General features: G+C 52.4%; 58 protein-coding genes, 1 tRNA gene, 1 pseudogene and 1 riboswitch (1 of these 61 cut by a window edge). Of the genes and pseudogenes, 50 read left to right on the top strand and 10 right to left on the bottom strand.

Going from position 1 to position 56,500, the window contains the following annotated elements; translation table 11 throughout:
* From ABGT54_RS12575 to ABGT54_RS12525, 11 genes are all read left to right on the top strand, one after another.
* Nucleotides 1–965: the 3' portion of a PD-(D/E)XK nuclease family transposase gene (locus ABGT54_RS12575; RefSeq protein WP_346664393.1), read on the top strand. 61 nt of this gene lie to the left of the window's left edge; only the last 965 of its 1,026 coding nucleotides appear in the window; its start codon lies off the left edge, out of view; it ends in the stop codon at nt 963–965.
* Between the two features lie 190 nt (nt 966–1,155).
* Entirely contained in the window at nt 1,156–1,512 is a 357-nt protein-coding gene (locus ABGT54_RS12570; protein ID WP_346664392.1) for a hypothetical protein, read from the top strand.
* Nucleotides 1,513–1,596: 84 nt separating this feature from the next.
* A complete protein-coding gene (locus tag ABGT54_RS12565) occupies nt 1,597–2,124 on the top strand; it encodes a shikimate kinase (RefSeq protein ID WP_346664391.1) in 528 nt (175 codons plus the stop codon).
* A 116-nt stretch (nt 2,125–2,240) separates the two neighbouring features.
* Nucleotides 2,241–3,533, top strand: a complete 1,293-nt coding sequence (locus ABGT54_RS12560) for a UDP-N-acetylglucosamine 1-carboxyvinyltransferase (protein ID WP_346664390.1) — start codon at nt 2,241–2,243, stop codon at nt 3,531–3,533.
* A 77-nt stretch (nt 3,534–3,610) separates the two neighbouring features.
* Nucleotides 3,611–4,855 (top strand): MFS transporter, encoded by a 1,245-nt coding sequence (locus ABGT54_RS12555; protein WP_346664389.1) that lies wholly within the window; start codon nt 3,611–3,613, stop codon nt 4,853–4,855.
* A gap of 146 nt (nt 4,856–5,001) precedes the next feature.
* Nucleotides 5,002–5,102: riboswitch (SAM riboswitch) on the top strand.
* Nucleotides 5,103–5,277: 175 nt separating this feature from the next.
* Nucleotides 5,278–6,465, top strand: coding sequence for a methionine adenosyltransferase (gene metK, locus ABGT54_RS12550; RefSeq protein ID WP_346664388.1), 1,188 nt, complete (start codon nt 5,278–5,280; stop codon nt 6,463–6,465).
* Between the two features lie 79 nt (nt 6,466–6,544).
* On the top strand, nt 6,545–8,041 hold the full coding sequence (locus ABGT54_RS12545) for a HAMP domain-containing sensor histidine kinase (RefSeq protein WP_346664387.1): 1,497 nt from the start codon (nt 6,545–6,547) through the stop codon (nt 8,039–8,041).
* Nucleotides 8,034–8,723 carry a response regulator transcription factor gene (locus tag ABGT54_RS12540; protein ID WP_346664386.1) on the top strand — a complete coding sequence of 230 codons (690 nt, stop codon included), beginning with the start codon at nt 8,034–8,036 and terminating at the stop codon, nt 8,721–8,723. The genes ABGT54_RS12545 and ABGT54_RS12540 overlap by 8 nt, the downstream gene beginning before the upstream one ends.
* A 127-nt stretch (nt 8,724–8,850) precedes the next feature.
* Entirely contained in the window at nt 8,851–9,927 is a 1,077-nt protein-coding gene (locus tag ABGT54_RS12535; protein ID WP_346664385.1) for a GntR family transcriptional regulator, read from the top strand.
* A gap of 12 nt (nt 9,928–9,939) precedes the next feature.
* A complete protein-coding gene (gene xylB / locus ABGT54_RS12530; RefSeq protein ID WP_346664384.1) occupies nt 9,940–11,418 on the top strand; it encodes a xylulokinase in 1,479 nt (492 codons plus the stop codon).
* 74 nt (nt 11,419–11,492) lie between these two features.
* Nucleotides 11,493–12,545 (top strand): NAD(P)-dependent alcohol dehydrogenase, encoded by a 1,053-nt coding sequence (locus ABGT54_RS12525; RefSeq protein WP_346664383.1) that lies wholly within the window; start codon nt 11,493–11,495, stop codon nt 12,543–12,545.
* Between the two features lie 64 nt (nt 12,546–12,609).
* Here the strand turns inward: ABGT54_RS12525 and murF are convergent, their stop codons facing one another.
* The 4 genes from murF to ABGT54_RS12505 all read right to left on the bottom strand — a co-directional run bounded on the left by murF (nt 12,610) and on the right by ABGT54_RS12505 (nt 17,397).
* A complete protein-coding gene (gene murF, locus ABGT54_RS12520) occupies nt 12,610–13,980 on the bottom strand; it encodes a UDP-N-acetylmuramoyl-tripeptide--D-alanyl-D-alanine ligase (protein WP_346664382.1) in 1,371 nt (456 codons plus the stop codon).
* Nucleotides 13,981–14,009: 29 nt separating this feature from the next.
* Nucleotides 14,010–15,074 (bottom strand): D-alanine--D-alanine ligase, encoded by a 1,065-nt coding sequence (locus ABGT54_RS12515; protein WP_346664381.1) that lies wholly within the window; start codon nt 15,072–15,074, stop codon nt 14,010–14,012.
* A gap of 36 nt (nt 15,075–15,110) precedes the next feature.
* Nucleotides 15,111–16,562 carry a nicotinate phosphoribosyltransferase gene (locus ABGT54_RS12510; RefSeq protein ID WP_346664380.1) on the bottom strand — a complete coding sequence of 484 codons (1,452 nt, stop codon included), beginning with the start codon at nt 16,560–16,562 and terminating at the stop codon, nt 15,111–15,113.
* Between the two features lie 100 nt (nt 16,563–16,662).
* A complete protein-coding gene (locus ABGT54_RS12505; protein ID WP_346664379.1) occupies nt 16,663–17,397 on the bottom strand; it encodes a lysophospholipid acyltransferase family protein in 735 nt (244 codons plus the stop codon).
* Between the two features lie 130 nt (nt 17,398–17,527).
* Here ABGT54_RS12505 and ABGT54_RS12500 point away from each other — a divergent pair, with 130 nt between their 5' ends.
* The 13 genes from ABGT54_RS12500 (at nt 17,528) to ABGT54_RS12440 (ending at nt 31,060) form a co-directional block, all read left to right on the top strand.
* Nucleotides 17,528–17,941, top strand: coding sequence for a protease complex subunit PrcB family protein (locus ABGT54_RS12500; RefSeq protein WP_346664378.1), 414 nt, complete (start codon nt 17,528–17,530; stop codon nt 17,939–17,941).
* Nucleotides 17,942–17,954: 13 nt separating this feature from the next.
* Nucleotides 17,955–19,517 carry an SPOCS domain-containing protein gene (locus ABGT54_RS12495; RefSeq protein ID WP_346664377.1) on the top strand — a complete coding sequence of 521 codons (1,563 nt, stop codon included), beginning with the start codon at nt 17,955–17,957 and terminating at the stop codon, nt 19,515–19,517.
* A 52-nt stretch (nt 19,518–19,569) separates the two neighbouring features.
* Nucleotides 19,570–20,445, top strand: a complete 876-nt coding sequence (gene ispE, locus ABGT54_RS12490) for a 4-(cytidine 5'-diphospho)-2-C-methyl-D-erythritol kinase (RefSeq protein ID WP_346664376.1) — start codon at nt 19,570–19,572, stop codon at nt 20,443–20,445.
* 1 nt (nt 20,446) lies between these two features.
* Nucleotides 20,447–21,130 (top strand): GntR family transcriptional regulator, encoded by a 684-nt coding sequence (locus tag ABGT54_RS12485; protein ID WP_346664375.1) that lies wholly within the window; start codon nt 20,447–20,449, stop codon nt 21,128–21,130.
* 65 nt (nt 21,131–21,195) lie between these two features.
* Nucleotides 21,196–21,825, top strand: coding sequence for a stage II sporulation protein R (spoIIR, locus tag ABGT54_RS12480; protein WP_346664374.1), 630 nt, complete (start codon nt 21,196–21,198; stop codon nt 21,823–21,825).
* Entirely contained in the window at nt 21,818–22,993 is a 1,176-nt protein-coding gene (locus tag ABGT54_RS12475; protein WP_346664373.1) for a cation diffusion facilitator family transporter, read from the top strand. Before spoIIR ends, ABGT54_RS12475 begins: the two co-directional genes overlap by 8 nt.
* Nucleotides 22,990–23,712 carry an acyl-ACP thioesterase domain-containing protein gene (locus ABGT54_RS12470; protein WP_346664372.1) on the top strand — a complete coding sequence of 241 codons (723 nt, stop codon included), beginning with the start codon at nt 22,990–22,992 and terminating at the stop codon, nt 23,710–23,712. The genes ABGT54_RS12475 and ABGT54_RS12470 overlap by 4 nt, the downstream gene beginning before the upstream one ends.
* 2 nt (nt 23,713–23,714) lie before the next feature.
* Nucleotides 23,715–24,554, top strand: coding sequence for a S1-like domain-containing RNA-binding protein (locus ABGT54_RS12465; RefSeq protein ID WP_346664371.1), 840 nt, complete (start codon nt 23,715–23,717; stop codon nt 24,552–24,554).
* 46 nt (nt 24,555–24,600) lie between these two features.
* Nucleotides 24,601–24,834 (top strand): polya polymerase, encoded by a 234-nt coding sequence (locus tag ABGT54_RS12460; protein WP_346664370.1) that lies wholly within the window; start codon nt 24,601–24,603, stop codon nt 24,832–24,834.
* Between the two features lie 186 nt (nt 24,835–25,020).
* Nucleotides 25,021–28,497, top strand: a complete 3,477-nt coding sequence (locus ABGT54_RS12455; protein WP_346664369.1) for a DNA polymerase III subunit alpha — start codon at nt 25,021–25,023, stop codon at nt 28,495–28,497.
* 64 nt (nt 28,498–28,561) lie between these two features.
* Complete coding sequence (gene pfkA, locus ABGT54_RS12450) at nt 28,562–29,539, top strand: 6-phosphofructokinase (RefSeq protein ID WP_346664368.1); 978 nt, start codon at nt 28,562–28,564, stop codon at nt 29,537–29,539.
* A gap of 178 nt (nt 29,540–29,717) precedes the next feature.
* Nucleotides 29,718–30,539, top strand: a complete 822-nt coding sequence (gene murI / locus ABGT54_RS12445) for a glutamate racemase (RefSeq protein ID WP_346664367.1) — start codon at nt 29,718–29,720, stop codon at nt 30,537–30,539.
* 8 nt (nt 30,540–30,547) lie between these two features.
* Nucleotides 30,548–31,060: a DUF1934 domain-containing protein gene (locus ABGT54_RS12440; protein WP_346664366.1), complete on the top strand. Its 513-nt coding sequence runs from the start codon at nt 30,548–30,550 to the stop codon at nt 31,058–31,060.
* 72 nt (nt 31,061–31,132) lie between these two features.
* Here the strand turns inward: ABGT54_RS12440 and ABGT54_RS12435 are convergent, their stop codons facing one another.
* Nucleotides 31,133–32,131 carry an AraC family transcriptional regulator gene (locus ABGT54_RS12435; RefSeq protein ID WP_346664365.1) on the bottom strand — a complete coding sequence of 333 codons (999 nt, stop codon included), beginning with the start codon at nt 32,129–32,131 and terminating at the stop codon, nt 31,133–31,135.
* Nucleotides 32,132–32,476: 345 nt separating this feature from the next.
* On the opposite strand from ABGT54_RS12435, the gene ABGT54_RS12430 reads away from it, so the two are divergent.
* The 10 genes from ABGT54_RS12430 to ABGT54_RS12385 all read left to right on the top strand — a co-directional run bounded on the left by ABGT54_RS12430 (nt 32,477) and on the right by ABGT54_RS12385 (nt 43,443).
* Nucleotides 32,477–32,710, top strand: coding sequence for an HPr family phosphocarrier protein (locus ABGT54_RS12430; RefSeq protein ID WP_346664364.1), 234 nt, complete (start codon nt 32,477–32,479; stop codon nt 32,708–32,710).
* A 341-nt stretch (nt 32,711–33,051) separates the two neighbouring features.
* Nucleotides 33,052–34,188, top strand: coding sequence for a PucR family transcriptional regulator ligand-binding domain-containing protein (locus ABGT54_RS12425; protein WP_346664363.1), 1,137 nt, complete (start codon nt 33,052–33,054; stop codon nt 34,186–34,188).
* A 162-nt stretch (nt 34,189–34,350) separates the two neighbouring features.
* Nucleotides 34,351–34,833: a SprT family zinc-dependent metalloprotease gene (locus ABGT54_RS12420; protein ID WP_346664362.1), complete on the top strand. Its 483-nt coding sequence runs from the start codon at nt 34,351–34,353 to the stop codon at nt 34,831–34,833.
* The gene (locus ABGT54_RS12415; RefSeq protein WP_346664361.1) at nt 34,830–35,468 is read left to right on the top strand and encodes a lactate utilization protein; all 639 of its coding nucleotides are present in this window, start codon (nt 34,830–34,832) and stop codon (nt 35,466–35,468) included. Before ABGT54_RS12420 ends, ABGT54_RS12415 begins: the two co-directional genes overlap by 4 nt.
* Nucleotides 35,469–35,658: 190 nt before the next feature.
* Nucleotides 35,659–35,730, top strand: a tRNA-Cys gene (locus ABGT54_RS12410).
* Between the two features lie 227 nt (nt 35,731–35,957).
* The gene (locus ABGT54_RS12405) at nt 35,958–36,908 is read left to right on the top strand and encodes an EAL domain-containing protein (RefSeq protein WP_346664360.1); all 951 of its coding nucleotides are present in this window, start codon (nt 35,958–35,960) and stop codon (nt 36,906–36,908) included.
* A complete protein-coding gene (locus ABGT54_RS12400) occupies nt 36,905–38,695 on the top strand; it encodes a GGDEF domain-containing protein (protein ID WP_346664359.1) in 1,791 nt (596 codons plus the stop codon). Before ABGT54_RS12405 ends, ABGT54_RS12400 begins: the two co-directional genes overlap by 4 nt.
* 6 nt (nt 38,696–38,701) lie before the next feature.
* Entirely contained in the window at nt 38,702–39,517 is an 816-nt protein-coding gene (locus ABGT54_RS12395) for a glycosyltransferase family 2 protein (RefSeq protein WP_346664358.1), read from the top strand.
* Nucleotides 39,472–41,496 carry a glycosyltransferase gene (locus tag ABGT54_RS12390; protein ID WP_346664357.1) on the top strand — a complete coding sequence of 675 codons (2,025 nt, stop codon included), beginning with the start codon at nt 39,472–39,474 and terminating at the stop codon, nt 41,494–41,496. Before ABGT54_RS12395 ends, ABGT54_RS12390 begins: the two co-directional genes overlap by 46 nt.
* A 93-nt stretch (nt 41,497–41,589) precedes the next feature.
* Nucleotides 41,590–43,443: a hypothetical protein gene (locus tag ABGT54_RS12385; protein WP_346664356.1), complete on the top strand. Its 1,854-nt coding sequence runs from the start codon at nt 41,590–41,592 to the stop codon at nt 43,441–43,443.
* Here the strand turns inward: ABGT54_RS12385 and ABGT54_RS12380 are convergent.
* A complete protein-coding gene (locus ABGT54_RS12380; RefSeq protein WP_346664355.1) occupies nt 43,397–44,677 on the bottom strand; it encodes an MFS transporter in 1,281 nt (426 codons plus the stop codon). The two genes, ABGT54_RS12385 and ABGT54_RS12380, sit on opposite strands and share 47 nt — an antisense overlap.
* Nucleotides 44,678–45,042: 365 nt before the next feature.
* Here ABGT54_RS12380 and ABGT54_RS12375 point away from each other — a divergent pair, with 365 nt between their 5' ends.
* Genes ABGT54_RS12375 through ABGT54_RS12365 form a run of 3 tightly spaced genes read left to right on the top strand, consistent with a single transcriptional unit; the run spans nt 45,043 to nt 46,040 of the window.
* Complete coding sequence (locus ABGT54_RS12375; RefSeq protein ID WP_346664354.1) at nt 45,043–45,384, top strand: hypothetical protein; 342 nt, start codon at nt 45,043–45,045, stop codon at nt 45,382–45,384.
* A 5-nt stretch (nt 45,385–45,389) separates the two neighbouring features.
* On the top strand, nt 45,390–45,680 hold the full coding sequence (locus tag ABGT54_RS12370; protein WP_346664353.1) for a hypothetical protein: 291 nt from the start codon (nt 45,390–45,392) through the stop codon (nt 45,678–45,680).
* Nucleotides 45,681–45,701: 21 nt separating this feature from the next.
* Nucleotides 45,702–46,040, top strand: a complete 339-nt coding sequence (locus tag ABGT54_RS12365; protein WP_346664352.1) for a hypothetical protein — start codon at nt 45,702–45,704, stop codon at nt 46,038–46,040.
* 167 nt (nt 46,041–46,207) lie between these two features.
* Here ABGT54_RS12365 and bilS read toward each other — a convergent pair whose 3' ends face one another.
* Nucleotides 46,208–46,720, bottom strand: a complete 513-nt coding sequence (gene bilS, locus ABGT54_RS12360) for a flavodoxin family protein BilS (protein WP_346664351.1) — start codon at nt 46,718–46,720, stop codon at nt 46,208–46,210.
* A gap of 33 nt (nt 46,721–46,753) precedes the next feature.
* On the bottom strand, nt 46,754–47,149 hold the full coding sequence (locus tag ABGT54_RS12355; RefSeq protein WP_346664350.1) for a hypothetical protein: 396 nt from the start codon (nt 47,147–47,149) through the stop codon (nt 46,754–46,756).
* 211 nt (nt 47,150–47,360) lie between these two features.
* Here ABGT54_RS12355 and ABGT54_RS12350 point away from each other — a divergent pair, with 211 nt between their 5' ends.
* The 11 genes from ABGT54_RS12350 to ABGT54_RS12300 all read left to right on the top strand — a co-directional run bounded on the left by ABGT54_RS12350 (nt 47,361) and on the right by ABGT54_RS12300 (nt 52,405).
* A complete protein-coding gene (locus ABGT54_RS12350) occupies nt 47,361–47,600 on the top strand; it encodes a hypothetical protein (RefSeq protein ID WP_346664349.1) in 240 nt (79 codons plus the stop codon).
* The gene (locus tag ABGT54_RS12345) at nt 47,587–48,543 is read left to right on the top strand and encodes an L-serine ammonia-lyase, iron-sulfur-dependent, subunit alpha (protein ID WP_346664348.1); all 957 of its coding nucleotides are present in this window, start codon (nt 47,587–47,589) and stop codon (nt 48,541–48,543) included. The genes ABGT54_RS12350 and ABGT54_RS12345 overlap by 14 nt, the downstream gene beginning before the upstream one ends.
* The gene (locus tag ABGT54_RS12340; protein WP_346664347.1) at nt 48,491–48,670 is read left to right on the top strand and encodes a hypothetical protein; all 180 of its coding nucleotides are present in this window, start codon (nt 48,491–48,493) and stop codon (nt 48,668–48,670) included. The genes ABGT54_RS12345 and ABGT54_RS12340 overlap by 53 nt, the downstream gene beginning before the upstream one ends.
* Nucleotides 48,671–48,703: 33 nt before the next feature.
* A complete protein-coding gene (srtB, locus tag ABGT54_RS12335; protein WP_346664346.1) occupies nt 48,704–49,525 on the top strand; it encodes a class B sortase in 822 nt (273 codons plus the stop codon).
* Nucleotides 49,525–49,740: a DUF951 domain-containing protein gene (locus ABGT54_RS12330; RefSeq protein WP_346664430.1), complete on the top strand. Its 216-nt coding sequence runs from the start codon at nt 49,525–49,527 to the stop codon at nt 49,738–49,740. The genes srtB and ABGT54_RS12330 overlap by 1 nt, the downstream gene beginning before the upstream one ends.
* A 129-nt stretch (nt 49,741–49,869) precedes the next feature.
* Nucleotides 49,870–50,157: a 30S ribosomal protein S6 gene (gene rpsF, locus ABGT54_RS12325; RefSeq protein ID WP_346664345.1), complete on the top strand. Its 288-nt coding sequence runs from the start codon at nt 49,870–49,872 to the stop codon at nt 50,155–50,157.
* 20 nt (nt 50,158–50,177) lie between these two features.
* A complete protein-coding gene (locus ABGT54_RS12320) occupies nt 50,178–50,633 on the top strand; it encodes a single-stranded DNA-binding protein (protein WP_346664344.1) in 456 nt (151 codons plus the stop codon).
* 15 nt (nt 50,634–50,648) lie between these two features.
* Complete coding sequence (gene rpsR, locus ABGT54_RS12315; RefSeq protein ID WP_204908875.1) at nt 50,649–50,915, top strand: 30S ribosomal protein S18; 267 nt, start codon at nt 50,649–50,651, stop codon at nt 50,913–50,915.
* A 326-nt stretch (nt 50,916–51,241) separates the two neighbouring features.
* Nucleotides 51,242–51,517 (top strand): AbrB/MazE/SpoVT family DNA-binding domain-containing protein, encoded by a 276-nt coding sequence (locus ABGT54_RS12310; protein ID WP_346664343.1) that lies wholly within the window; start codon nt 51,242–51,244, stop codon nt 51,515–51,517.
* Complete coding sequence (locus ABGT54_RS12305) at nt 51,514–51,915, top strand: putative toxin-antitoxin system toxin component, PIN family (RefSeq protein WP_346664342.1); 402 nt, start codon at nt 51,514–51,516, stop codon at nt 51,913–51,915. The genes ABGT54_RS12310 and ABGT54_RS12305 overlap by 4 nt, the downstream gene beginning before the upstream one ends.
* 364 nt (nt 51,916–52,279) lie before the next feature.
* Nucleotides 52,280–52,405, top strand: coding sequence for a PDDEXK nuclease domain-containing protein (locus ABGT54_RS12300; protein ID WP_346664341.1), 126 nt, complete (start codon nt 52,280–52,282; stop codon nt 52,403–52,405).
* Nucleotides 52,406–52,488: 83 nt separating this feature from the next.
* Here ABGT54_RS12300 and ABGT54_RS12295 read toward each other — a convergent pair whose 3' ends face one another.
* On the bottom strand, nt 52,489–53,838 hold the full coding sequence (locus ABGT54_RS12295) for an MATE family efflux transporter (protein ID WP_346664340.1): 1,350 nt from the start codon (nt 53,836–53,838) through the stop codon (nt 52,489–52,491).
* Between the two features lie 226 nt (nt 53,839–54,064).
* Here ABGT54_RS12295 and ABGT54_RS12290 point away from each other — a divergent pair, with 226 nt between their 5' ends.
* On the top strand, nt 54,065–54,691 hold the full coding sequence (locus ABGT54_RS12290) for a carbohydrate-binding family 9-like protein (protein ID WP_346664339.1): 627 nt from the start codon (nt 54,065–54,067) through the stop codon (nt 54,689–54,691).
* 15 nt (nt 54,692–54,706) lie between these two features.
* Nucleotides 54,707–55,443: pseudogene (gene nagB / locus ABGT54_RS12285) on the top strand (glucosamine-6-phosphate deaminase).
* Between the two features lie 3 nt (nt 55,444–55,446).
* On the opposite strand, the gene ABGT54_RS12280 reads toward nagB, so the two are convergent.
* Entirely contained in the window at nt 55,447–56,376 is a 930-nt protein-coding gene (locus ABGT54_RS12280) for an AraC family transcriptional regulator (protein ID WP_346664338.1), read from the bottom strand.
* Nucleotides 56,377–56,500: the final 124 nt, after the last annotated feature.

Below are 56,500 nucleotides of genomic sequence, written 5' to 3'. Positions count from 1 at the left end.
TCATCAGGGAAAATCTGCGGTTGGAAGAACTGTTTCAAAGTTGGGACATGGAGCAGCAGAAAGAATTTCTGGAGTTTTGTTCTGGAAACAAAGGGGTTAGAATCTTATATGATTCATTTTTCAAAGAAATATTAAGTCCGGAAAATGCCCCGGAGCGGCTGAATGAATTATTGTCATTGATCCTGGGGCAGCAGGTGAAAATTTTACAGGTACTTCCCAATGACTCTACGCGGATTGCGGATGAAAGTTCTCTGGTTATTATGGATATTGTGGTAGAACTGGAGGATCATAGTATTGCGAACGTGGAAGTGCAAAAGATTGGTTATAAATTTTCGGGTCAAAGAAGCGCCTGCTATTCAGCAGATCTTCTCCTGCGTCAGTATAAACGCGTACGGGGAGAAAGAGGAAGAGCATTTAGCTATCGGGATATTCAGAGAGTATATACAATTGTGTTTTTTGAAAAGAGTCCGAAAGAATTGCGGGAAGACAAAAAGAATTGTATCCATCGTTTTACGCAGGTATCTGATACGGGCGTAAAGCTGGAACTTTTACAGGAATTTTGTTTTGTCAGTCTTGACATCTTTCGGGAACTTTTGCACAATAATAGTATCAGAAATAAGCTGGATGCATGGCTCACATTCCTAAGTGTAGATGATCCGGAAACTATAGAAACATTACTTGACCAGTATCCGGGATTTGAGAAGTATTACCGGGAAATCTATGAGCTTTGCCGAAATGTGGAAAGGGTGATGGGGATGTTTTCGGAGGAGTTACGTGAACTGGACCGGAATACCGTACAGCTGATGATCGATGAAATGCAGGAGGAGATCGACGCATTAAAGAAAGAGCGGGAGGAAGAATCTGTCCGGAAGGATAAAAAGATTTCCGAGCAGGAACGAGAAATTGCAGAGCTTAAAAAGAAACTGGCAGCATATGAAGAAGTTCCCGAAAATGGGAAGAGATAAATAGATATGAAAAGAAATCCTGCACGGGCAGAAGGCCTGTGTAGGATTTTTGTGTGCGGGGCAGGAATCGCTGCGGGTCTGTATTTGACGAAACAGTTCGGATGTCAGAGAGGATAAGCACAGAGAAAAGCAGCAAAAAAAGATCCGCTGCATATAATAATACAGATACTGATTTTAAGGAGTGTGCGCCATGGAACAGAAACTTCCCTACTACATGGTTTATCCGATGCCGGTGTTTTTCGAGGAGGAAAGACAGATGAGGAGGGATCTGGAGTATATGAAAACATTATATCCGGACGCGGCAAAACGGCTGACGCCATATGTGGAAGAAGAATGCGACCGGCTTATGTACGCCGGGAGCGTGATCTATGACGAATATCCGGATCCGCTGCAGTTTCGGCTTCTGTGCAGGAGAATTTTTGATAAGGCGGCAGAAGAGGAGGAGAGGCCGGGAGCCTGGATGGCGGACCTTATAAAGGTCATGACCTGCCAGGAGATCTTAAAGAGGAGAGCGGAATACCGAAGCGGGCACAGAAGATTTTTCTAAGATGAGATTTGCAGGAAATCAGATTTTTCGCTGACAGCTGCTTTCGGATGTGTTAAAATACGGAAAGCGAAAGGAGAAAATTCCGTGAAGAATCTTATATTTATCGGCATGCCCGCTGCGGGAAAAAGCACGGTGGGAGTAGTGACGGCAAAGCGGCTGGGCTATCATTTTATAGACGTGGATATTCTGATCCAGGAAAAAGAAGGAAAGCTTCTGAAAGAAATCATCCGGGAACGGGGCAGATCCGGATTTCTGGAGGTGGAAGACCGGATCAACGCAGAACTGGAGGCGGACCATGCGGTTATCGCCCCCGGCGGGAGCGTAGTATACTGCGAAAACGCGATGCGCCATTATAAGGAAATCGGGACAGTGGTATATTTGCAGGCTTCTTACGAGACAATAAGTAACAGGCTCCATCATGCAAAAAACCGCGGTGTTGTACTGCGGGAAGGACAGTCTCTTCTGGAACTTTATGAGGAGCGGGTAAAGCTTTTTGAAAAGTATGCGGATCTTACGATCTGTGAGGATGGAAAAGGTCTGGATGAGACGATAGAGGCGGTACTGGACGCAGTACAAAAAATGGATGAACTTCCTTGCAAATATTACAAATAAGTTACAAATTATAAAAAATATTTTACATTTCCCGATTCTATGCTATAATATTGAAGAATATGTAAAAAAGAATTTTGATATGAGAGAAAGACAGAATAGATATTTTGAGGTGTGTTATGGAGCAGTATATCATTAAAGGCGGACATCCGCTGGTGGGAGAAGTGGAGATCGGCGGAGCAAAAAATGCCGCGCTTGCGATCCTTTCAGCAGCGATCATGACAGACGATACTGTGCTGATCGATAATCTCCCGGATGTAAATGACATCAATGTTTTGCTGGACGCGATCGAGGGGATCGGCGCAATGGTTCACAGGGTCGACAGACATACGGTAAAGATTAACGGGAAGCATATCCATGATGTTTCCATTGAATATGATTATATCAAGAAAATTCGCGCTTCTTATTATCTGCTGGGCGCGCTTCTTGGCAAATACAAACGTGCGGATGTGGCGCTTCCGGGAGGATGTAATATCGGAAGCCGCCCGATCGATCAGCACATCAAAGGATTTCGCGCTCTGGGCGCGGACGTGGAGATCGAGCACGGCAAGATCATGACAGAGGCAGACCGTCTGATTGGAAGACACATTTATTTTGACGTGGTAAGTGTAGGCGCTACCATTAATGTAATGATGACGGCAGCCATGGCAGAAGGGCTGACTATCCTGGAAAATGTGGCGAAAGAGCCGCATGTGGTGGATGTGGCGAACTTCCTTAACAGCATGGGCGCCAATATCCGGGGCGCCGGAACTGACGTGATCAAGATCCGCGGCGTACAGAAGCTTCACGGAACCGAATATTCCGTCATTCCGGATCAGATCGAGGCTGGAACCTTCATGTTTGCAGCGGCGGCAACCAGAGGAGATGTAACCGTACTCAACGTCATCCCGAAACATCTGGAGGCAACGATCGCCAAACTGGTAGAGATCGGATGCGAAGTAGAGGAATTTGACGACGCAGTGCGCGTAGTATCCAAAGGCAACTTAAGAAGCACCCATGTAAAGACCCTTCCTTATCCCGGATTCCCGACGGATATGCAGCCGCAGATCGGCGTAACGCTGGCGCTGTGCAAAGGGACAAGTATCATCACAGAAAGTATCTTTGAAAACAGATTCAAGTATCTGGACGAACTGGCAAGGATGGGAGCAGTCAGCAAGATCGAAGGAAATTCCGCCACCATAGAAGGCGTAACAGGATTCACAGGCGCAAGAGTCAGCGCGCCGGATCTGCGCGCCGGAGCGGCGCTTTGCATCGCAGGGCTGGCGGCAGAAGGATACACCATCGTAGACGACATCGTCTATATCCAGAGAGGATATGAAAGATTTGAAGAAAAACTCCGCTCACTGGGCGGCATGATCGAAAAAGTATCCTCAGAAAAAGAAATGCAGAAATTTAAATTAAAAGTGGGATAATTACCAAATTGGGGACGGGGGATTTTCAGAAATCCCCCGTCCCCAATTTGGAGAAATGTTGAAAATGTGGATAACCTATGTGGAAAGAGTGGAAAAGTAATCGATATTTTATTTTAGTTATGGCTTCGGCTGTAAATTTTGTTCACGGGAATCCCTATATCTGGACGGTATTCCAGCCATATATGCAGAGGGAGTTCGGTGTGTCGGCGGCTGCATCCAGTCTGCCGTTTACGGTAATCATCGGTATTTTTGCGTTTGGCAATATGATCGGCGGCTGGCTGCAGCATAAGATCGGAGCGAAAAAAACGGTCTGGGCGGGCAGCTGTCTGATGTGTCTGGGTTTTTTGCTGGCTGCGCTGGCGCCGACGGACGCGCCCTGGCTGGTGACGCTTGGCTATGGCGCCCTGGGCGGGCTTGGCTCCGGCTGCGCCTTTAGCATGCTGGTGGCGATCCCGCAGGGATGGTTTCCGGATAAGCGGGGAATGGTGACAGGCATTACCATCGGCGTGATCGGTGTTTCGGGAGTGATCATGAATCCGCTGTGCGACAGGATCCTTGCGGCAAAAGGATTTCATTTTGCGATGCTGGTGGTGACGGTCATCTATGCAGTCCTCTGCCTGGGGACGTGGTTTCTTAAGGAAGCGCCGGAAGAACTGCAGGAACGGGCAGCCAGCGCGCAGCCTGGGAAGGAGGCGCCGGAAGAACTGCAGGAACAGGCGGCCACAGCGCAGCAGCCTGGAAAAGGGACCCTGGCAGGGCAGGGGACATATCAGCGCCAGTATACGGCGGCGGAAATGATGAGGACCGGCCGCTACTACTGGCTAAGCCTTGCCATGGCGCTGGCCGTGCCGTCCTACGCGCTGGTCAATCCGCTGATGATGTCTCTGGGACTTGAAAGAGGCCTCACTGCCATGCAGGCACTTGCAGGCGTAACAGCCGCCTCTGTGGCCAATATCATTGGCCGGGTGGCTGCTCCCTGGCTGTCGGACAGAATCGGCAGAAAACCGGTGGTATACGGGCTGTTTGTAATCGCTACAGGAGCTTCTTTTGGGCTGATGGCAGCGGCCGGACCGGCCTTCGCAGCGCTGTGCTCGGCAATCTGCTTGGTCTATGGCGGCGTCGTCAGTGTATTTCCGGTGATGGTGTCGGATTATTTCGGCATGAAGCATCAGGGAAGCAATTTTGGAGCCGTCATGATTGGCTATGGGATTGCTTCCGTACTCTGCCCGGTGCTGCTGGAGGCATTTGGTCAGGAGAGGGCGCTGTTGGTTGCAGGCGTTTGCTGCGTAGCCGGTATAGCGGCCACAAAAAAACTGGACTAAAAACCGGCGAAGAGGCGGAGCAAAAGCAGGCGGGAAAGTCAGAGCGAAAAGGCGGAAGAAAGAGGCAGTCTGGAAAATCCTCTTGACAAGAGAGCAGAAACGGTGTAGAGTCTTATGCGTACCTAAAATCACATATTGCAGACTTTCTCTTATTCAGAGCAGTGGAGATACAAAGGATCTGTGAAGCTGCGGCAACCCCCGCATGGCGGGAAGGTGCCAACCTGAGCGAGCAATCGAACAATAAGAGGATTGATTTATGAACATATAAAACAGTCCGCTTATGCGGGCTGTTTTTTTGTGGTAGCGCCGGGCCTAAGACCGGGAGGGCCCTTAAGTCCCCCGGGCTTTCATTCCCCCGGCGGCTGCAAAGACCCTCCTCACCTGGAGAAAGGATGCTGGAAGAGAAGAAAAGGAGAAAAAACATGGAGAGACGCTTATTTACTTCAGAATCAGTAACCGAAGGACATCCGGATAAAATGTGCGACCAGATTTCGGACGCGATCCTGGACGCGCTGATGGAGCAGGACCCCATGAGCCGCGTGGCCTGCGAGACCTGCACCACCACCGGCCTGGTAATGGTCATGGGAGAGATTACCACCAACGCCTATGTAGATATCCAGAAAATCGTGCGCGACACTGTCCGGGAGATCGGATATACCAGAGGAAAATTCGGATTTGACGCAGATACCTGCGGCGTGATCACAGCCATTGACGAGCAGTCCGCAGATATCGCCCTTGGCGTGGATAAGGCGCTGGAAGCAAAAGAAGAAAAAATGTCCGATGCAGATCTTGACGCCATTGGAGCGGGAGACCAGGGAATGATGTTTGGCTACGCTTCCGACGAAACACCGGAATATATGCCCTATCCCATCGCTCTGGCTCACAAGCTGGCCCGCAGACTGACAGAAGTCCGCAAAGACGGCACACTGCCCTATTTAAGACCCGACGGCAAGACACAGGTTACGGTAGAATATGATGAAAACGGCGTTCCCTTCCGCCTGGACGCGGTGGTCCTGTCCACCCAGCACAATCCGGAAGTAAGCCAGGAGACGATCCGAGAGGACATTAAGAAATATGTCTTTGACGCGGTGATCCCGGAAGGCATGACAGACGCGGACACCAAATACTTTATCAACCCCACCGGACGCTTTGTCATCGGCGGCCCCCACGGCGACAGCGGCCTCACCGGCCGGAAGCTGATCGTAGACACCTACGGCGGCATGGCCCGTCACGGCGGCGGCGCATTTTCCGGAAAAGACTGCACCAAGGTAGACCGTTCCGCAGCCTATGCGGCCAGATATGTGGCCAAAAATATCGTAGCGGCAGGGCTTGCAAAGAAATGCGAGATCCAGCTCTCCTACGCGATCGGAGTGGCGCACCCCACCTCGATCATGGTAGATACCTTCGGCACCGGCAAAGTCAGCGACCAGAAACTGGTAGAGATCATCCGGGAGAACTTCGACCTTCGCCCGGCAGGGATCATCAAAATGCTGGATCTGCGAAGACCGATCTACAAGCAGACAGCCGCCTACGGCCACTTCGGGCGTACAGACACAGATCTCCCCTGGGAAAGACTGGATAAAGTGGATATACTGAAAAAATATTTATAAAAACTTTATAAAAATTTATGGGCGCTTTGTTTAAGGAGCGCCCTTTTTCGTGCTATACTTTTGTCGGAGGAATGATTTTATGAAGCTGAAGACAAAATTGATCATCGCTTTTTTAACGGTACTTTTGCTTCCCATATTTCTGGGGACTACCTTTATCTTTCTTCTGGGAAGCTATCAGATCAGTACCATAGAGAAGACCTATCAGATCAGCGGGACGACAGTGGAGAGCCTCTCCAACTCCATGCAGACCATTTCTACCATGACGGAAGAATCTTATCATCAGCTGCAGGATATGGCCCGGAGTACGCCGGGAGCCATGGAGGACGCCACAGCCCTCGGAGAGTTCAACCAGATGCTCAAAGGGAAAAATGCCTATCTTCTGGTCCGCAAAGGCTATACCATGATCTATGTGGGCGCGGACATGGACAGCTCCGACAGCGTGATCCGGGAACTGCCCGGATACGGCGGGGCCGAGACCACTTCGGAAAACGGGATCTATCTGGGCGGCGATGCCCAGGCCCTGGTAAAACAGGTGGATTTCAGATATCCGGACGGAGAAGAGGGCAGCGCATTCATCGTATCAGACGTCCGGGAAATGATTCCGGAGCTAAAAGAACTGGTGGTGGATATCGGCGTATGTATCGTATTCATCCTGATCCTGACGGCCTGCGCCTTAACCTACTGGGTCTACAGGTCGGTGATGCAGCCGCTGCAGAAAATGCAGCTGGCGGCAAAAAACATCAAGGAAGGCAACCTGGATTTTGAGATCCGTCCCGTGGCGGACGACGAGATGGGAAGACTGGCACAGGACCTGGAGGAAATGCGGGTGCGCCTGCGGGATAATGTGGAAGAAAAGCTTCGCTACGACAAAGAAAGCAAAGAACTGATCAGCAACATTTCCCATGACTTAAAGACGCCGGTGACAGCGATCAAAGGCTATGCGGAAGGGATCATGGACGGGGTGGCGGACACGCCGGAAAAGATGCAGAAATATGTCCGGACGATCTACAATAAAGCCGACGAAATGAATACCCTGATCAACGAGCTGACCTTTTACTCCAAGATCGATACCAACCGTATTCCCTATAACTTCAATACCCTGTCAGTCAACGACTATTTTGAAGACTGCGCGGAAGATCTGTCTCTGGAGCTGGAAGCCAAAAATGTAGAGTTTGATTATTTTAACTATGTAGAAAAAGATGTAAAAGTAATCGCCGATGCGGAGCAGATCAAGCGGGTGATCCATAACATTGTCAACAATTCACTGAAATATATGGACAAGCCAAGAGCCAAGATCAATCTGCGGGTCAAAGACGTAGGAGACTTTGTCCAGGTGGAGCTGGAGGATAACGGGAAAGGAATCGCGGCAAAAGATCTGCCCAATATCTTTGACCGCTTTTACCGGAGCGACGCGTCCAGAAACTCCTCTAAAGGGGGCAGCGGGATCGGGCTGTCCATTGTAAAAAAGATCATTGAAGAGCATGGAGGAAAGATCTGGGCCACCAGCCGGGAAGAGACCGGAACTACCATGTATTTTGTCCTTAGAAAATATCAGGAGGTGCCGATTTATGAGTAAAATACTGATTGTAGAAGATGAAGAAACGATCGCTGATCTGGAAAAAGATTATCTGGAGCTGAGCGGATTTCAGGTAGAAGTAGCCACAGACGGAGAGACTGGTCTTAAAAGAGCCATGGAGGAGGACTTTGATCTATACATTCTGGATCTGATGCTGCCGGGTGTGGACGGATTTGACATCTGCCGCCAGATCCGAAGCGAAAAAGATACACCGATCATCATGGTGTCTGCGAAAAAAGACGATATTGATAAGATCCGGGGGCTGGGCCTTGGGGCGGACGACTACATGACAAAACCCTTCAGCCCCAGCGAGCTGGTAGCCAGAGTAAAAGCCCATCTGGCCCGGTATGACCGGCTGACGGGAAGCGCAAGAGAAGTCAATAAAGTCATCGAGATCCGTGGGCTGAAGATCGACACCACGGCCAGAAGAGTCTGGGTCAACGGGGAAGAGAAGACCTTTACCACCAAGGAATTTGATCTTCTGACCTTCCTGGCGGGGCATCCTAACCATGTGTACACCAAAGAAGAGCTGTTCCGGGAGATCTGGGATATGGAATCCATCGGCGATATCGCTACGGTAACGGTACACATTAAAAAGATCCGGGAGAAAATAGAGATGGATACGTCCAACCCCCAGTATATTGAGACAATCTGGGGAGTGGGATACCGATTTAAGGTGTAAAGACTGCAGAGCCTGTTTTTTGCAGCCGGCGGCTGAAAACCACCGGCTGCAAAAAATGCTGCAAGTTTATTTTGACTTCCAATTGGTATTATGATACAATACCAATAGAAAAACAGGAGGAAGACAAATGGAGACTGCAGAGCTTCGCTATATGGAACTGAAAAATCAGATCTGCCGGCAGATCTATAAAGGAATCTTCCGGAACGGGGAAAAGATCCCTTCCGAGCGTCAGCTGTCGGAGGATTATAAGGTCAGCAGGATCACAGTGCGTAAGGCGCTGGAACTTCTGGAGGCGGAGGGCCTGATCCTCCGGGAAGTGGGAAATGGAACCATCGTAACGCTGAACAATTACGGCAATGAGACACTGCCGGATGTGATCGCCCTGGCGGCGCCGTCCAGAAATCCTTTTTTTGCGCGCTTTATCGCAGAATTTCAGCAGTGCGTCTGGGAGCACGACGCACTGCTTTTGTATGTGGAAGCGCCGGAGAACACCTCTTTGGAGGACTGCCTCTACCGGCTGTATACCAAAAATATCCGCAGCGCTGTGGTCTGGCCGGACGACCGCGGCGTGGATCAGGAAAAGCTGCTGCGCCTTCGCAGTATTGGCATGAACCTGGTATTCTTTGACACCGACGCGGCAGGCCCTTATGCAGACAGTGTTTTTGTGGACAATGAGGACGCGGTGGAAACCCTGCTAAAGAAAGAAGAAAGAGGGTATGGCCAGTATCTGTATGTAGGCTGGGACAATCTTGCCATTGCCAACATCCGAAAGCGGGAGGAAGCATTTCTAAGGCTCTGCCCGCAGGGGCAGGTCATTCATGTGCCCTGGAAGAGGAACCGGCAGATGGACGACGCTTCGAGAGAAGAGATCCGGCGACTGGCAAAGGACCTGACAGACGCCCTGATCCTGTGCGGGACCGGAGAACTGGCCGGACAGACGGCGGAAGTGATCTGGGGCAGAGAACAGAAGAAAACCGGCGGAGAACAGAAAATCCGCCTGGCGTCCATCGATGAATTTGAAGGGGCACAGCGATGTCCGGCAGCCGTTTACAGCCAGGATCTGGAAACAGCCGCCTGTGAGATCTACCGGTGTCTGGAACGTCAGAGCACAGAGAAAAGCGGATGGAAGGCCGGGGTCGTTCCTGTAAAAGGAAGGTATCACAGGAACGGGGAACGCAAAGGACAGGGAAAGGAACAATCATAGAGGGTGAAAAAAATGGAATATTTTGCAGGAATTGATCTTGGCACATCCAGTGTGCGCGCAGTGGCAGTGGACCCGGAGGGAAACGCGGTGTCTGCCGGACAGTGTGAATATGACATCAGGAAACCGGCGCTTAACCGGGCAGAGCAGGACATGGAGCAGCTCTGGGAGGCCACGGTCCTTGCGATCCGGAAGATGCTTGCCGGAAAGCCGGAGCTAAAGGAACAGATCCGGGGGATCGGATTTTCCGGTCAGATGCACGGCCTGGTGATGACAGACAAAGACATAAGGCCTCTGGGCAACGCCATCATCTGGGCAGATCAAAGAAGCGAAGAACAGATCCGGCATATCTATGAGACCGTGCCGGAAGAGACATTCGCAAAAGTGTTTGAAAACAGGTTAAGCACCGGATTTCTCCTGCCGTCTCTTGTCTGGGTGCGGGAAAAAGAGCCTGCACGTTATGAAAAGATTTACAAGGTGATGCTTCCCAAAGACTACATCCGTTACCGGATCTGCGGGGAACTGGGCACGGATGCTTCGGACGCCTGCAGTACCGGTATGTGGGATATGAAGAAGCGGACCTGGGCCTTTGATATATTAAAGAAGCTGGATATCCCGGCAGAGTATCTGGTGGAGAGCCACGAGTCTTACGAGAAGGCCGGAACCGTGACAAAGGAATGTGCGGAACAGACCGGGCTGAAAGAGGGAACCTTTGTGGCCTTTGGCGGCGGGGATTCCCTGATGATGGAGCTGGGAAATGGCATGATCCGGGAAGGCCTTATGGCGTCCACCATCGGTACGGCCTGCCATCTGACCTGCGCCCTGAACGCGCCTACCTACGACCCGCTGCTTCGGACCAATACCTGGTGCCATGGAAGAGAAGATCTCTGGAGCATTATGGGCGCCCATTTAAGCGGCGGTGTAGCCTTGAAGTGGCTGAAAAACAATATCCTCGGCATGGAGAGTTTTGATGCCATGACTGCCCTTGCTTCGGAAGTCCCCGCCGGCAGCGAAGGGCTTCTCTTCCTGCCTTATCTGAACGGAGAGCGGACGCCCCACAACGACCCGAATGCCAGGGCGGTGTATCTGGGCATGACCCTGCGCCATGACAAGCGGCACATGATCCGCAGCACCATGGAGGGGATCGTATACAGCATGAAAGAATCCTATGCGATCTTTCGTTCCCTGGGGATCAGAGGCGACCGGATCATTGCGGCGGGAGGCGGGGCAAAGAGCCCGCTTTTCCGGCAGATCCAGGCAGATATGTATGACTGCCCCATTTATATCAATCAGGGAAAAGAGCAGGCCAGCATCGGCGCGGCTATGACGGCGGCAGTGGGAAGCGGTTATTACAAAGATTACGAAGAAGCCTGCGCCCGGATGGTGCATCTAAGTCCGGAGGTGACAGAACCCATCCCGGAAAATGTAAAAAAATACGAAGAAGAATTTCAGCGCTTCAAAGAAATATATTTTGCAAATAAGGCATTGTTTTAACAGAGATTTTGCATTATAATAGCCATAGAAAGTTTTTTAAACACCTTAATAAAGTGGCAGGAGGTTTGGATTCTATGGAAGGAAAAATGAAAGTAGCAGTCATGACCGGCATTGGCAAGATGGGATTTGAAGAGCGGGACATCCCGAAGCCGGCAGCGGACGAAGTGCTGGTAAAGCTGGAGTATGTGGGAATCTGCGGATCCGACATGCACTATTATGAGACCGGAGCCATCGGAGATTATGTGGTAGAACCGCCGTTCGTACTGGGACATGAGCCGGGCGGTACGGTTGTGGAAGTGGGAGAGAATGTTACCCACTTAAAAGTAGGCGACCGCGTAGCTCTGGAGCCGGGCAAGACCTGCGGAAAATGTGAATTCTGTAAAGAAGGCAAGTATAATCTCTGCCCGGATGTGATCTTCTTTGCGACCCCGCCGGTGGACGGTGTATTTCAGGAGTATGTGGCTCACGAAGCGGCCCTTTGTTTCAAGCTTCCGGATAATGTAAGCACCCTGGAGGGCGCCCTGATCGAGCCTCTGGCTGTCGGATTCCACGCGGCTATCCAGGGAGACGCGCATCTGGGACAGAAAGCAGTGGTAATGGGCGCAGGCTGTATCGGCCTGGTGTCCATGATGGCGCTGAAAGCAAGAGGCGTATCCGAGGTATATGTGGTAGACCTGATGGACAAGCGTCTGGAAAAGGCCATGGAACTTGGCGCTACCGGCGTGATCAATGGCGGAAAAGAAGACGTGGTAGCGAAGATCAAAGAGCTGACCGGAGGACTGGGAGCGGATCTGATCGTAGAGACCGCAGGATCTCAGCCCACCACAGTACAGGCGATCCACGCGGCAAAGAAGGGCTCCACGATCGTACTGGTAGGCTACAGCAAGAGCGGTGAGATGACGCTTCCCATGAGCCTGGCTCTGGACAAAGAGCTGACCTTCAAGACCGTATTCCGGTATCGTCATATCTACCCGCTGGCGATTGACGCCGTGGCAAAGGGCAAGGTAAACTTAAAAGGCATTGTTACCGATATCTTTACACTGGATCAGGCGCAGGAAGCCATGGATCACAGCATCCATGACAAAGCAGATATTGTAAAAGCCGTGATCAAGATTGCAGAAGATTAAAAAATAACGCAAACGGGGACGGGGGATTTTTAAAAATCCCCCGTCCCCGTTTGCGTTATAAAAATCAGAACTGCTGAAGCGCTTCCACCAGTTCCGGGAAGTTCATTCCGTGGGAGGCTTTTACCAGGACATTGTCTCCCTCTGCCAGGATGTCTTTCATGGAATCCAGGAAATCATCCCTGGTCTCAAACCAGTGCACCTCGGTCTGTGGATTAGCGGCTGCGCCCTCTGCCAGATGTCTGGCGAGGGAACCGATGGCGCAGACAACATCTACCCCTTTTTCCGCACAGTACGCGCCCACTTCCCGGTGAAGCGTGTCTGTGTCCGTTCCCAGTTCGCCCATATCGCCAAGGACGGCGACCTTGCGTCCGATGGCCATGTCCAGCACGTCAATGGCTGCCCGGGTGGAGATAGGGTTGGCGTTGTAGCAGTCGTCCAGGATCATCAGATGGCTGGTGCGGATGATATTGCCCCGGCCGGGAATGGAAGGAAGCCCCTCTATGCCCGCCTTGATCTCCTCCGGGGTAAGTCCCAGCGTGTAGCCGGCAGCCGCGCCGGCCAGCGCGTTGGAGATCATGTGCGCGCCGGGAAGCGGTACCACGCAGGCAAAGAAAGAACCGTCCGGCAGATGGATGGTGCAGGCGGTTCCACGCAGCCCGAGAGCCTGAATGTTATCGGCCCGGAACTGACAATTGTCGCCGGTGCCGAAAAAGACAGGCGTTACACCTTTTACCGGTCCCATCCGGGAGAGCAGGTCATCGTCACCGTTTAACAGAATGGAGCCTCCGGCCTTCATGTCCTGGATCATCTGGGATTTTTCCTGCAGGATGCCTTCTCTGGTCTTAAAAAACTCCAGGTGAGCCACGCCGATATTGGTGATTACACAGACGTCCGGGCTGGCAACAGAAGAGAGACGGCGCATCTCGCCAAAATGATTGACGCCCATTTCCAGGACTGCGGCCTCGTGCTCCTCGTTAAGCTGGAAGATCGTAAGGGGGAGTCCCCATTCATTATTAAAATTACCCAGGGTTTTGTGGGTCTTGTATTTCTGGGAAAGCACCGATGCGATCATTTCTTTGGTGCTGGTCTTGCCGACGCTTCCGGTAATGCCTACGACCTTAAGGTCAAAGGAGTCCCGGTAGAGCTTGGCGATATCCAGAAGAGCCTGCCCGGTGGATTCCACCAGGATGTAGGGGAAGTCTGTCTCTCCCAGGTCTTCGTGGGAGACCACGCACAACGCTCCTTTTTCAATCGTATCGGGAATAAAACGGTGAGCATTGAAACGCTCGCCGTCAATGGCTACGAATAAATTTCCTTTTTCCACTTTCCGGCTGTCAATGACAACCCCGGTAACTTCCTCAGACAGAAAAGCAGCGTCGCCGCGGTAAACACCGCGGCATGCCTGAGTGATATTTTCCAATGTAAGATTCTTCATGTCTGGTAATTCCTTTCAAACACCGGGCGTTAATAGCGGGCCCGGATGGATTCTTCTATGATCTGTTCGCAGAGACTGCCGTAATCCAGGCCAGCGGCCGCAGCAGCCTTGGGAAGGAGGCTTGCGGGGGTCATGCCAGGCAGGCCGTTTACCTCCAGGCAGTAGAACCGCCCGTCCGTCTCGTCCACGATAAAGTCTGCACGGGCGTAAACGTCCATCCGGAGCGCTTCAAAAGCCTGTTCTCCCGCTTGCTGCATTGCTTTCTGCGTGTCTGCGTCCAGGGATACCGGCGGACAGATCTCTCTGGCGCCTCCGTCCTGGTATTTATTCTCATAGTCAAAAAACCCGTCTTTTGGAATGATCTCCACCAGAGGAAGGGCCTTGCCTCTTAAGACGCCGCAGGCATACTCCCGGCCCTTGATATAAGGCTCGATTACAACCTCGTCCTGCCCGTCCTCATCAAAAGAGCGGCGGATCGCCTCCTTGTACTCTTCTTCTGTGTGGACGATGTAGACGCCGATGCTGGATCCGCTGGAACAGGGCTTGATCACCAGAGGCAGATAATAGCCAAGGGCGTCAAGCGGCGTATCTTTGGTAAGCTTCGTCAGAGAAGTTCCGCGGGGGGTAGGTACGCCGGACATCTTGAAGATCTGTTTGGCCACCAGCTTGTTCATGGACAAAGAGCAGCCCAGGGAATTGGGTCCGGTGTAACGGATCCCCAGCACGTCAAAAGTGGCCTGGATCTTGCCGTTTTCACCGATGGAACCATGAAGAGCCATAAAGGTGATGTCGGCCATGCGGCACAGTTCGATCACATTGGGGCCAAAAGAACAGTCCGACTGGTCGGGCCTCGAGAGTTTCAGAGCTTCCAGGTCCGGCATGGTGGTCTTGATGCCCTCGGCAATCTCAAGACCGGCGCCCGGAAGGTCAAAAACCTCCTCAAGCTTTTCCGGATCGTAGGGAAGTCCAAAATAAATGTCAAGCAGGAAAGCCTTGTGGCCATTTTCCCGCAGTGTTTTACAGATACCGGCTCCGGAAGATAAAGATACGTCTCTTTCCGGGCTTAAGCCGCCTGCAAGTACAATGATTCTCATAAATAAGTCTCCTCCAAATCTCGTTATCTTATATCATTATGCTTTGTTCACCTGATCCAGAAGATTCTTCTTCACGTCATAGAGACGGGGAGAAAGATCCACATAAATCTGGTGCGGGTAGAAGAGGCGCTTGGTCTCTTCCCACAGGGTTTCCTTTTCCTGCCGGCAGTAGTCGGCGATCTCCTTTACACTGGGAGACTGGTAGATGCACTCGCCGTTTCGGAAAACGGGAACCATCATTTCCCGCAGGGTATAGGAACCGCCGGGCATCTTCGTCTTTTTCCAGGTCTCGATCGGATCGAAAAGGAGCATGTCCTTAGAAGGATCAAAGGTCTCGTCTGCGAAGCAGATCAGGTCTGCCTTTACCTTGCCGGAATCCTTCTCATAGACACGGTAAATGGTTTTATTTCCCGGGTTGGTGATCTTCTCTGTATTTTCAGAGATCTTGATCTTGGGGATAAATTCCCCGTCGCTGTTCTGGATCGCCGCCAGCTTATAGACGCCGCCAAAAGACGGGCAGTCCTTGGAGGTGATCAGGTGTGTGCCCACGCCCCAGGAATTGATGGCCGCGCCCTGCATCTTCAGATCATGGAGGAGATACTCGTCCAGATCATTGGAAGCAGTGATCGTGGCGTCCGTAAAACCGGCTTCATCCAGCATCTTTCTCGCCTGTTTGGACAGATAAGCCAGGTCGCCGCTGTCCAGGCGGATGCCGTATTTGCCGAATTTCCGGCCGGATTCTTTAAATTCACGGAAGACACGGATGGCGTTTGGAACGCCGGACTTTAATGTGTCGTAAGTGTCCACCAGAAGCGTACAGTTATCCGGATAGAGGTCTGCATAGGCTTTGAAAGCCGTATATTCATCCGGGAAACTCATGATCCAGCTGTGGGCATGGGTTCCCATGACCGGCACGTCAAAGAGCTGCCCGGCCAGTACGTTGGAAGTGCCTACGCAGCCGCCGATGATAGCCGCCCTTGCGCCATAAAGACCGGCGTCCGGCCCCTGGGCCCTGCGGAGCCCAAATTCCATGATCCCGTCTCCGTCCGCCGCGTAGACCACGCGGGAAGCTTTGGTGGCGATCAGGCACTGGTGGTTTAAGATGGTCAGGATGGCAGTCTCCACAAGCTGGGCCTCCATAATGGGGGCGATCACCTTTAAGATCGGCTCTTTGGGGAAGATCACGCTTCCCTCCGGGATGGCGTAGATGTCGCCGCTGAAATGAAAGCCGCTTAAATAATGAAGAAAGTCTTCGCTGAAGATGCCAAGACCTCTCAGATAGTCCACATCCTCGTAAGTAAAGTTCAGGTTTTTAATATAGTCGATCACCTGTTCCAGCCCGGCACAGATCGAATATCCGTTGTTGCATGGATTGGCGCGGAAAAATACGTCAAAGATCACTTTTTCATTCTGGCCTTTGACGTAATATCCCTGCATCATGGTCAATTCATACAAGTCTGTCAACAGAGTCAGATCCTGTTTATTCATGATTGAACCCTCCTTTTCTACAGCAGGGAAGCTGTTTCGTATACATTTCGTTTATTATAGCATCAGTCGGGACAAAAGTAAAAGAAAAACCAGACTCTTTTTAGAGGAGAGCCTGGTTTTTGCGGATCGTTTCCTGGATCAGATCCTGACAGTAGCTGCCGATCCGTTTCCGCTGTTCTTTGTCCATCTCGCTTAGGCGGATCGGGGTACCGTATTCAAGAATGACTCTGGTCTTTTTTACCCTGGGGAGATGGTTTTCAAACATCTCCGCCGTATTGTTCAGACTGATGGGGACGATGGGGCATCCGCTCTTCTCCGCGATTTTAAAGGAACCGCTGTGGAAGGGAAGGAGACTTAACTCCTCGCCGGTATTGCGGGTCCCTTCCGGGAAAATGCAGATGGAGATCCCGTTTTTTACATAGTCGATGGCGGTCAGGATCGTCTTTAAGCCCTCCCTGGGGGCAGACCGGTCCAGGAAGAGGCAGTACAGCCGTTTCATCCAGTCCTTAAGAAGCGGATAGCGCAGCATCTCTTTTTTGGCGATATATCCGGTCCTGCGCCGGCATCTTGAATAAGTCAGAAGGATGTCGAAGTAGCTGCGGTGGTTGCCGATAAACAGCACCGGTTCATCCGGCACGTTTTCTTCCCCGATGACCGTCACCTCCACACCGGACACCCTGAGCATGACCCGGAACATCCACTGGACCAGCCTAAGGCACCGGTAGTCGCTGGCCTCCTGATCCTTCTTTGCAAGAAAATGCTCCACGATGAGCACGGGGATGCCAAGGATCAGGTACAGAAATAATAAAATAGCGATGATCAGAAATCTTATCATTTGGTAAACCTCTCACATATATTCTTTTGTTTCTCAACAGATATTTCCTGCTTATGATAACACATTTCTGGTATTTTTCCTAGTAGCAGTGTGTATGATAATAAGGAGAAAAGCAGTTCCGGGAGGCCGGATGAGAAGAAAAATAACGGTTGCGGCTCTGTGGGTTTCTCTGCTGGTCCCGGTCCTGGCCGGGTGTTCCCTGCAAAGGATGGATGCAGAAAGGATCCGGGACATAGAGTATACCCTGGCGGACAAAGAAAAGCTGCCGGAAGAATTGCGGGAAATGATCCGGGAGGAAGAAGGAAAGCCGGCAGAATTCTCATACGGGGATCAGGGGATCCTCTATGCCGTAAAAGCTTATGAGGAGCAGGACACAGGCGGGTACAGCGTGCAGGTGACAGATTGCTACGAGTCTGAAACGGCAGTGGTGGTGGAGACGACTCTTCTGGGACCGGAGAAGGACGAAACGGCCGCGGATGCGTCCACCTGGCCCTGGATCGCATTAAAAATGGAGTATACCGACAAACCGGTTCTATTTCAGTGAGGAGGGAAACAACATGGAATATCAGACAGAAAACATACAGGCGTATCAGCAGGAAGAAGCCGGACAGGATCCGTTCTATCTGGACTTTGACCTCAACGTGCCGGATGCTGAGCCGGACGTAAAAAAAGTGATCCTGGCAGAAGGAAAGATCCGCGTGGAAGATCTGCAGATGGAAGAACAGGATCTGCGTGTGACCGGGAAGCTGGAGGTAAAGATCCTGTATCTGGCGGAAGGCGGCAGCTATCCGGCGGCACAGGTAAAAGGAGCATTTCCCTTTGAGGAAAGAATCCGGATGAAGAGAAAGGATCTGGAAAACATCCGCGTTGCCGTAGCTGGCCTGGAAGTGACCGCGTCCGTGATCCACTCCCGCAAACTGGAGATCAGAAGCGCGGCCACCCTTCAGGCGTACAGTGAAGGCTGCAGAGAGCTTCGGATCACCACAGACGTCGAAGAGGCACAGACAGACCTCTGTAAAAAATACGAGGAAACACAGGTGCTGGATGTACATACCATCAAAAAAGACCTGCTCCGCATCCGGGAAGAGGTGAGGGCGGACGATTCCGGGGAACCCATCGAGGCGCTTCTGTGGAGCGATGTTTCCCTTCAGAAATTTGACGCCAGGATGGAGCAGGACGCGCTGCGGGTCAGAGGAGAACTTCTGGTGTTCTGCCTCTATGCAGGGCCGGAAGGAGAGCTTCACGCTGTAAGGAGAGCCGTTCCCTTTGAAGGAAGCCTTGCCTGCGCCGGAGGGGAAGCGTCCATGTACCGGCAGGTCTGGCCGGAGCTTACAGAGGGGAACATAGAATTAAAAATGGACGAAGACGGGGAAATGCGGATCTTTGCCCTGGATGCAGCCCTGGAAGTGCGGTTTGTGGTCAGCAGGGAGAGAACGGTACGCTATCTGGCGGACGTCTACGCCACAGGCGCAGTCTGCACGCCGAAGAAAAGAGAAGAGAGCGCAGAGCAGCTGCTGCTCCAGAACGATTCCAGGTGCAAGGTGTCCGAAACCCTCTCCCTTCCCGAAATCAAAGACCAGATCCTGAAAGTGTGCCACAGCAGCGGACGGATAGAGACAGAGACCATCCGGGAGACCCAAGAAGGACTTCTGGTGGAAGGGGTCCTTCACGTCTGCGTGCTCTACCTTAAGGACGACGTCCTCTGCCCCGTTGACAGCTGGCAGGGCATGATCCCCTTCTCCCATGTGCTGGAGTGCGCCCATCTGGAAAACGAAGGAAGGTATCATCTGACAAAGACGGTGGAGCAGCTCTCCGTCAGCCTCCTGGGCGGCGAAGAGATGGAGATCCGCGCATTGCTCGGCTTTCACTGTATGTTCAGGCGTCCCGTATCCATCTGCCAGGTAGAAGAGATCGGGATCAGTCCTGCAGATCCGCAGGAGGTGGAAAACCGTCCGGGGCTGGTGGGGTATCTGGTGCAGCCCGGGGACTGCCTCTGGGATCTGGCGAAAAAATATCAGACCACAGAAGAAAATATCCGCAAGGTCAACGACCTTCAGACAGAGGAAATAAAATCCGGAGACAAATTATTGATTTTTAAAGAGAATATGAGTATACTATGAGTACACTGTATACAAGATACAGCATAAGATAAAGAACAGGAGAGAATAACGGATGGATAATATCGAGTTGAATGCACTTGGGAAGATCAATCTGGGACTGGACGTTCTGGGAAAACGCCCGGACGGTTACCATGAGGTGCGGATGATCATGCAGACCGTATATATTTATGACCAGATCCGCCTGGAAAAAAAGGAAACTCCAGGTACAGAACTTTCTTCAAATCTGTTTTATCTTCCTACTGATAAAAATAACCTGGCCTGCCGGGCAGCCGATCTTCTGCTGGAAGAGTTCGGGATCCGGGAGGGCGTAAAGATCACGCTTGCCAAACATATCCCCGTGGCCGCGGGAATGGCGGGCGGAAGTTCAGACGCAGCGGCTGTACTCTACGGGCTCAACCGGATGTTCGGCCTGGGTCTTTCCACGGAAGAACTGATGAAGCGGGGCGTTTCGCTGGGCGCGGACGTTCCCTACTGTATTCTCCGGGGGACGGCGCTGGCAGAGGGGATCGGCGAAAAGCTGACGCCCCTGCCGGCCATGCCCAGATGCCAGATCGTGGTGGCAAAGCCTCCGGTCAGCGTTTCAACCAGACGGGTATACGATAAACTGGATGAAACACCGGTGGCAGTTCACCCCGATATCGACGGAATCGTAAGCGGTCTGGAAGCGGGGGATCTAAGGAAGATCGCCTCCTGCATGGGAAATGTACTGGAACAGGTGACAGTGCCGGAGTATCCGGTGATCGAAAAGATCAAGGCCAGCATGAAAGAAGCAGGAGCCTTAAATGCCATGATGAGCGGCAGCGGGCCTACGGTCTTTGGGATCTTTACGGAAAAAAGCCGGGCAAAGAAGGCGGCGCAGAAGATAAGAGAAGCAGGACTTGCAAAGCAGGTGTATGTGACCAATGTACATAATGCGAGGAGGAAGTAGCATGGAGACTAATTTCACTGTAAATATGAACGAATATCTGCCCCTGCGGGACGTGGTGTTTAACACACTGCGCCAGGCGATCTTAAGGGGAGAGTTAAAGCCGGGCGAGCGTCTGATGGAGGTCCAGCTGGCCAACAAGCTGGGCGTGAGCCGGACGCCGATCCGGGAGGCCATCAGAAAGCTGGAGCTGGAAGGCCTGGTGCTGATGATCCCGCGAAAAGGCGCAGAGGTGGCGGATATTACCGAAAAAAGTCTGAACGACGTGCTGGAGGTTCGTAAAGCCCTGGAAGAACTGGCCGTAAGACTGTGCTGTGAAAAGATCTCCGGGGAAGGGATCCGCAGGCTTCATGAGGCGGCGGATGAATTTCAGCGTATCTTAAAGACAAGCAATGACGTGACTGAAGTGGCAGAGGCAGACGTGCGGTTTCATGATATCATTTACATGTCCACAGGCAATCAGAAGCTCATCCAGCTGTTGAACAACCTAAGAGAGCAGATGTACCGTTACCGGGTAGAGTGTCTGAAGCGAAAGGAAGCGCACGACCGTCTGATCGCCGAGCATGAAGAGATCATCCGCCAGATCGAAAAAAAGGATAAGGAGACGGCGGCAAAGATCGTGGGACGCCATATCGAGAATCAGGCGGTGGTGGTCACCGATGTGATCCGGACCAAACACGGAGAATAAGTGTATAAAGAGCAAAGCTTCGGTCAAAACTCTGGATAGATCATCCAGAGAGGGGACAGAAGCTGATGAAGAAACAAGTATGTATCACCGCCGCGGTGCTGATCGCGTTCCTGGCGGTCATGGCGTTAAGAGCCGGCGAGGTGGAGGCCGGGATGGAAAAGACCCGGGAAGCGCTGGCAGAAGAGGTTTTCCGCTTTCATGTAGTGGCGGACAGCGACCGCAGAGAGGACCAGGAGGTCAAGCTGAAGGTGCGGGACGCCATCCTGCAGGAGATGAAAAAGGACATGCGGGGAATGGACCACAGAAGCGCCAAAGCCACGGAACAATGGGCCGCTTCCCACCTAAGAGAGATTGAGAAGACGGCAGAAAAGGTGATCCGAGAAGAAGGCTACGCCTACGGCGCCTGCGCCCGGGTGGGCGCATGTTATTTCCCGGACAAGCGTTACGGCGATCTTTTGTTTCCGGCGGGGACATACCGGGCCCTTACGGTCCGCCTGGGAGAAGGCAGAGGACAGAACTGGTGGTGCGTACTGTATCCGGGCTTATGTTTTACAGATTCCGTGTGTGCGGTGGTGGATAAAGAGGGGAAAAAAGAGTTAAGAGAGGCTCTGACCCCGGAAGAATACGAGATGATCACTGCATCCACGAAGTTTAAGATCAAATGGTTCTTTTTTGGAGGCAGTTGGAATGACTGATTTTTTAGTAAAAAAATTCGTAAAAGACTACGAAGAAGTAGAGAAGGTGTCCGTCCGTACCGCTTACGGAGTACTGGCCAGCGTCACAGGCATCTTCTGTAATGTGCTGCTCTTTCTGGTAAAGGGCAGCATCGGCATGTTTCTCCACAGCCTTTCTGTCACGGCGGACGCCTTTAACAATCTGTCGGACGCAGGCTCCTCCGTGGTAGGGCTCGTGGGTGTAAAAATGGCTGAAAAACCGGCGGACAGGGAGCATCCCTTCGGCCACGGAAGGCTCGAATACATCGCGGCTCTGGTGGTGGCCTTTCTGGTGCTGGAGATCGGATTTACTTTTTTCAAAGAGGCTGTCGGCAAGATCCTGGATCCGCAGGAAATGAAGTTTCAGATGCTCTCGGTGGCGATCCTGATCCTGTCTATCGGGGTCAAGTTGTGGATGGCGTATTTTAACCGGAAGCTGGGAAAACGGATCGATTCCAAAGTCATGCTGGCGACAGCCACAGACGCCATGGGCGATGTGATCACCACGTCGGCCACCATCGCTTCCCTTCTGGTCTTTCATTTTACCGGCCAGAATGTGGACGGCGTGGTGGGACTTCTGGTATCACTGGTGGTGATGTGGGCTGGAGTCGGCATCGCTAGAGATACCCTGGAGCCTCTGCTTGGAGAGGCGGTCACGCCGGAAGAGTACGACCGGATCAGCCGGTTTGTAGAAAGCTATGACGGGGTTGTGGGAAGCCACGACCTGATCGTACATAATTATGGGCCAGGAAGGAGCATGGCGTCCATCCATGCCGAGGTGCCAAATGACGTGGATGTGGAGATCTCCCATGAGATCATTGACCGGATCGAGCGGGAAGCGGCGAAAAAGCTGGGGATCTTTCTGGTGATCCACATGGATCCGGTAGAGACGAGAGACGCAAAAGTACTGGAAGTCCGGCAGAAAGTGGTACAGATCCTGGAGGCCCTGGATCCGGCGGTGTCCATCCATGATTTCCGCATGGTCAGCGGCAAAGAACAGAACAACCTGATCTTTGACATGGTGGTGCCTTTTGAGTATGATGAAAAGAAACAGGAAGACCTGAAGCGATCCGTGTCCAGCCTTCTTAAGCTGACCGGAGAAAACTATCAGTGTGTGATCACGGTGGAAAGGAGTTACATAGGAAAATGAGACGAGAGAATGAATACCAGTTTGCGAGCAGGATCCGGTTCAGTGAGGCGGATCATCACCAGAGGATCACACTGCCGGCGATCATCAATTATTTCCAGGACTGCAGCACTTTTCAGTCCGATGCCTTAGGGTGCGGGATCGACGCCTGCCGGGAGCGGGCAAGGGGCTGGGTATTATCCTCCTGGCAGGTAGAAGTGGAGCGTTACCCGAAGCTTGGAGAAGAGATCCGGGTCAGAACCTGGGCCTGCGGCTTTGAAGGCCTCTACGGCTACCGGAACTTCTGCATGGAGACCCCGGACGGACAGATCGCTGCCTGGGCATACAGCGTGTGGGTCTACATGGATATGGAAAAAGGCCGCCCGGCCAGGGTGGACCCGGAAGAGGCGGAGCGCTACGGGTATGGAGAACCTCTGGAAAAAGAATATGCGCCCCGCAAGATCCGGCTTCCAAAAGAAGCCATAGAGCAGCCGGATTTCCCGGTGCGCCGCTATCACATTGACACCAACGAACACGTCAACAACTGCCAGTATGTACAGATGGCGCTGGAATTTATCCCCGCGCCGCAGGAAGTGGTCAAAATGCGGGCGGAGTACAAAAAATCAGCCGTTTTCGGGGACCGGATCTACCCCAGATACGCGAAAGAAGAGAACCGGGAGGTAGTGGAGCTGTGCGACGCAAAAGGAAGTCCCTACGCCCTGGTAGAGTTTAAGAGGAGATAAGTATGGCATTAGCAGACGGATTAGGAAAAAAGCAAAGATTAATGGCAGTAAAAAAAGTAGAGTTCGGCATGTACCTGGGGAATCGGGAAGAAAGAGTCCTGCTTCCTGCAAAGCAGGTGCCGGCAGGTCTTGAGATCGGCGATCCGGTGGAGGTCTTTCTCTACAAAGACTCCAGCGACCGCCTGATCGCCACCACCCGGGAGCCAAAGATCACCCTGGGAGAGGTGAAGGCCCTGAAGGTGGCGGATACCGGAAAGATCGGCGCCTTCCTTGACTGGGGACTGGAAAAAGATCTGCTCCTGCCTTTTAAAGAACAGACCGCAAGGGTCAGAAAAGGCGATGAGGTGCTGGTGGGCCTCTATATTGACAAGTCGGGCCGGCTGTGCGGGACCATGAAGGTCTACGACCTGCTCCGCACAGATTCGCCCTATAAGAAAGACGACCATGTGGAGGGCATCATCTATGAGATCAGCGACCGCTTCGGCGTCTTTGTGGCAGTGGATGACTGTTACAGCGCTCTGATCCCCAGAAGAGAGGCCTTTGGAGACCTGAAAGTAGGAGACAGGATTGCCTGCCGGGTGGTACAGGTAAAACCAGACGGAAAGATGGATCTAAGCGTCCGGGAAAAAGCCTATCTGCAGATGGACGCAGACGCAGACAAGATCATTGCCAGGATGGAAGAATACGGGGGAAGCCTGCCATTTACCGACAAGGCGGACCCGGAGCTGATCACAAAAGAGTTCGGCATGAGTAAGAACGCGTTCAAGCGGGCTGTGGGGCGTCTTTTGAAAGCCGGCAGGGTCAGGATCACAGAAAAAAGGATTGAAATTCTGCATAAATAAGATATAATAAAGGCGAAAGGTAAGAATTGGAAAGGAGACCAATTACATGAAAGTACAGAATATTACAGACATTGATAAGTTTTTTCAAGTAGTAGATTCCTGCAAAGGCAAAGTAGAACTGGTAACCGGAGAGGGCGACAGACTGAACCTGAAGTCCAAGCTGTCCCAGTATGTGTCCATGGCAAACATCTTCTCCGGCGGAGAGATCCCGGAGCTGGAGATCGTTGCCTATGAGAGCGAGGATATCGACAAACTGGTGAAATTCATGGTGAACGGCTAGGCAGAGCCGCCGGGAAACGACCGGAAACATCCAAGAGCATAAGACCTTAGATCCGCTGGAAAAAGATCCTGTTTTCCGGCGGATTTTTTTGACCGCAGACCGTATTTTTGTTATGATGATACCAGAAAAGAAAGCAAAGGCCTGGCCGGAAGGCCGCCGACAAATGACAGGGAAAGCAGGAAAGATATGAGTTTTGTACATCTTCACGTCCACACGGAGTACAGTCTTCTGGACGGATCCAATAAAATCAAAGAATGTATCGCAAGAGTCAAAGAACTTGGCATGGACAGTGTGGCCATCACAGATCACGGCGTTATGTACGGAGTCATCGACTTTTACAAGGCGGCCAGGGCGGCCGGCATCCGTCCCATCCTCGGCTGCGAAGTCTATGTGGCGCCAGGGAGCCGGTTTGACAAAGAACCGGGAAGCGCCAGGGAAGACCGGTATTATCACCTGGTGCTCCTGGCAGAAAATAACCAGGGCTATCACAACCTGATGAAGATCGTGTCCCGGGGATTTACAGAGGGCTATTACTATAAGCCCAGGGTGGATCTGGAACTGCTGAAGGAGTACCACGAAGGGATCATCGCCCTTAGCGCCTGTCTGGCCGGAGAAGTGCAAAAGAACATCCTCCGGGGAATGTACGAGGAAGGCAGGGCGGCGGCCCTTCGGTATCAGGAGATCTTCGGCGAGGGCAATTTCTTCCTGGAACTGCAGGATCACGGCATGCCCGAGCAGCGGCTGGTCAATCAGTCCCTGCTAAGGATGTCGCAGGAGACCGGGATCGAGCTGGTTGCCACCAACGACGTCCACTACACTTATGCGGAAGATGAAAAGCCGCACGACATCCTTCTGTGCCTCCAGACCGGAAAAAAACTGGCAGATGAAGACCGGATGCGCTACGAGGGCGGCCAGTATTATATCAAATCCGAAGAAGAGATGCGGGAGCTGTTCCCTTATGCCCTGCAGGCTCTTCAGAACACCCAGCGGATCGCCGACCGGTGCCAGGTAGAGATTGAATTTGGCGTGACCAAGCTGCCAAAATATGACGTGCCGGAAGGCTACACTTCCTGGGAATATCTTAAGAAACTCTGTTATGACGGGCTGAAAAACCGGTATCCGGACGGAGGAAGCGAACTGGAAGAGAGACTTTCCTACGAACTGTCCACCATCCGCTCCATGGGATATGTGGATTATTTCCTGATCGTCTGGGACTTTATCAATTATGCCAGGATCCGGGGCATCATGGTAGGGCCGGGCAGAGGATCCGCCGCCGGCAGCATCGTATCCTACTGCCTGGGGATCACCAGTATTGATCCCATCAAATATCAGCTGCTCTTTGAGCGGTTCCTGAACCCGGAACGGGTGTCCATGCCGGATATTGACGTGGATTTCTGCTTTGAGCGCAGGCAGGAAGTCATCGACTATGTAGTGCAAAAATACGGATCCGACCGGGTGGTGCAGATCGTTACCTTCGGTACCCTGGCGGCAAAGGGTGTGATCCGGGATGTGGGACGGGTCATGGATCTGCCTTACGGATATGTGGACAGCATCGCAAAGATGGTTCCCGGAGAACTGAATATCACTCTGGACCGGGCGCTGACCATGAACCCGGAGTTGAAAAAGCTCTATCAGGAGGACGAGCAGGTCCGGGAGCTGATCGATATGTCCCGGCGGCTGGAAGGACTGCCAAGACACACCTCCATGCACGCGGCGGGCGTGGTCATCGGCCAGAAGGCCATTGATGAATTCGTCCCCCTTTCCCTGGGATCCGACGGCTCTGTCACCACCCAGTTTACCATGACCACACTGGAGGAACTGGGGCTTCTCAAGATGGATTTCCTGGGGCTTCGGACGCTGACGGTGATCCAGGACGCCCAGAAGCTGGCCTCCCTTAGCAGCGGTCGTGAGATTGACGTCAACAAGATAGACTATGACGATAAAGAAGTTCTTGCCTCCATAGGTTCCGGAAAGACAGACGGCGTATTTCAGCTGGAGAGCGCGGGCATGAAAAGCTTCATGAAGGAATTAAAGCCGCAGAGCCTGGAGGACATTATTGCGGGGATCTCCCTGTACCGGCCGGGCCCCATGGACTTCATTCCCAAATATATCAAAGGAAAGAACCATCCGGAGCTGATCACCTACGACTGCCTCCAGCTGGAGCCGATCCTTGCGCCTACCTACGGCTGTATCGTCTACCAGGAGCAGGTCATGCAGATCGTCCGGGATCTGGCCGGGTATACCCTGGGCCGAAGCGACCTTCTGCGAAGGGCCATGTCCAAGAAAAAAGGCGATGTCATGCAGAAAGAACGGCAGAACTTTGTCTATGGCAATCCTGAGGAGAACGTGCCCGGCTGTATCGCCAACGGGATCGATGAAAAGACCGCCAACCAGATCTATGACGAGATGATCGACTTTGCCAAATATGCTTTTAACAAATCCCACGCTGCGGCCTATGCGGTGGTAGCCTACCAGACCGCCTGGCTGAAGTATTATTACCCGGTGGAATTTATGGCGGCCCTGATGACTTCTGTCATCGACAACTCCGGCAAAGTGTCAGAATACATTTACACCTGCCGCCAGATGGGCATCGAGATCCTGCCTCCGGACATCAATAAAGGGGTGGGCAACTTCTCTGTAGATGAGGGAAGGATCCGCTACGGCCTGGCGGCCATCAAGAGCATCGGCCGGCCGGTGATCAGAGCCATCATCGAGGAGAGAGGGGCAAGGGGAGAATACAAGAATCTCAAAGACTTCATAGAGAGACTCTCCGGAAAAGAGGTCAACAAACGGACCATTGAAAGCTTCATCAAGTCCGGGGCCTTCGACAGCCTGGGAGGCACCAGAAAACAGTTTATGGTCATCTATCTCCAGATCATGGATCAGGTAAACCGGGAGCGGAAATACTCCATGACCGGGCAGATGTCCCTCTTTGACATGGTCTCTGACGACCAGAAGGCAGAGTTTGACATTCCCCTTCCCGATGTGGGGGAATACGAAAAAGAGACCAGATTTGCCTTTGAAAAGGAAGTGCTGGGCGTCTACTTAAGCGGTCATCCGCTGGAAGAATACGAGGAAAAATGGAAGAAAAACATCAGCCGTACCACCCTGGAGTTTCAGCTGGATGAGGAGACAGGCAGGGCCAGAGTCAGCGACGGCGCAAGAGAAACGGTGGGCGGCATGATCACGGGCAAGACTATCAAATACACCAAGAACAACAAGGTCATGGCCTTCCTCACCCTGGAGGATCTGGCAGGCAGTGTGGAAGTCATCGTATTTCCCAAAGATTACGAAGCTTACCAGCAATATCTGGAAGAAGACGGAAAAGTCTTTATCCGGGGAAGGGTCTCGGAAGAAGAAGACGCCCCGGCCAAACTGATCTGCGAGCGGGTGATCCCCTTTGACCAGACCAGGAAGGAACTGTGGCTCCAGTACCCGGACAAGGCGGAGTATCTGGCAAAAGAACAGGACCTGTTTGACATCCTGGCAGATTCCGAAGGAAATGATCCGGTGATCATCTACTGCAAAAAAGAAAAGGCGGTCAAACGGCTTCCGGCAGGGAGAAATGTAACGGCAGACAAGATATTGTTGAGCAGGTTGACGAATTATCTGGGCGAAGCTTGTGTAAAACTGATAGAAAAACCCATTGAAAACCACAGGTAATTACGATAAAATATTTTCGATATCGGTAGTAATTATCAGAATGAATACAATGGAGGAATTCACCATGGCACAGAAAATAATTCGGACAATCGGAGTTCTGACAAGCGGCGGCGACGCGCCCGGAATGAACGCAGCCATCCGCGCGGTAGTCAGGAGCGGATTAGGAAAAGGTTTAAAGGTCAGAGGTATTCGGAAAGGCTACCAGGGATTATTGAATGAAGAGATCATTGATCTGTCCGCCAGAGATGTATCTGACACCATCCAGCGCGGAGGCACCATCCTTCAGACCGCAAGATGCGATGAGATGCGGACCGAGGAAGGGCAGCAGATGGCGGCGGCGATCTGTAAGAAATATGGGATAGACGGGCTTGTGGTGATCGGAGGAGACGGATCCTTTGCCGGAGCGCAGAAGCTGGCGCATCTGGGCGTAAATACCGTAGGGATCCCGGGAACCATCGATCTGGACATTGCCTGTACCGAATATACCATCGGATTTGACACGGCGGTAAATACAGCGATGGAAGCCATCGACAAAGTCCGCGATACTTCCACTTCCCATGAGAGATGTTCCATCATCGAAGTAATGGGAAGAGACGCCGGATACCTCGCCCTGTGGTGCGGAATCGCCAACGGCGCAGAGAGGATCCTGATGCCGGAGGAGCACGACTATGACGAGGCCGCGATCGTAGCGGACATCCAGGAGTGCAGAAAGCGCGGCAAGAAAAACTATATCATCATTAATGCAGAAGGCATCGGCGACTCCATCAACATGGCAAAGCGGATTGAGGAAGCCACCGGCATGGAGACCAGAGCCACCATCATCGGCCACATGCAGCGCGGCGGAAGCCCCACCTGCAAGGATCGTGTGTACGCGTCCATCATGGGAGCGATGGCGGTAGACCTTCTGGTGGAAGGAAAGTCCAACCGGGTGGTAGGATACCGTCACGGAGAATATGTAGACTTTGATATTAATGAAGCGCTCAGCATGAAAAAGAGCATTCCACAGTACCAGTACGACGTGGCAAAGGCCCTGGCTCTTTAGAACAGCGCGGGCGGCGCGCCCGTAAGAGCGTCAGTCATGCAGAGTATGGAAAGGCAGAGACAGGAAACTGTACTGCCTTTCTTTGGTGAATGGCTTGAATTTCTGCGCCCGAACATTTACAATGGATAGAAAAGATTCAGGACACACCAGGACAAAGGATCAGAAGGAGACAGATAACGTGGGGAATATCGATAGAAAATACGCGCCGGTGGGAGTCTTTGACTCCGGCGTAGGGGGATTAACTGTGGCCAGGGAGATCATGCGCCAGCTCCCGGAGGAAAACGTGGTGTATTTCGGAGATACGGCAAGGGTGCCATACGGAAGCAAATCCAAAAATAATATCATCCGATTTTCCAGACAGATCATCCGGTTTTTAGAGACCAAAGGAGTGAAGGCCATCGTGATCGCCTGCAATACGGCCAGCGCCCTGGCGCTGGATACGGTCCGGCAGGAAGTGGAGATCCCGGTGATCGGCGTGATCGAGCCCGGCGCCAGAGCGGCGGTGCGGGAGACGGCGAACGGCTGCATCGGCGTGGCGGGGACAGAGGCCACCATCCGAAGCGAGACCTATACCAAAGTCATCAAACGGCTGCGCCCGGATGCGGAAGTGATCGGCAAAGCCTGCCCGTTGTTCGTTCCGCTGGTAGAAGAAGGCTTTGCCAGACATCATATCACCGAGGAAGTGATCGATATCTATCTGCGGGAAATGAAAGATACGGACATTGACACCATGATCCTTGGCTGCACCCATTATCCACTGCTCCGTTCCCGGATCATGGCATATTTTGGCGAGAACGTCCACATTGTCAATCCGGCTTATGAAACGGCCATGGATCTAAAGGAGATCCTGGGAAAAGAGGGACTTTTAAACGACTCCGGCCGTCCGGGGGAATATCAGTTTTATGTCAGCGACGCGGCGGAAAAGTTCACCGCATTTGCAGGCTCCATCCTGCCTTACGACGTGGCGGCGACCAGACAGATCAACATCGAGGAATATTAGGTGAGATTATGACAAAAGACGTACTGTTAAGCATATCAGGCCTTCATTATGATATGACGGGGATCCCGGACGAGGAAGGCGAGGAAGCCGGGGACGGCCCCATCGAGGTGATCACTCCGGCGTCCTATTATTTTAAAAATGGAAAGCATTACATTTTGTATGATGAAGTGGTAGAGGGCGTGCCCGGAACGATCAAAAACAAGATCAAGATCACAGACAGTCATATGCTGGAGATCATGAAATCCGGCCTGGCCAATACCCATATGACATTTGAAAAAGACAAGATCAATATGACCCAGTATGAAACGCCCTACGGAGAACTCCTTGTAGGGATCCACACCAGAGAGCTGAAACTGCAGGAAACGGAAGAAAGGATCGATGTGAACATTCTCTATGAGCTGGACGTCAACGGAGACAAGGTGGCCGACTGCAGCATTACCATGCAGGTGCGAAGCCATGAGGCGGTGGAGAAAAGGGACGGGGCAGAGCAGAAATTCCCCCGGCCTGACTACTTCTCCTAGGCGCGGCCGGGCAATCTCTCCCGGGCGCGGTCAGAACCGGTCGAACTCATACGGGCCCGACCGGCGGCCATATCAGGCGCGGCCCTCGAACATGGGCCACTCCTTCATAGTGAATTTTTTGCGGTATTCGCCGGGAGTCATGCCATAGGTAGACTTAAAGAGCCGGTGAAAATGGCTGGAATTTTCATAGCCGATATCCACAATGATGGCTTCAATAGGGTCCTTTGTCTCGGTCAGGAGATAGGCAGCCTGCAAAAGCCTGCGTTTCTGCAGATACTGCGTAAATGTATAAGGAAAGTACCGCTTCATCAGGCGGCTGATATAATAATCCGGCTTGCCCTGTCGATCGCAGAAATCGGCGAGGCTGGCCGTTTTATATTCTGTTTCAATATAATTCAGGGCGTCCATAACGATGGACTGCTCGTAGGATGAAGGCGAGCCCACCGTCATTTTATACGCCCGGCCCGACAGATCCAGGAGCAGCACGCCCATGGTGGCCTGAAGGATCTGGCGGCTGTTGCGCCGGCGGTTCAAAAGGATCCGGGTCATATTTTCCAGGAGATTCTTGGCTTCCGGCATATCCTGAAGATGGAAATGCAGAAAATTACATTCCGCCGTTTCGTGCCGGGACACCTGCAGGATAAAACGACGCAGCAAGGTGTCCTCCCGAAGCATGCTTAAGGGGTACTGCAAAAAAGCAGGCAGGATTAGGAAGTTCAGAGAAATGTCGTGAAAACCGGCCGCGCTGACTGCATGGGAGACGCCGGGAGGAAGAAATAAAAGCTCATTTTCTGCCAGGGTAAGCTCCGGGCCGTCGTCAATGGTGTGGGTCGAAGTACCGCTACACACATAGACCAGCTCCAGATAGTTGTGGGTGTGAGCCGGGACCGGCACAAACCGGGGCTGTTTCAGAAGGTCGATCATAATCATGGGCGTCATGACAGATTCCGCATCAAAGATCCGGCTGTCCGCGTCCTTTGTAAAATAAGAAAGCACAGGCTTCTCCCCTTTGAGAAGTTTCTCCTCCTGTGCATTTACTTTTTCCAGATACTCCAATAAATCCTTATTCAAATGTCTCACATCCCTCTTGCAAGCAGAAAACATCGGGTTATGCAATCATTATACCACACGCGCAGGGAAGGAAGCGACGCCGCAGGCGGCATTTACTTCCCAAGCAGTGGATTTCCGGTAGAATCCCCGCGCAGCGGGGCGGCCCAATACAATTGGGCCGGATTGCACTCATGTGCAATCATTATACCATATTTTTGCAGAAATCCTTGCTTTTTTTGCAGGATAGAGCGCTATTTTAGCGGTGGGAGAGAGAAAGGTGCAAAAATTAACAGGATCTTAGCAAACACCGTTCTAAATTTCCGGCTGAAGATTTTGTAGAATAATGTCAGAAAGGAGAGTGAACCGATGATCAAAGTTCCCGTTAATTTTCAGAATGCGGATGATGCGGTAGAGTTCGTAAAAATTGCCAATGAATATCCGTTCCAGATGGATCTCGCCAGCGGAAACCGCATAGTAGACGCAAAATCACTGCTGGGCACCATAGCCATCAGCCAGGCGGAAGGGCTTTCCCTTCGGATTTATTCTAACCCTTCGCCAACCACGGAGCAGCTGCTCCACGCAATGCAAAGTTATCTGTAACCCCTTTTTTATCTATAGACAGGATCCGCCGCGGGAATAATCACTTTCCCTGCGGCGGATCCTTTTTCGGGTTACGCAAAAGCAGCGTGCTTTCACACGCTGCTTTTTATAATCTAGAGATTGTGATGGAAATACAAAAATATCGGGGTAAAAAGAAACATTTTGTATTTCGATTCCAATATAACACAGAGTTTGCGCTTTGAAAATATTATTTGCATACAGATATTGGCAAAAATATTGTGCTCGGAGCACAATTTTGTTATGATTTGATAAAAAGAATGACAGGAAGCTGCAGACAGAGCAGGTTTGGCGGGAGAGGACAGGCAGGAAAGGAGAAGAAGATGGCAGTTGAATTAAAAGAGTTATACCAGGCGATCCGGCCGGAATATGAGGTGAAGATCCATACGACTTCGTGTTTTGGCAGGATGATCAGCTGGATCCATACCGTGGAAGGGAGCGAGTTGTCCACCTTTCTCTACGGTGATGAGCTGGTATTTAATTCCGGACTGAACTATACGTCGCAGGCCTGGCTATGGGAATTTTTGGAGGCGATGAACGAGGCGGGGGCCGGCGGCGTGATCATTGCCCTGCGGGAAGGAAAAACATTTCCCAAAGAGGTGATCGACTGGTGCAACGAAAAAAAGCTGCCCCTGTTTTCGGCTTCCTGGAAAACCCCGTACATTGACATCATGCGTAAATTTTCCGAGATCATCCTGAAAAATGAGCAAAGAGAGACGAACCTGATCGCAGCTTTGAAAAACGCCATATATTTTCCCGAAAATGAAGAATTGTACCTGAATTATCTGGAACGCAGCGGATTCTCCAGAGATCTTGCCTATACCGTGGTGATCCTAAGCTGCCACGCCTACGACGCCGAAGGGGGCAACCAGCTTCTGACAGGGATCCAGAAAACGCTCCGGCACAAATTGAAAAAAGCGCTGATGTACGAAGAAGAAGGAAGACTGACCATCCTGGCCGCCGGGTATCGGGGAGAGTGGATCCGAAGGGAATTCTGCGAACTGTGCCGGGAGGACCCCAATCTCTACATCGGCGCTGGATCCACCGTAAAACGGATGAAAGATATCCACCGCTCTTACGAAAGCGCATATACAGCTTATCAGCTGACCAAGACCACCATTCCCAAAAACTTCCTGTCATACGATGAACTTGGCATATACAAAATCCTCACCGACGTCAAAGAAACCGCCATCTACCCCCTGTTTGTCCGAGAAGTACTCGGCGATCTGCTGGACTACGACAAGGCCCACGGCACAGACTACACCACACTCCTGAAAGCCTATTTTGAAAACGACTGCAGCACCATATGCACCGCAAAAGCCGTGTACTGCCACAAAAACACACTGACCTACAAACTTGGCAAAATCAAAGAAATACTGGGGTACGACATACTGACAAACGAAAACCGGGTACGGATCATGGTAGCATTTTATATCATGCAGCTGCAATTGGGGACGTAGACCTTTTGCAAAGGTCTACGTCCCCAATTGACATTTGCCCTGTCCCAAATCGTCATTTACCCTGTACCCAACTCCGTTTTTTTCTGGTATGATTATGATATGAGGAACATATTTTTTGTTGAGGAGATTCCGGTTACAGTTGAATATCGCAAGGTGAAGAACGTGAATCTTTATCTGAAACCGCCGGACGGGCGGGTGTTTGTGACCGCCCCGCGGCAGGCGCCGGCCGCCGGGATCCGGGAGTTTGTGGCAGGCCGGCTGGACTGGATCCGGGCACATCAGGAGCGCATGAAAAATGCCGCCGCGAGAAGGGAAGAGGAGCCGGAGCTGACGAAAGAGCAGCGAGATCGTCTGCGGGAGAGGGTCGCGTTTTTTGCGGCAAAATGGGAGCCCCGGATGGGCGTGCACGCCTCCGCCTGGACGCTTCGCAAAATGAAGACCCGCTGGGGGAGCTGCACGGTGAATACCGGGCGGATCAGGATCAATACCCGGCTGTATTTTTACCCGGATGAGAGCCTGGAGTATATTGTCGTGCACGAGCTGTGCCACCTGCTGGAGCCAAGTCACAACCGGAGATTTCAGGAGCTGATGACCGGCTTTTTGCCGGACTGGAAGGATCGAAGAAGGAGGATGAGAAGCGAATGAACGATAACAGAAGAAAAAGAAATGCGCTTTTGGGCGCCCGTGTGATCAAAGGACTTGAGTCCCGGAATATGGAAGGATATTATGCGGAAACCAGGGAAGAGGCTCTGAAAAAGGCGCTGGAGCTGATTCCGGAGGGCAGCTCGGTCTCCTGGGGCGGCACGATGTCTGCGGGCGAGATTGGCCTCAAAGACGCGCTTTGTTCCGGCAACTATCAGGTTTATAACCGGGATGCGGCAGCCAATCCGCAGGAAAAGCGGGCGGCAGAGCTCATGGCCTACGACTGCGACGTGTATCTTGCCAGCGCAAATGCAATCACAGAAGACGGCGTAATGGTAAATATTGACGGCTACGCCAACCGGGTGTCTGCCATCGCCGCAGGTCCCCGCACTGTGTTGATGATCGTGGGAATGAACAAAGTAGTAAAGCAGGTAGAGGACGCATTCTCCAGAGCAAGAAATGAGGCGGCGCCCATCAACGCACAGCGATTTGGAATCGATACGCCCTGCGCGAAAAACGGCATGTGTTATGACTGCAAAAGCCCGGACACCATCTGCTGTCAGATCCTGCTCACACGCTTTTCCAAGATCCCCGGCCGGATCAAAGTAATCCTCGTAAATGACGAACTGGGATTCTAAAAACATCCGGAATAAAACGGGCAGCCGAAGCGGCAAATGCTTTGTGGAGTTACATTCCAGGGAGAACAGTTCCAGGGAGAACATAAGAAAAATCTGAGAATCGGGGCGGAACGCTTGACGCAAAGAAGTGTATTTGTTATAATACACAAGTGGAGTTGCCCGGTAAGAGAAATCTTACGGACAGCAGAACGGCGCAGTAGCCAAGTGGTAAGGCACAGGTCTGCAACACCTCGATTCACCGGTTCAAATCCGGTCTGCGCCTCTTCAAAGCCCTTGAAAATCAAGGGCTTTTTTTTGTGTTTTTTACATTGTCTTGCCAATTTGGGACGTAGACCTTTTGCAAAGGTCTACGTCCCAAATTGACATTTACCCTGTCCCAAATCGTCATTTACCCTGTCCCCAACCTTCTTTTTCTATTTGTCATGTATAACTCCCGTCTTTTTCTGGAACGCTATTTCTGAAAAGATCCGGAGAAGGAGTGGGAATGGTATGCAGCGAAGCCAGAAGGATGTGGAGTATGATTTTGACGGCCGGACCTCCGACAGCAGCGGGGTGCAGGGGAGCGGCGATCTGCGGGACAGCGGCGGGGTGCAGGGCCGCGCCGGTCTGCAGGGGCAGAGTGAGGCGGAGCTGACCGCCGCCATCGCCAGGGAAGAATTTGAGGTGTGGTACCAGCCACAGGTGGACATGCGGACAGGGGCTATCTTCGGCGCGGAAGCGCTGGTGCGCTGGCGGCATCCCCGGCGGGGCCTGCTCCTGCCGGCATCGTTTCTTCCGGCATTGGAGCGGCGGGGGCTGATGCCGGCGGTGGATCAGGAAGTCCTGCGGCTGGTCTGCAAAGATGCAAAAGAGGCAAAGAGAAGCGGCATTCCCTTCGGCCCGGTGTCCGTCAACCTGTCAAGGCTCCACGCCGGCCGCGGGGAAATGCGCTGCGCCGAAGAATATGCCGGCTCCCTCTGTCCGGACTTTCTGGGAGAAGACGCCGCCGACCGAAACGAACTCTTATTTGACCGAAACGAACTCTTATTTGAGCTGACGGAAACGGCCAGAGAAAAAGAAGAGGACCAGGAGATCCGACAATTTGCCCGAAAGCTGCAGGACGAGGGCTTCCGGATCGCCATGGACGATTACGGGATGGGCAGCTCAACCCTGAAAATGCTCTGTCAGATTCCCTTTGATATTCTGAAGCTGGACCGGTACTTTGTCAACCGGATCGGCGACGCCAAGAGCGAGACCATTCTAAGATCCACCATTTCCATGGCAAAGGAACTTGGTATGGAAGTCGTGGCAGAAGGCGTCGAGCGCCGGCGGCAGATCGGATTCCTCCTGGAAGCGGGGTGTCGCCTGGCCCAGGGATACTACTACGCCCGGCCCCTTCGCAAGGCCCGGTATCTTAGATACCGCCAGGAAGACAGGCATCTCCCGGAGGTCAGGAAATGAGGAGATTATACCAGAGGCTGACGCTGGTATATCTAAGCTCCGCCGCCTTATTCGTCCTGATCTTCGCAGTTAGTCTCTACCACAGGGAGAGAGAAGAAAACGGAGAATATCTCTACCAGCTTCTGCAGGCTGTGGACGGCCACCTGGAAGACGCTGCCGGGGAATACGAAGAAGAAATGGACCGCCGCTGCCAGGCCTGCACAAGTCATGCAAAAGAGGCAGCCCTCCTGCTTGCAAACGAGCCGGAGCTTCCAGACCTTGCAGCCCTTGAGAGCCTTCGCGGGCTGATGAACACAGGGGCTGTCTCACTGATCGACGCCAAAGGGAAGGTGATACTTACCACCGAGGACCGTCTGCAGGGAACCAGAGAAGACCCGCAAGTCATGGAAGAACTCCTGGCCGCACAAATCACGGAAAACGCAGAAGCCACGGAAAACGCAGAAGCCACGGAAAACGTAGAAACCACAGAAAACGCAGAAGCCACGGGAAATGCAGAAGCAGGCGGAGCCATAGTGCGTGTGGACACCCCGGACTTCTGGGACCGGCCGGACTACCTGTATGCGGTGGCGCCTGCAAAAGACCGGCGGTTTACCGGCGTGCGGGTGGATGAAGATCTGGAGCGACTTCCCCTGACCAGCGGCGCACAGAGAGTTCGGGAGACGTTAAAAAAAGCCACCACAGACTACAGCACCAGCATCCTGGCGGCAGGCAAAGCAAGAGGCCTGATCATAGGGATTACCGAAAACAACCGGCAGGAAATAAAGATCGAAGGGGTCAGGGAAGGAAAGGAAATGGTGGAATTTATGTCCGGCCTCCCGAAAGGAAAGCCGGTGGTGCTCAAGATCAACGGCACCTGGCAAAGCGTGGTGGTCAGAGAGCGGCAGGATATGTACCTGGCTGCGTTCACAGCCATGGATCAGATCGCAGAAAATGCAGGCGCCACACTGGTGCTTAGCCTGGCCTCTGCGGTGCTCATCAGCATCCTGACCATTCTGATGATACGCTTTTTTGTCCGGAAATATCTCTTCGACCATTTCCTGCAGATCCAGGAGGGCATCTGCCGCGTCCTGAAAGGAGAGCGGATCCTCCCGGAAGACGACAGCGAGATCCCGGAGTTAAGGCCTCTGGTGGAAACAATCCTTAGGCTGGAACAGGACTATGTGGCAAAAGCCGAAGGAATGCACAAGATCCAGGGAGAATTAAGTGCAGCCAGAAATGAGGCGGAATATGACAGCCTGACCGGATTGTACAACCGAAAAGGCTTTCAGCGCAGGGCAAAAGCATTTCTGGAGCAAAAAGAAAAAAGAGGCGCGCTTTTACTGTTCGACCTGGATAATTTCAAACAGGTCAACGACAGGGAAGGCCATCCGGCAGGCGACCGGCTGCTGGCCGGGTTCGCCCGGTGTTTAAGGGAAACCTTCCGAAGAGAGGATGTGATCGGCCGTCTGGGCGGGGATGAATTTGTGGCGTTGATACAAAGCCCGGTGTCTGCAGGAACACTGGAAGAGAAATTCCGGACTCTTTCCGGGAAGCTTCGTGCGTCCTTTCCGGAAAGCAGTAAGAAATACCGGCTCTGCGTCAGCGCGGGAGCGGTGCTGGCAGACGGATCCGTCCGGGATTATGAAGAACTGTACGCCTGCGCGGACACTGCGCTCTATATCGCCAAATATCAGGGAAAGGGGCGCCTCTATCTCAACGAAAAAAAGATCCGCTGCATGAGGCGGGAATGTATCGGCTGTCGGGCAGACTGTCCGAGAAGCCGGATCCTGAACGGAGAAGGAAGGTGAAGAACCATGGATCCGACCACTGTAAGATCCAAAGAAAAAGAAAAGGAACCGGTCTGCGTGATCATACCGGCATTTCGTCCGGAGCCGGACCTGCCGGAAAGGATCCGGGCAGTCATCCGGGCGACCCCCTGCCAGATGCTTCTGGTGGACGACGGCTCTGGCCCGCAGTATCGGATGGCCTTTGACCGGGCAGAGGATCTGCCGGGCTGCCAGGTGCTGCGCCACAGAAAGAACCGGGGAAAAGGAAGGGCCCTTAAGACAGCCTTTGCCTTTTTGCAAAAACAGATCCTGGAGGTGGAAGAACCGGACGGCTCATTACCCCGTAAGCGGACGCGGATCCTCTGTATGGACTGTGACGGTCAGCATCTGGTTGCAGACGGCGTAAATCTTCTAAATGCGGCAGAAAAATATCCCGGCAGCCTTATCCTTGGCGCGCGGGACTTTACCGGCAGACAGACGCCCCTAAGATCCCGGCTGGGCAACCGGATCATATCCCGGATCTTTTATCACGCGGCCGGGATCTGGCTCCCGGATACGCAGACCGGCCTGCGCGCCTTTGACAATAGCCTTCTTCCCCTTATGCTCCGGACGCCGGGAGAAGGCTACGCCTACGAGATGGAGGTCCTTATTGCCTGTGTAAGAGAAGGCGTCCCGGTGCGGAGCCGGAACATTTCTACGATATATATCAATGCAAATGCAGGATCCCATTTCCACCCGGTAAGGGACAGCCTGCAGGTGCTGGCTGTCTGCGCCCGGAGGTCCCGGAGATGCCGGAAATGTTCCGGAAGAAGCAGAAAAAGAAACGAGGAGAAGAAGCGATGACTTTTGGAGAAAAGAAAAAAAGAAACATCGTATTTCTTGCCTCCATCACAGCCTCGGGCGTCTATCTCTTCTGGAGGATCTTTTTCACCCTGCCCTGGCAGGAAGGGCCGGCGTCCGCCGCCGGGGGCGTGGCCCTTGTCCTGGCCGAGGCCGTAACCACATTCGGAACCATGGAACTGATGATCAGCAGAATGCGGGCAGACGTCCGGGAACTTCCGTTTCCGGAGAACATCCGGCCAGAAGCATATCCGGATGTGGACGTATTGATCGCCACCCACAACGAACCGCCGGAACTTTTATACAAGACCGTCAATGCCTGTACATTTCTGGAATATCCCGATCCGGCCAAAGTCCACCTGTACGTCTGCGACGACGGCGGCAGGGACAGCGTAAAAAAGATGGCGGAACATCTGGGAGCCGGGTATATCGGCATGAAGGAAAATACCCGGGCAAAATCCGGCAACTATAACCATGCGCTCAAACAGACGACCTCGCCTTTGATCGCAACCTTTGACGCAGACATGATCCCCCGCCGGACCTTTCTTTTGCGGACCGTGCCTTATTTCCTTGTACCGGACCAGAAGCTGGGACTCTTGCAGACGCCCCAGAGCTTTTACAACCAGGATCTGTTCCAATTCAATCTGTACGCGGAGAAAGGGATCCCCAATGAGCAGGATTTCTTTTCCCGGGAGATCAATCTGTTAAGAAATGCCACCAATACCGCGGCTTATACCGGCAGCAATACCATTCTCCTGCGCGCGGCGTTAGAAGAGATTGGCGGATTTCCCTACGGGACGGTGACAGAGGATTTTGAGACCAGCCTAAGACTTCAGAAGGCAGGGTACCGCACCTATGCGACTGGCGAAGTGCTGGCCGCGGGTCTTTCCACAACCACGGTGGAGAGTATGATCCTGCAGCGGATCCGCTGGGCCAGAGGCGTGATCCAGAGCATTCAGAATACCAACGCCATTTTCACCAGGAAGCTCTCCCTGGCAGCCCGGATCTCTTACCTCAATGCCTGGCTGTACTGGTGGTCTTTTCTGTGCCGGCTGATCTTTCTGCTGGCGCCGGTTTTGTTCGCCCTGTTCGACGTACAACTGGTGGAGTGCGGGTTTTGGGAGCTCTTATGTTTCTGGCTGCCATCCCACCTTCTGTCCCGGCTGGCCATGGGGTACTTAAGCACCAACATCCGAAATGCCAGGTGGAGCCACATCATCGATACGATCCTGGCGCCATATCTGGCTGCGCCGGTGCTGCTGGAATCCCTGGGGATCCACAGGCGGCAGTTTCAGGTGACCGAGAAAAAGAAGCGGCGGGAAAATACGGCTTCCTTCCGCTGGCTGATCCCGCACGGCTTCCTGCTCCTGCTGACTGTGGCGGCTCTGATCCGTTTTGCCCGCGGGAAATATGGCATGGCACTTGTATACAGCAGCGTGATCCTCTACTGGCTGGGTTACAATCTGACCCTGCTTTTGTATGCTGCATTTTTCATGATGGGACGGGAATCCAGACGGATCTCTGACCGGATTGCGGCAGAAGAACCGGCCGGGATCCGGTTTGCTGACCGGACGCTGGAAGCAGTGACAGAAGACGTGTCCGAGGAGGGGATCGCCCTGCGCCTTAATGCGGCTGCTCCATCGGGAGAAGCCGCGCCGTTGCCGGGAGAAGCCGCGCCATCGCCGGGAGAAGCCGCGCCATCGCCGGGAGAAGCCGCGCCGGAAAAAGGCGAGAGGTTCACAGTCACGGTGACCACCGGACACTACCGGGCAGAGTTGCGCGCGACTCTGGTCTATGCGGGGAAGGAGAAACTTACGGCAACCGTGGAGGCGGTCGATGAAACCAGTTATCGCAACTGGCTGCAGATCATTCACGACCGGGCCCACTCTCTGCCAAGAGAACTGGATCCGTGGATGACCATTTACGATGAGATCCGGGACAATGTGCGGGCGCGCAGGAAAGTGCGGACAGGAAGCCGGTAAATAGCCGGGGGCGAAAAGCCGGGGCCAGAAAGTGCAGGCAGGAAGCCGGTAAAAAGCCTGGTCAGGAAAGCTGCAAGACAGGAGGGATGAAAGATGGCGGGAACAGGCTTGGTGTGTTCTCTGTGGGGATGCTTTTACTTCTTATACAGGATCTGCCGGATCCCGTTCTGGTTTGTGCCGGTGACCGGCATGGCAGGGATCAGTCTTGTGCTTTTTGTGGGAGCTCTGGTCGGGAAACTTTCCTTCTTTGCAGATCTTCTGCTGGTGGCAGGGCTTGCGGGAGCCGGATATTTTGTAAGGCAGCTTTTTGGCCAAAACGTCCGGTTCCGGCCGCTTAGGCCGGAAGAATGGTGCATGGCTGCCGGAATGGCGGGATTTGCATTCCTTACGCTGCAGATGTCGCTGACCCATTACGATAACTTTTCTCACTGGGCGCTGGTGGTAAAAGACCTGCTTCTGACCGGGGAGCTGCCGGGGGCGGATACGAGCCTGATCCCCTTTCGGGATTATCCACCGGGGACCAGCGTATTTATTTTCTATATCTGCCGATATTTGGGCCATTCCCAGGGGATGATGCTGCTGGCTCAGAACAGCGTGCTTCTGGCCTGCTTTTTCGCCTTATTCGGGATTGTAGAAGAACGACGCAGATTTTTGCTTTATTCCTTTCTGGGAATGGGATGCGCCATGCTCTCGTATCTGAATCTTACCATCCGCATCAACAACCTGCTGGTAGACTTCCTGCTTCCTCTGCTGGCCCTTGCTTCTATCGCATATTCCTGCCGGGAGCGGGAAAATGTCCGACTCTTTGCTGTACAGATCCTGTTGCTTGGATTTACCGGGATTGTAAAAGGAACCGGGATCTTTTTTGCCGGGGCAGCCGGGATCTGCGGGATCTGGCGGATGCTCCGGAATACAAAACATGGTTCCGGCGGCCGGGATCCGGGAGGGAAAGTGGCCCGCAGATCCTGGCTGGCAGCAGCGGCGGCAACCATGGTGATCGGCGGGGCGTCTCCATTTCTTCTGTGGCAGGATCATGTGCGGACAGATCTTGCCGGGTTTGAGGGAAAATTTCAGATCACTGCTTCCCTCGGGAAAGAAACGACGCCCCAGGGAGATTTGCCGGAGGAAACGCTGCGCCGGCAGATTGGGCGCAGCTTCCTGGAAGCAGCCGTCGATCCGCAGGATAGGGCATTTCAGACTTTTGTGCTGTGCACCGCGCTGGTGGTTCCGGCGGCCTTATATTTCAGAGTACGAAAGAAAAGCTGGAACCTTCTGCAGGTATATTTCCTGGGGATCCTGTTGCTGGCGGTCTATTACGGCGGCCTCCTGTATCTGTATCTTTACGCCATGCCAGAAGAAGAGGCCGTGCGACTGGCGGGATTTTCCAGGTACGCCTGCAGCGGGATGACGCTCTTTGCAGGAATGCTGATTTTGTGCGGGGAAAAAGAAATCGAGGGTTCCTTCGCAGTAGACATTGACGAGAGAGGGCCGTACCGGGCCTACTCCTCGCCCGCAGCCAAGCGCCGGTATCAGTCTGCGGTTCTTGTCACCTTTCTTCTGGGGATCAATTTTCTGTATTCTGAGTTCAACGGGCTGCTGGCGATCCGGGAGGAATACCCGGATTCTCTGCCGGGGCGGGCGGCGGCGCTGGCGGGAGACGCCTGGCCAAAAGACGGAAAGCCAGACCCCAGACAGTATCTGGTGCTGGCTTCTGATGAAGAGGGGCAGGTGTCAGATGGAGAAGTGTGCTATGTCTTTCGGTATTTCTTGTGGGCGGAGCAGGTGGAGGCGATGGACATCCGGAATGAAACCGCCTGGAAAGCGAAGCTGGAAGCAATGAAGAAAGAGGCCGCGGAAGGATTCGGGGAAGAGGCCGGGGAAGAGACAGGGGAAGGGATCGTTATAATCCGGCTTCCGCCCGCGGACGCGCAGGGAAACGCACTCTAAGTTTTCTTAGCATTTTTTCGTGCATTCCGATCATAAGCGCCAGGATCGCCAGCAGATAAAACGGCAGAAGGGCGGCGCTGATGTGATTGGCCAGGTATCCGAACACTGGCGGCATCAGGCAGCTGCCCACATAGGCGGAGGCCATCTGCACGCCGATCATGGCCTGTGATCTGTCCGCGCCAAAATGAGCCGGTGTGGAGTGGATGATGGACGGGTAAATGGGGGCGCAGCCAAGACCGGCCAGGATCAGGCCCAGAAGAGGCGCTTCTGTGCCAAGCGGCAGGAGCATACACAAAATGCCGGCTGCGATGCCCCACTGTCCCAGACGGATCATCCGGGTGTCGCTGAAGCGAAGGGTCAGGAATCCACTAAGGGCCCGGCCTGCCGTGATCCCTACATAAAAGAGACTGGCAAATCCGGCGGCCTCCTCCGTGGACAGCCCCCGGCGCAGCACCAGATAACTGCTGGCCCACAGCCCTGCGGTCTGCTCCAGCGCGCAGTAGCAGAAAAACGTAACGATTACTTCCTTTGCTCCCGGAATACGGAAAATATCCGGAAGAGAGAGCGCGCGGTAGCCGGCGTTGCAGTGGTCGTCACCGCCGGCGCTACCGTGGGCGCTATTGTCAGCGCTATTGTCAGCGCCATTGTTGGCGCTGCCGGTTGTACAGGCAGCAGGAGCCATCCTTGCAGCCTTTGTCCAGAGGGGCAGACTGATAAAAAGAACCGCAGTCAGAGCGACCTGTAAAAAAGCGATATACCGGTATCCGCTGCCCCAGCTCTGCCCGCCGGTCAGCGCATATCCCATAATATAAGGTCCGGCCGAAGCACCAACGCCCCACATACAGTGCAGCCAGCTCATGTGGCGGCTTGCGTAGTGAAGAGCCACATAATTATTAAGAGAAGCATCCACACTGCCGGCGCCCAGCCCATAAGGAACCGCCCACAGGCACAGCGCCAGAAACGAAGGGCTGGCCGAGAAGCCAAACAACGCCACCGCAGTCAACAACACACTGACAGCAGTCACCCATCCGGGGCCAAAACGCTTCGTCAGCCGATCACTCTGCAGACTCGAAAAAATCGTTCCACAGGAAATAATCATAGAAACAATTCCGGCATAAGACACCGGAACCCCAAACTCCGGATACATCGCCGGCCAGGCCGATCCCAGCAGCGAATCCGGAAGCCCAAGACTAATAAAAGCCAGATAAATAATTCCCAATAACAAATGAAACATCCTGTCATCCTCCAAAGCACAAATCCATGTCAAAATCATGTCACAAAACAGAATACCGCCAAAAGAAAAAAACAGCAAGAACATTTTCGGGTACAGGGCAAAATTCAATTAGGTACACCGTGAATTGCAATTTGGGACGTAGACCTTTGCAAAAGGTCTACGTCCCAAATTGCTGCGGGAGGAAAAATATTCTTGTCTTTCGGCTGGTTTCATGCTAGATTTATCCTATCTAAGACGGCAGGCAATTCGCCGTATCTGAAATCCGTCAGAGAATCTGGTAGTTCCTGTGCCTCGTCTTCAGAGGCAAAAATCAACTGCTTGTAACCCAAAGACAATTTCGTTATAATGAAGAAAGGAAGAAGCCTATGAAGAACGAGCTGGCCAGAGATCTTTCTCTGGCGAAAGGCAAGATCCAGTACGACAACAGCGTCAAACGGGTGCTTGCCAACAAAAGAATCCTGGCATGGATCTTAAAGTATGTGACAGAAGAGTTCTCGGATCTGTCTGTGGATGAGATCAAATCCTGTATCGGTCCGGACATAGAGGTGTCTGAAGTTGGAGTGATGCCTGGCGTGACCAATTGGCGTGAAAGGGAAAAGATCAGAGGAGAAGTGCAGGAGGATGCAGTCCGGGTGAGGGTGAGATTTACTATGACATCCGGTTTTCTGCTTATCTCAAAACCCGGAAGGAACGGATCAGGCTGCTGATCAATGTGGAAGCGCAGAAAGCATTTTATCCCGGATATTCCCTTACTACAAGAGGAGTCTTTTATGGGGCGCGGATGATCTCGGCCCAGAAAGGGACAGAGTTTACCGGCAGTGATTACGACAGGATCTGCAAGGTGTACAGTATCTGGATCTGCATGAATGCGCCGGACTATATCGGAAATGCAATTTCAACGTACAGGATCACAAAAGAAGATCCGCTTCCCGGGATACCGGACGAAAAGCGGACGTATGATAAACTGACAGTAGTGATGATCTGTCTGAACGCAGAATCGTAAAAAGGAAATCCATTGACAAGGATGTTGGGAGTACTGCTGTCGCCAAAAATAAAAGCTCAAAATAAGATCCGTCAATTGGAAGAAGAGTTTGCGATACCGACGAAAAACGAAGAGATGGGAGAGGAGTTGAACCAGATGTGCAATCTAAGTGATTATGTAGAAGAATTAGGCATACAAAAAGGGCTGGAGCGAGGGCTGGAGCGTGGACTTGAACAGGGCCTTGAGCAGGGAAAAGAGCAGCTTTTACGATTACAGATTGAAAAGAAGCTGGCGAAAGGCCTGTCGCCATCAGAGATTGCGGAGGCTCTGGAGGAAGAGGAAGAGACGATCCGCAGAATGATTGGAGACCGGGCGGTCTGACGATACTGTCAATAGAGCTGTGGCCGTGAAGTAATCCGGCAAAAAGTAAGGATAGAAGAGGGGCAGAACGAGAAAGTTCTGTCCCTTTTTTCTATACAGGGTACACCCTGAAATTCAATTTGGTACAGGGCAAAACGCAAATGGGGACGTAGACCTTTGCAAAAGGTCTACGTCCCCATTAACAGTTTGTTCACAAATACTTTCGCGTGTTCTTCGTCCAGGCTGTCCGGGTGCGTCAGGGCTTCGTCGAAGTTGCGGATGAACATGTCCATCTGCGCGGCGTTTTCTTCTGTCCGCATGGCCTCGTATTTCTGGCGTACTTTTCTTGGCATTTTTCCCTGGCAGATGAATGCGCCCAGGTATTGATTGTCGTTTTCAATCCAGGCGCTTACGTTTTTTTCGATGGCCTGGTAATAATCCGGGGAATTTCCCATTCCGCAGGTGGCGAAGAGAGCGATGTTTTTGCCGCTGAGACTGCTTAAGACATCGCTGACAGCCATGCTGCAGGAGCCCCGGTGTACACAGAATCCGATGAAATAGGTTCGGGCTTCGGGGATCTCTTTTGCGGCGTCCAGGTCGATGAGATCTTTGGAATTGCCGGGGAGCCGGGAGAAGATGGCGGCTGCGATTTTCTTGGTGTTGCCGGTTTCGCTTTGATATAAAACCAGATAATCTAACATATGAAAACATCCTTTCTGTTTCTGTTTCATAAATTAACTTTTCTTGATGAAGGTGGCGCTGCATCTGGGACAGCGGATTTCTATACGTCCTTTTCCGCGGGGAATACGGATTTTTTGTTTGCAGACCGGGCATTTGTAAATGTGGTGGGTCTTGCGTTGCTGCATCAGGTTTTTCTGCTTTAGTAGAAATGTACGCAGCTTGTAGGTTTTGTTGAGATACCACTGGTTCTCGGAAGAGCGTTTGTAAATGTTCCTGGAAAATACCCGAAAGTAAGCGTAGATGATCAGCGCCCAGGATAAGGTTACCAGGGTCAGGCTGTCTGTCCATCCGGAGATCAGCATGGCGATGATGCCGGCGATTACCAGGAATTTTCCAAGGGAATCAATGCCGTATCTTCCGTACATAAAGCGTAAAAATTTTTCTTTCAAGATTGTCACACTCCTCATGATAACTGCCGGGCGGGATGATCGCCCGCCCGCCGCTTATTTTCCATGATAAAACATACCATAAGAAAGTCAATAAACTGCGGATAAAAATTATATAAAGTTTTCTGTGCAGGGCCTGGTCCCCGTGTTATAATGGGGAGAGACCTTTGCGGAAAAACATTTGCGGGGATGATAGAAGAAAGGCGGAAGAACCATGGAAGAACTGACCAGACTGATCTGGGAGGATATGAAGCCTGCGCTGGGTGTGACAGAGCCGGGAGCCATTGCCTTTGCTGTGGCCAGCGCGAAAAAATATACCGAAGGAGAGATCATCCGTGTAAAGGTGGCGCTGAATTCGGGCATGTATAAAAATGCGTTTACCTGCGGGATCCCGAATTCTGCCAGGTTTGGCAATCTCTACGCGGCGGGCGCTTGGAGCCGTGGCTGCGAATGAGGAAAAAGGGCTGGAATCTCTGGATGCGGTCCGGCCGGAAGATGACGAAGAGGCTGCCCGGATGGTGGAAGCAGGCATGGTCGAGGTGGTTATGGATCATGTGGGCTCTGAGATCACTATCGACGCTACGGTGACGACGGCAGAGGATACCTGCACCGTGCGGATCCGGGGAAGCCATACAAATATTGTGGAAATAGAGAAAAACGGACAGGTCATCTGGCGCAGGGAAGAGAAGTCAGAGGAAAAGGATTCCGCGGCCCGGCTGCCAGAGGACGGGGAGACTTTGCAGGGGCCGGTGATCCACCGGTATACGCTTAAGCAGATCCTTCATTACATAGAGACGGTTCCTGTGAATGAAATCGAATTTATCAGGGAAGCATTTCCCATGAACCTGGAACTTTTGCGGGAAGGATTGGATTCGGGGAGGGCTGTGATCGCCGCAAAACTTCTGGAGGAAAATGGCGGCGAGCTGATCTCCGGGGATCCACTGAAGACGGCACAGCTATTGTGCAGCGGCGCCATCGAGGCGAGGGTGCTGGGGCTTAGCCGGCCGGCCATGAGCATTACCGGCAGCGGCGCCCACGGGATCATCGCCACCATGCCCATTTATGCCTGGGGGCAGGTGAAAGGACTGGCGGAAGAGTCCTGGATCCGGGCTACGGCTCTTAGCTATCTGATCACCATGTATATTAAGGAGTATTCCGGAAAACTGTCGGCATTTTGCGGCTGCGGCATCGCGGCGGGGACAGGCATGGCCTGCGGTCTTGCCTGGATGAGGGGCGCCGATGAAGCGGCTATTTCCCGGGTGATCTGGAATATGGCAAGCGGCCTGACCGGCATGATCTGCGATGGCGGCAACCACGGATGCGCCATGAAAAGGAATTGTGGCGGTGGACGCGGCATTTCGCGCGGTGGATCTTTCGCTGGCAGGGATCAGCATTGAGGCCATCCACGGGATCAATGGCCGGACGCCGGAAGATACCATGAAATACATGGGCATGATCGCATCCCCCGGCATGACCGGCACGGAGAAGACCATCGTGGAGATCATGGAACGTAAAAATCAGTAAAAACATCAGAAAACAAAAACAGGAATAATATTTATGACAGAGAAAAAATATCACAGAGGCAGACATAAAAAGAAAAAGAGCGGCAGGAAAAGCAATCTTTTTCTGAATCTGATCCTTCTTCTGGCGCTGGCTGTGTTTGCGGTGTCGGCGTATCAGCTGATCCGGATCGGCAAGGGCTATCTGGACGGCAGAAATGAATATGAAAAAATCCGGGAGCTGGCTATCGACAGCGTTGAGGAGGACGGGCAGGAGGAAGCCCCGGAAGGAACTGGTTTCCGGGTGGATTTTGACAAGCTTAAGGCCATCAATCCGGATACCATCGGGTGGATCCGGTTTTCACCGGAGCCCTCCGTGATCAATTATCCCATCGTTCAGGGCGCGGATAACGATAAATATTTACACCAGACTTTTTCTGCCAATGAAAATACATTGGGAGCGATTTTCCTGAATGCGGGGAACAGTCCGGACTTTTCCGACCGCAATTCCATCATTTACGGACACCGGATGAAGGATGGCTCCATGTTCCGCTATCTGCAGGATTATGAAGAGAAGGCGTTCTGGGAGAGCAACCCGTATTTTTACATTTACACGCCGGATGGCAGGGAGATTGCGTATCACATTTATTCTGCCGGACAGGTGGAGGACACATCAGATACATACCTGACCGCGTTTGCGTCGGACGAGGAGTACCAGAATTTCTTAAATATGACAAAGGAAGTGTCACTGTATGACACCGGCGTACAGCTCACAACGGCGGACACGATCGTAACGCTGTCCACCTGTACCAGCGCCAGTGACGAGCACCGGTTTGTGGTGCGGGGAGTTAAGGAAAAAGAGGTGAATCTGAACCAGTGATGAAGAAAAATTATGTTTATGAAGTTGGAGATGTGGTGACCCTGAAAAAGCCGCATCCCTGTGGGAGTAAAGAGTGGGAGATCCTCCGGGTGGGAGCGGACTTTCGCCTGAAATGTACGGGCTGCGGTCATCAGATTATGATCGCCCGCAGGATTGTGGAAAAAAATACAAAAGATTTGAAGAAAAAAGCAGAAGATTTGCAGGAAAAGGCTTGAAACAGGCGCGGAAGTGTGTTATCATGTTAAACCGTGATACATGAATTCTGCCGGAGTCTGTCCGGCGGTAATCCTTGCTCCCGGATGAAAAAGCGGGGGCCAAAAGACCAGAAGGAGGTGCAGATGACGATGAACAAATACGAATTAGCGGTTGTTGTCAGTGCAAAGATCGAAGATGACGAAAGAGCACAGGTCATCGAAAAAGTGAAAGCTTTAGTAGAGCGTTTCGGCGGCCAGATCTCTGACGTTGATGAATGGGGTAAGAAGAGACTGGCTTACGAGATTCAGAAGATGAGAGAAGCATACTACTATTTCATCCACTTCGAGGCTGATGCTACAGTTCCAGGCGAGATTGAACAGAGAATCCGTATCATGGACAACGTAATCAGATACTTATGCGTTAGACAGGATGCATAACCAGGAAGTAGAGGTAAGATATGAATAAAGTAATTTTGATGGGACGCTTAACAAGAGACCCGGAGATCCGTTATTCCCAGGGTGACAACCCGACAGCGGTGGCAAGATATACGCTTGCAGTTGACCGCCGGTTCCGCCGCGGAGGCGACGGAGAGCAGACTGCAGACTTCATCGGATGCGTGGCGTTCGGAAGAAGCGCAGAGTTTGCTGAGAAATATTTTCATCAGGGATTGAAGGTTGTTGTGACCGGACGGATTCAGACAGGAAGCTATACCAACCGGGATGGACAGAAGGTCTACACAACAGACGTTGTGGTAGAAGATCAGGAGTTCGCAGAGAGTAAAGCGGCAAGCGACGCTAACTCGGGCGGTTTCCGCGCAGCGGCCCCCTCACCGGCTCCGGCTCCGGCAGCGGACGCAGGAGACGGCTTCATGAACATTCCAGATGGAATTGATGAGGAATTACCATTTAATTAGAAAGGAGAAGCAATCATGGCTTACGATAAAGCAGCTCGTCCGGAAGGCGGTTTCAGAAAGAGACCGGGCGGACGCAGAAGAAAAAAAGTATGTGTATTCTGTGGTAAGGAAAACAACGAGATCGATTACAAGGATGTAGCAAAGTTAAGAAAGTACATCTCTGAGAGAGGTAAGATCCTGCCCAGAAGAATCACAGGAAACTGTGCAAAACATCAGAGAGCGCTGACTGTAGCAATCAAGAGAGCTCGTCACATCGCCCTGATGCCGTACGTTCAGGACTAATTGATCTAGTCAGATATGAGTGAATGAAGAAAAGCCTTTAAGTACCGGGAATCCGGTGTTTAGAGGCTTTTTTCTGTATCCGGGAAAGTCTTGCAGGTTCTTAAAAGAGCTTGGAATTTCTTAAGGAGATGGTGTAAAAATTGGTGTATGGAATAAGCGTGGTATAAAGAATAACGAAGAAGAATGGAGTAAAGCAAAATAAAAGAAGAACAGGAATTTCGAAAAGTATAAAATTCAACAGTTCCGTTGATTTTTTTAATTGTTCTGCGTATAATAGAAGTAGGAAAATCCCTACTTTCCATGTTTCAGAAAGGTGGTGCAAAATCATGTCAATAAATGCGTTTGTGGACAACGCCAAAGTAATGGCAAAAGGGCAAGTCACAATTCCGAAGGATGTTCGCGAGGTGTTAGGCGTGTCAAATGGTGACCGGGTTACTTTTATCGTTGAGGGAAATACTGTCCGCATTGTTAATTCTGCTGTGTATGCTATGCAGGTGCTCCAGCAGGAAATGGCCGGTGAAGCGGAACGTACCGGTTTGACCTCGGAAGATGATGTTATGGCGCTTGTCGGGGAATTGAGAAATGAGGATAAGAAAGTATGAGAGTTTTGATTGATACCAATGTCCTCATTTCTGCCGCGTTGAGTGCAAACGGCACACCTTATCAGGCATATGTAAAAGCAGCCTCTTATCCGAATCACGGCCTGATCTGCGAGCAGAATGTGGACGAAATGAAGCGGATATTTAACAAGAAATTTCCGAACCGGATTGCAGCGCTGGACAAATTTCTTTCCGTTGCACTGCTTACTCTGGAATTGATTCCAGTTCCGGTAGAGGAAGTTATGACCGAAACACAAATCAGAGATGTCGATGACCGTCCCATTTTGAGGGCAGCCATTGAAGCGAAAGCAGATGTTCTGCTGACCGGTGATAAGGATTTCTTAGAGTCCGGCGTGAAAAATCCGATGATTATGACGCCGGCAGAATTTTTGAATATCTGACGGACATAAAGACGGCGGACTGAGAGTGAAATGCTCTTGGTCCGCTGTGTTTACATCTGTGGTATTTAATTAGGGAAGTTGATGCATTGAGGTTTGATGAGAAAGATCAAGAAATATGAAAAGGGAGTAGAATAAAAATATCGTTCACAGCTTTCATTTTGTGCTATTGCGATGGGCTTTTTTGAGGTTCAAAGGAGACAGGCGATAGAAATATTGTCTCAATGAACTCAGGGTCCAGTTGGATGATCTGATCGGTCGTTTGGATTATTGCGGGGATTTCAATCACAAGCCGGATATATGCAGGTATGAGAAGGCAGAGTTCCCAGCAAGATTGCTACCCGTGAAATAGAAATAACAGATTAAAATGGACGAGGACAGGCCGACGGTTGGACTTCTGGTGTGTAAAGATATGGATAAGGTGGAGGCGCAATATGCACTGGAATCTAGTAGTCAGCCGCTTGGCGATAGTGTCTATGATTACCAGCTGTGAAATCAGAAATACCCTGACAGATTTGTAAAACCAGATATCTGTCAGGGCGTTTTTGGTTTGAAAAAATGTATTGTCGCGGCCGCCTACGCCGGCAGTTTCCGGACTGCGCTCCGGTACGACAGATAGAGAAGCGTCAGCGCCCCGGTCCAGGCCAGGACTTCTGCGGCGTAAATCCCGTATTCCCCGATAAAATGAGGCAGGATCAGCGCGGCTGAGATACGCATCACCAGTTCCACTGCGCCGGAGAGCAGGGGGATGTAAGTATTTCCCATGCCCTGCAGGGCGGAGCGGTAAATGTGCAGTCCATAGAGGATGAAGAGGAAGGACGCCATGACGCGGAGAAAGTGGCGGCCATAGGTAATCACCTGCGCGGCGTCCGGGTTGCCGCCGTCTACAAACAGGCCGACCAGGGTATTTCCGGAGAGGAACATACAGGCGCTGATCACAAGGGAGGTGAGGACAGCCATAACGGCGCCCTCCCGCACGCCGGTGCGGATTCTTTTATACTCGCCGGCGCCCAGGTTCTGTCCGGTGTATGTGGAGACAGAAAAGCCAAAGGAAATGGCTGCGATCTCCAGCAGGCCGTACAGTTTGTTTGCAGCGGTAAAGCCGGCCACAAAGATCACGCCAAAGCTGTTGACAATGGACTGAAGGATCATGCCGCCAATGCTGATAATGGTATTTTGAAGAGCCACCGGAGCCCCCAGCCGGAAAAGTCTGCCCACCAGGGCTTTGTCCGGCTGAAAATCCTGCCTGGAGAAATGCAGGATGGGTGTTTTCCGGATGTGGCGGGCGCAGAACAGGCAGGAACACACCTGGGCGATCAGCGTGGCCGCGGCCGCGCCGGGGATGCCAAGCCCGAAGCCGGCCACAAAGATAATATCCAGCACAATATTTACAATGGAGGCAATGCCCATGGCCAGCAGAGGCGTTTTACCGTCGCCCACAGCGCGCAGCACGCTGGATAGCCAGTTGTAGATCATAACAATGGGGATGCCCGCAAACATGATCCGCACATAGACCAGAGCGTCGCCAATGATCTCCTCCCTGGTTCCCATCCAGGTTAGTACCGGTCTTGAGAGCAGCAGGAACAAAGCTGCAAGAACCACCGCCGCCGCCAGAGAGAGCGCCAGAGACACTGCCAGAGACCGCTTCATTTCCCTGGCATTTTTGGCGCCGTACTGCTGGGCGATCAGGATGGAGAAGCCCTGGGTAAGCCCGGAACATACGCCAAGACTCATCCAGTTAAACCAGTCGGAAGAACCAAGGGCCGCAAGGGCGTTTACGCCCACCACCTGGCCCACCACAGCCGTATCCACAAGCGTGTAGGCCTGCTGAAAAATATTGCCCAGCATCAGCGGAAGGGCAAAGAAAAAAATCTGTCGGCCAGAAGGGCCCGATGTCATATCCTTCTCTTTAGCATCTGCAATCATGTGTATCCCTCGTTTCATCGTGTCAATAATCCGTATGCCATTATAATCGAATCAGGCACAAAACACAACCGGGTACACCCTGAAATTCATTTTGGTACACCCTGAAATGCAGTTTGGGACGTAGACCTTTGCAAAAGGTCTACGTCCCAAATTGTTTGCTCTTGTATTTGAAATTGCTTTTTGGTACTAATTAACACAAGAATGCAATTGAAATGAAAGAGAGGAAATGCTTGTGGAAGTGGAAATCCTTAGAAGCAGAGACGAACTGGAGGGGACGAAGCCTTTTCGGATTGAGAATCTTCTGTGGGGGACAAAGAAGATCCCGGAGACGTTCGGGTACCTGGGCTATGTGCCTGGGGAAGGGTTTTATCTGAAGATGGTGTGCGTGGAGAAGGATCCTCTGCGGACTTACATAGCGGATCAGGATCCGGTCTATCAGGACAGTGCGATGGAAGCTTTTCTGCAGTTTGAGTCTGCCAGGGAAAGGGAGGCATCCCCCATCTACATGAACTTCGAGGTGAATGCCAACGGCGCGCTGCTGGCGGGCTACGGGACGTCCCGCATCTACCGGTCTTATTTTTCCAAAGAGGATCTGGAGGAGGTCGGCTGCCGGGCCTGCATCGAAGAAGACCGCTGGAGTTTTACGCTGAAGATTCCCCAGAGGATCCTGGAGAGTGTTTACGGCCCGATCCACCTGGAAGAGGGAAGTAAGTTCCGCTGCAACTTTTATAAAATATGCGAGACGGCGTCCAATGAGCATTATGCGTCTTATTCCCCGGTGCTGTCCGAGATCCCAAGCTTCCATCTGCCGGAGTTTTTTGCATCCGCAAAGCTTGTGAAGAGAGAACAATAGGAGGGAACTGTCAACATGAGAATTTACAAAGCAAAAGATTACGAGGAAATGAGCCAGAAGGCGGCAAATATCATCGCCGCTCAGGTGGTGTTAAAGCCGGAGTGCGTGCTGGGACTTGCCACGGGATCTACGCCCATCGGTACCTACAGCCGTCTGGTAGAGAAATACGAAAAGGGCGACCTGGATTTCTCCAAAGTCACAAGTCCACTGTGAACCTGGACGAATATAAGGGACTGCCAAGAGAAAATGACCAGAGCTATTACTATTTTATGCACGAGAACCTGTTTGACAAGGTGAATATTGATCCGGCAAGCACCAACCTTCCGGATGGCACCAAAGAAGACAGCGAGGCGGAGTGCGCGCGCTACGAGGCGCTGATCCAGTCTCTGGGCGGCGTGGATCTGCAGCTTCTCGGCCTTGGCCATAACGGACATATCGGTTTCAACGAGCCGGCGGATGTGTTTGAGAAAGATACCCACTGCGTAGATCTGCAGGAGCGCACCATCGAGGCCAACAAGCGCTTCTTCGCTTCCGCAGACGATGTGCCGCGCCAGGCATATACCATGGGCATCGGCACGATCATGCGTGCAAAGAAGATCCTGGTGGTTGTCAGCGGAGAAGACAAGGCAGAGACTGTGGCAAAAGCGTTCTTCGGCCCGGTTACTCCGCAGGTACCGGCGTCCATCCTGCAGATGCACCCGGATGTAACAGTAGTGGCAGACGAGGCCGCGCTGTCCAAATCTCCTGTATAGGATCTACCGATCCTCTTCAAAATGTCCTTCGGCCATGGCCTTGATCGACGAGGCGTACTCCGAGGGGGTCATACCGGTGGTTTTCTTAAACTGCCGGGAAAAATAATGAATCGACGTGTAGCCAAGGTGTTCGGAGATCTGGGTGAAATTCATCCGGCCCGTCCGGATCATTTCCTTGGCTGCATTGATTTTCATATGAGAAAAATATTCAATGATGCCAAGGCCGCACCGCTCTTTGAAAAGTTTCTGGAGCTGGGAGCGGCCGATGATGTTGTCACGGCAGATCTCTTCGATGGTCACATGCCCGTTCAGGCGGGCTTCCAGATACTCGATGATCCGCCGGAGTGTTTCCATGTCATTTTTTTCTTTTGTGCTTTTTAACGGCTCCGGGAAGGTTTCCTTCCGGGCGGCTGTCTGGCTGTCTGCACGCCGGATGAGATGGATCAGGAAATGTTCCAGGTTGAGCCGGATCATCTGGGGCGCGCCGAACAGGTCCGGCGTTTTCAGGGGCATATTCTGGAGATAGGGGTCGTCCAGGCGGCAGTCAAAGCACCAGCGGGCTTCGGCGATGATGGACGCCAGCAGACTGTGGCCCTCTTTGTCGATCTGAAAACGCTGCCTGCGCCGGAAAAAATCCATGGCTGCCTCATCCACACAGCAAAAAGAAGCCACCATCAGGTTGGGCGCGGTCTTGCCGTCCGCCCGCACCGCGTGGAATTCGTTGGGCTGATGGAAGAGAAGATCTCCCTTTTTGAGCAGCAGGGTGTCCGCGCCTGCCGTCACTTCCACCTCTCCTTTGTCTACAAAGATAAATTCCCAGAAATCATGGGATTCCCCTTCAAAAGAAAAGTCGTTCATATATTCAAAATAATGGATGCTGAAAATTTTATCAATGGAAATGGAATTTTCCAGGTGGATGCCGTTGTAACTCACAGGAGACCTCCTTTTTATTTTTGGTATATAATATCGACGAGGCGCCGGTTTTCCGGGCCCGGTTCTTGCTGTTAGAAATATCATACCTTATTATTTGCAGGAAATCAAACACGCGATCTAGTGT

The sequence above is a fragment of the uncultured Merdimonas sp. genome (assembly GCF_963929015.1).
In the GTDB taxonomy this organism is placed as follows: domain Bacteria; phylum Bacillota; class Clostridia; order Lachnospirales; family Lachnospiraceae; genus Merdimonas.
Note: the sequence above shows the minus strand (reverse complement) of the source record. Positions and strands in the feature narration are given on the sequence as shown.

Excerpts from the sequence above, each read along its gene's own strand:
- ABGT54_RS12570 (WP_346664392.1), top strand. The coding sequence starts at position 1,156 with ATGGAACAGAAACTTCCCTACTACATGGTTTATCCGATGCCGGTGTTT.
- ABGT54_RS12560 (WP_346664390.1), top strand. The coding sequence starts at position 2,241 with ATGGAGCAGTATATCATTAAAGGCGGACATCCGCTGGTGGGAGAAGTG.
- ABGT54_RS12555 (WP_346664389.1), top strand. The coding sequence starts at position 3,611 with ATGTGGAAAGAGTGGAAAAGTAATCGATATTTTATTTTAGTTATGGCT.
- metK (WP_346664388.1), top strand. The coding sequence starts at position 5,278 with ATGGAGAGACGCTTATTTACTTCAGAATCAGTAACCGAAGGACATCCG.
- ABGT54_RS12545 (WP_346664387.1), top strand. The coding sequence starts at position 6,545 with ATGAAGCTGAAGACAAAATTGATCATCGCTTTTTTAACGGTACTTTTG.
- ABGT54_RS12540 (WP_346664386.1), top strand. The coding sequence starts at position 8,034 with ATGAGTAAAATACTGATTGTAGAAGATGAAGAAACGATCGCTGATCTG.
- ABGT54_RS12535 (WP_346664385.1), top strand. The coding sequence starts at position 8,851 with ATGGAGACTGCAGAGCTTCGCTATATGGAACTGAAAAATCAGATCTGC.
- xylB (WP_346664384.1), top strand. The coding sequence starts at position 9,940 with ATGGAATATTTTGCAGGAATTGATCTTGGCACATCCAGTGTGCGCGCA.
- ABGT54_RS12525 (WP_346664383.1), top strand. The coding sequence starts at position 11,493 with ATGGAAGGAAAAATGAAAGTAGCAGTCATGACCGGCATTGGCAAGATG.
- murF (WP_346664382.1), bottom strand. The coding sequence starts at position 13,980 with ATGAAGAATCTTACATTGGAAAATATCACTCAGGCATGCCGCGGTGTT.
- ABGT54_RS12515 (WP_346664381.1), bottom strand. The coding sequence starts at position 15,074 with ATGAGAATCATTGTACTTGCAGGCGGCTTAAGCCCGGAAAGAGACGTA.
- ABGT54_RS12510 (WP_346664380.1), bottom strand. The coding sequence starts at position 16,562 with ATGAATAAACAGGATCTGACTCTGTTGACAGACTTGTATGAATTGACC.
- ABGT54_RS12505 (WP_346664379.1), bottom strand. The coding sequence starts at position 17,397 with ATGATAAGATTTCTGATCATCGCTATTTTATTATTTCTGTACCTGATC.
- ABGT54_RS12500 (WP_346664378.1), top strand. The coding sequence starts at position 17,528 with ATGAGAAGAAAAATAACGGTTGCGGCTCTGTGGGTTTCTCTGCTGGTC.
- ABGT54_RS12495 (WP_346664377.1), top strand. The coding sequence starts at position 17,955 with ATGGAATATCAGACAGAAAACATACAGGCGTATCAGCAGGAAGAAGCC.
- ispE (WP_346664376.1), top strand. The coding sequence starts at position 19,570 with ATGGATAATATCGAGTTGAATGCACTTGGGAAGATCAATCTGGGACTG.
- ABGT54_RS12485 (WP_346664375.1), top strand. The coding sequence starts at position 20,447 with ATGGAGACTAATTTCACTGTAAATATGAACGAATATCTGCCCCTGCGG.
- spoIIR (WP_346664374.1), top strand. The coding sequence starts at position 21,196 with ATGAAGAAACAAGTATGTATCACCGCCGCGGTGCTGATCGCGTTCCTG.
- ABGT54_RS12475 (WP_346664373.1), top strand. The coding sequence starts at position 21,818 with ATGACTGATTTTTTAGTAAAAAAATTCGTAAAAGACTACGAAGAAGTA.
- ABGT54_RS12470 (WP_346664372.1), top strand. The coding sequence starts at position 22,990 with ATGAGACGAGAGAATGAATACCAGTTTGCGAGCAGGATCCGGTTCAGT.
- ABGT54_RS12465 (WP_346664371.1), top strand. The coding sequence starts at position 23,715 with ATGGCATTAGCAGACGGATTAGGAAAAAAGCAAAGATTAATGGCAGTA.
- ABGT54_RS12460 (WP_346664370.1), top strand. The coding sequence starts at position 24,601 with ATGAAAGTACAGAATATTACAGACATTGATAAGTTTTTTCAAGTAGTA.
- ABGT54_RS12455 (WP_346664369.1), top strand. The coding sequence starts at position 25,021 with ATGAGTTTTGTACATCTTCACGTCCACACGGAGTACAGTCTTCTGGAC.
- pfkA (WP_346664368.1), top strand. The coding sequence starts at position 28,562 with ATGGCACAGAAAATAATTCGGACAATCGGAGTTCTGACAAGCGGCGGC.
- ABGT54_RS12440 (WP_346664366.1), top strand. The coding sequence starts at position 30,548 with ATGACAAAAGACGTACTGTTAAGCATATCAGGCCTTCATTATGATATG.
- ABGT54_RS12430 (WP_346664364.1), top strand. The coding sequence starts at position 32,477 with ATGATCAAAGTTCCCGTTAATTTTCAGAATGCGGATGATGCGGTAGAG.
- ABGT54_RS12425 (WP_346664363.1), top strand. The coding sequence starts at position 33,052 with ATGGCAGTTGAATTAAAAGAGTTATACCAGGCGATCCGGCCGGAATAT.
- ABGT54_RS12415 (WP_346664361.1), top strand. The coding sequence starts at position 34,830 with ATGAACGATAACAGAAGAAAAAGAAATGCGCTTTTGGGCGCCCGTGTG.
- ABGT54_RS12405 (WP_346664360.1), top strand. The coding sequence starts at position 35,958 with ATGCAGCGAAGCCAGAAGGATGTGGAGTATGATTTTGACGGCCGGACC.
- ABGT54_RS12400 (WP_346664359.1), top strand. The coding sequence starts at position 36,905 with ATGAGGAGATTATACCAGAGGCTGACGCTGGTATATCTAAGCTCCGCC.
- ABGT54_RS12395 (WP_346664358.1), top strand. The coding sequence starts at position 38,702 with ATGGATCCGACCACTGTAAGATCCAAAGAAAAAGAAAAGGAACCGGTC.
- ABGT54_RS12390 (WP_346664357.1), top strand. The coding sequence starts at position 39,472 with ATGTTCCGGAAGAAGCAGAAAAAGAAACGAGGAGAAGAAGCGATGACT.
- ABGT54_RS12385 (WP_346664356.1), top strand. The coding sequence starts at position 41,590 with ATGGCGGGAACAGGCTTGGTGTGTTCTCTGTGGGGATGCTTTTACTTC.
- ABGT54_RS12380 (WP_346664355.1), bottom strand. The coding sequence starts at position 44,677 with ATGTTTCATTTGTTATTGGGAATTATTTATCTGGCTTTTATTAGTCTT.
- ABGT54_RS12375 (WP_346664354.1), top strand. The coding sequence starts at position 45,043 with ATGAAGAACGAGCTGGCCAGAGATCTTTCTCTGGCGAAAGGCAAGATC.
- ABGT54_RS12365 (WP_346664352.1), top strand. The coding sequence starts at position 45,702 with ATGTTGGGAGTACTGCTGTCGCCAAAAATAAAAGCTCAAAATAAGATC.
- bilS (WP_346664351.1), bottom strand. The coding sequence starts at position 46,720 with ATGTTAGATTATCTGGTTTTATATCAAAGCGAAACCGGCAACACCAAG.
- ABGT54_RS12350 (WP_346664349.1), top strand. The coding sequence starts at position 47,361 with ATGGAAGAACTGACCAGACTGATCTGGGAGGATATGAAGCCTGCGCTG.
- srtB (WP_346664346.1), top strand. The coding sequence starts at position 48,704 with ATGACAGAGAAAAAATATCACAGAGGCAGACATAAAAAGAAAAAGAGC.
- ABGT54_RS12330 (WP_346664430.1), top strand. The coding sequence starts at position 49,525 with ATGAAGAAAAATTATGTTTATGAAGTTGGAGATGTGGTGACCCTGAAA.
- rpsF (WP_346664345.1), top strand. The coding sequence starts at position 49,870 with ATGAACAAATACGAATTAGCGGTTGTTGTCAGTGCAAAGATCGAAGAT.
- ABGT54_RS12320 (WP_346664344.1), top strand. The coding sequence starts at position 50,178 with ATGAATAAAGTAATTTTGATGGGACGCTTAACAAGAGACCCGGAGATC.
- rpsR (WP_204908875.1), top strand. The coding sequence starts at position 50,649 with ATGGCTTACGATAAAGCAGCTCGTCCGGAAGGCGGTTTCAGAAAGAGA.
- ABGT54_RS12310 (WP_346664343.1), top strand. The coding sequence starts at position 51,242 with ATGTCAATAAATGCGTTTGTGGACAACGCCAAAGTAATGGCAAAAGGG.
- ABGT54_RS12305 (WP_346664342.1), top strand. The coding sequence starts at position 51,514 with ATGAGAGTTTTGATTGATACCAATGTCCTCATTTCTGCCGCGTTGAGT.
- ABGT54_RS12300 (WP_346664341.1), top strand. The coding sequence starts at position 52,280 with ATGGACGAGGACAGGCCGACGGTTGGACTTCTGGTGTGTAAAGATATG.
- ABGT54_RS12295 (WP_346664340.1), bottom strand. The coding sequence starts at position 53,838 with ATGATTGCAGATGCTAAAGAGAAGGATATGACATCGGGCCCTTCTGGC.
- ABGT54_RS12290 (WP_346664339.1), top strand. The coding sequence starts at position 54,065 with ATGCTTGTGGAAGTGGAAATCCTTAGAAGCAGAGACGAACTGGAGGGG.